Source organism: Aquimonas sp., assembly GCF_044377145.1.
In the GTDB taxonomy this organism is placed as follows: domain Bacteria; phylum Pseudomonadota; class Gammaproteobacteria; order Xanthomonadales; family Xanthomonadaceae; genus Aquimonas.
On the sequence record NZ_JBILJQ010000036.1, the window covers coordinates 1 to 49808 of the forward strand.

38 protein-coding genes and 1 pseudogene are annotated in these 49808 nt (G+C 66.9%); 30 read left to right on the forward strand and 9 right to left on the reverse strand.

Annotated elements, in window-relative coordinates:
- Positions 1-33 precede the first annotated feature (33 nt).
- The 3 genes from ACIQ7H_RS12110 to xrtH form a co-directional block, all read right to left on the reverse strand.
- The gene (locus ACIQ7H_RS12110) at positions 34-732 is read right to left on the reverse strand and encodes a response regulator transcription factor (RefSeq protein ID WP_395791775.1); all 699 of its coding nucleotides are present in this window, start codon (positions 730-732) and stop codon (positions 34-36) included.
- A gap of 117 nt (positions 733-849) precedes the next feature.
- Positions 850-1665 carry an NAD-dependent epimerase/dehydratase family protein gene (locus ACIQ7H_RS12115; protein WP_395791777.1) on the reverse strand — a complete coding sequence of 272 codons (816 nt, stop codon included), beginning with the start codon at positions 1663-1665 and terminating at the stop codon, positions 850-852.
- A gap of 7 nt (positions 1666-1672) precedes the next feature.
- Positions 1673-2185 carry an exosortase H gene (xrtH, locus tag ACIQ7H_RS12120; protein WP_395791779.1) on the reverse strand — a complete coding sequence of 171 codons (513 nt, stop codon included), beginning with the start codon at positions 2183-2185 and terminating at the stop codon, positions 1673-1675.
- Positions 2186-2230: 45 nt separating this feature from the next.
- On the opposite strand from xrtH, the gene ACIQ7H_RS12125 reads away from it, so the two are divergent.
- From ACIQ7H_RS12125 to hemE, 5 genes are all read left to right on the forward strand, one after another.
- Complete coding sequence (locus ACIQ7H_RS12125) at positions 2231-2818, forward strand: shikimate kinase (protein ID WP_395791781.1); 588 nt, start codon at positions 2231-2233, stop codon at positions 2816-2818.
- On the forward strand, positions 2796-3884 hold the full coding sequence (gene aroB / locus ACIQ7H_RS12130; RefSeq protein ID WP_395791783.1) for a 3-dehydroquinate synthase: 1089 nt from the start codon (positions 2796-2798) through the stop codon (positions 3882-3884). Before ACIQ7H_RS12125 ends, aroB begins: the two co-directional genes overlap by 23 nt.
- A 94-nt stretch (positions 3885-3978) precedes the next feature.
- Positions 3979-6684: a cation-translocating P-type ATPase gene (locus tag ACIQ7H_RS12135; RefSeq protein ID WP_395791785.1), complete on the forward strand. Its 2706-nt coding sequence runs from the start codon at positions 3979-3981 to the stop codon at positions 6682-6684.
- A 63-nt stretch (positions 6685-6747) separates the two neighbouring features.
- Positions 6748-7005 carry a WGR domain-containing protein gene (locus ACIQ7H_RS12140; protein ID WP_395791787.1) on the forward strand — a complete coding sequence of 86 codons (258 nt, stop codon included), beginning with the start codon at positions 6748-6750 and terminating at the stop codon, positions 7003-7005.
- On the forward strand, positions 7002-8072 hold the full coding sequence (hemE, locus tag ACIQ7H_RS12145; RefSeq protein WP_395791789.1) for a uroporphyrinogen decarboxylase: 1071 nt from the start codon (positions 7002-7004) through the stop codon (positions 8070-8072). The genes ACIQ7H_RS12140 and hemE overlap by 4 nt, the downstream gene beginning before the upstream one ends.
- Positions 8073-8118: 46 nt before the next feature.
- On the opposite strand, the gene ACIQ7H_RS12150 is transcribed toward hemE, so the two are convergent.
- Positions 8119-11721: an ATP-binding protein gene (locus tag ACIQ7H_RS12150; protein WP_395791791.1), complete on the reverse strand. Its 3603-nt coding sequence runs from the start codon at positions 11719-11721 to the stop codon at positions 8119-8121.
- A 173-nt stretch (positions 11722-11894) separates the two neighbouring features.
- On the opposite strand from ACIQ7H_RS12150, the gene ACIQ7H_RS12155 reads away from it, so the two are divergent.
- The 7 genes from ACIQ7H_RS12155 to ACIQ7H_RS12185 all read left to right on the forward strand — a co-directional run bounded on the left by ACIQ7H_RS12155 (position 11895) and on the right by ACIQ7H_RS12185 (position 20854).
- A complete protein-coding gene (locus ACIQ7H_RS12155; RefSeq protein ID WP_395791793.1) occupies positions 11895-13382 on the forward strand; it encodes a GTPase in 1488 nt (495 codons plus the stop codon).
- A complete protein-coding gene (locus ACIQ7H_RS12160; RefSeq protein ID WP_395791795.1) occupies positions 13379-14038 on the forward strand; it encodes a YceI family protein in 660 nt (219 codons plus the stop codon). The genes ACIQ7H_RS12155 and ACIQ7H_RS12160 overlap by 4 nt, the downstream gene beginning before the upstream one ends.
- Entirely contained in the window at positions 14016-14666 is a 651-nt protein-coding gene (locus ACIQ7H_RS12165; protein ID WP_395791797.1) for a cytochrome b, read from the forward strand. Before ACIQ7H_RS12160 ends, ACIQ7H_RS12165 begins: the two co-directional genes overlap by 23 nt.
- A gap of 5 nt (positions 14667-14671) precedes the next feature.
- Entirely contained in the window at positions 14672-15235 is a 564-nt protein-coding gene (locus ACIQ7H_RS12170) for a YceI family protein (protein ID WP_395791799.1), read from the forward strand.
- Positions 15232-16575 carry a DUF697 domain-containing protein gene (locus tag ACIQ7H_RS12175; protein WP_395791801.1) on the forward strand — a complete coding sequence of 448 codons (1344 nt, stop codon included), beginning with the start codon at positions 15232-15234 and terminating at the stop codon, positions 16573-16575. The genes ACIQ7H_RS12170 and ACIQ7H_RS12175 overlap by 4 nt, the downstream gene beginning before the upstream one ends.
- Positions 16576-16709: 134 nt before the next feature.
- Complete coding sequence (locus ACIQ7H_RS12180; protein ID WP_395791803.1) at positions 16710-18839, forward strand: M13 family metallopeptidase; 2130 nt, start codon at positions 16710-16712, stop codon at positions 18837-18839.
- A gap of 263 nt (positions 18840-19102) precedes the next feature.
- Positions 19103-20854 carry a hypothetical protein gene (locus ACIQ7H_RS12185; protein ID WP_395791805.1) on the forward strand — a complete coding sequence of 584 codons (1752 nt, stop codon included), beginning with the start codon at positions 19103-19105 and terminating at the stop codon, positions 20852-20854.
- A 225-nt stretch (positions 20855-21079) separates the two neighbouring features.
- Here the strand turns inward: ACIQ7H_RS12185 and ACIQ7H_RS12190 are convergent, their stop codons facing one another.
- From ACIQ7H_RS12190 to ACIQ7H_RS12200, 3 genes are all read right to left on the reverse strand, one after another.
- Positions 21080-22465 carry a hypothetical protein gene (locus ACIQ7H_RS12190; protein ID WP_395791807.1) on the reverse strand — a complete coding sequence of 462 codons (1386 nt, stop codon included), beginning with the start codon at positions 22463-22465 and terminating at the stop codon, positions 21080-21082.
- Positions 22466-22631: 166 nt separating this feature from the next.
- The gene (locus ACIQ7H_RS12195; protein WP_395791809.1) at positions 22632-25352 is read right to left on the reverse strand and encodes a protein kinase; all 2721 of its coding nucleotides are present in this window, start codon (positions 25350-25352) and stop codon (positions 22632-22634) included.
- Positions 25349-25906 carry an ECF-type sigma factor gene (locus ACIQ7H_RS12200; RefSeq protein ID WP_395791811.1) on the reverse strand — a complete coding sequence of 186 codons (558 nt, stop codon included), beginning with the start codon at positions 25904-25906 and terminating at the stop codon, positions 25349-25351. The genes ACIQ7H_RS12195 and ACIQ7H_RS12200 overlap by 4 nt, the downstream gene beginning before the upstream one ends.
- A gap of 180 nt (positions 25907-26086) precedes the next feature.
- Here ACIQ7H_RS12200 and ACIQ7H_RS12205 point away from each other — a divergent pair, with 180 nt between their 5' ends.
- The 3 genes from ACIQ7H_RS12205 to ACIQ7H_RS12215 all read left to right on the forward strand — a co-directional run bounded on the left by ACIQ7H_RS12205 (position 26087) and on the right by ACIQ7H_RS12215 (position 28290).
- Complete coding sequence (locus ACIQ7H_RS12205; protein WP_395791813.1) at positions 26087-27064, forward strand: hypothetical protein; 978 nt, start codon at positions 26087-26089, stop codon at positions 27062-27064.
- Between the two features lie 174 nt (positions 27065-27238).
- A complete protein-coding gene (locus ACIQ7H_RS12210; protein WP_395791815.1) occupies positions 27239-27739 on the forward strand; it encodes a TIGR00645 family protein in 501 nt (166 codons plus the stop codon).
- Positions 27740-27744: 5 nt separating this feature from the next.
- Positions 27745-28290 carry a DUF2058 domain-containing protein gene (locus ACIQ7H_RS12215; protein WP_395791847.1) on the forward strand — a complete coding sequence of 182 codons (546 nt, stop codon included), beginning with the start codon at positions 27745-27747 and terminating at the stop codon, positions 28288-28290.
- A gap of 20 nt (positions 28291-28310) precedes the next feature.
- On the opposite strand, the gene ACIQ7H_RS12220 is transcribed toward ACIQ7H_RS12215, so the two are convergent.
- Positions 28311-29330 (reverse strand): PfkB family carbohydrate kinase, encoded by a 1020-nt coding sequence (locus tag ACIQ7H_RS12220; RefSeq protein ID WP_395791817.1) that lies wholly within the window; start codon positions 29328-29330, stop codon positions 28311-28313.
- Between the two features lie 408 nt (positions 29331-29738).
- Here ACIQ7H_RS12220 and ACIQ7H_RS12225 point away from each other — a divergent pair, with 408 nt between their 5' ends.
- Both ACIQ7H_RS12225 and ACIQ7H_RS12230 read left to right on the forward strand, forming a co-directional pair.
- Positions 29739-32450, forward strand: coding sequence for a TonB-dependent receptor (locus ACIQ7H_RS12225; protein WP_395791849.1), 2712 nt, complete (start codon positions 29739-29741; stop codon positions 32448-32450).
- A 378-nt stretch (positions 32451-32828) separates the two neighbouring features.
- On the forward strand, positions 32829-33593 hold the full coding sequence (locus ACIQ7H_RS12230; RefSeq protein WP_395791819.1) for a rhamnogalacturonan acetylesterase: 765 nt from the start codon (positions 32829-32831) through the stop codon (positions 33591-33593).
- A 23-nt stretch (positions 33594-33616) separates the two neighbouring features.
- Here the strand turns inward: ACIQ7H_RS12230 and ACIQ7H_RS12235 are convergent, their stop codons facing one another.
- Positions 33617-34981, reverse strand: coding sequence for a polysaccharide lyase family 1 protein (locus tag ACIQ7H_RS12235; protein ID WP_395791821.1), 1365 nt, complete (start codon positions 34979-34981; stop codon positions 33617-33619).
- A 140-nt stretch (positions 34982-35121) separates the two neighbouring features.
- On the opposite strand from ACIQ7H_RS12235, the gene ACIQ7H_RS12240 reads away from it, so the two are divergent.
- From ACIQ7H_RS12240 to ACIQ7H_RS12300, 13 genes and pseudogenes are all read left to right on the forward strand, one after another.
- A complete protein-coding gene (locus ACIQ7H_RS12240; protein WP_395791823.1) occupies positions 35122-35967 on the forward strand; it encodes a 2-keto-4-pentenoate hydratase in 846 nt (281 codons plus the stop codon).
- The gene (locus ACIQ7H_RS12245; protein ID WP_395791825.1) at positions 35964-36965 is read left to right on the forward strand and encodes a TRAP transporter substrate-binding protein; all 1002 of its coding nucleotides are present in this window, start codon (positions 35964-35966) and stop codon (positions 36963-36965) included. The genes ACIQ7H_RS12240 and ACIQ7H_RS12245 overlap by 4 nt, the downstream gene beginning before the upstream one ends.
- On the forward strand, positions 36962-37459 hold the full coding sequence (locus ACIQ7H_RS12250; protein ID WP_395791827.1) for a TRAP transporter small permease: 498 nt from the start codon (positions 36962-36964) through the stop codon (positions 37457-37459). Before ACIQ7H_RS12245 ends, ACIQ7H_RS12250 begins: the two co-directional genes overlap by 4 nt.
- Positions 37459-38739 (forward strand): TRAP transporter large permease, encoded by a 1281-nt coding sequence (locus ACIQ7H_RS12255; RefSeq protein WP_395791829.1) that lies wholly within the window; start codon positions 37459-37461, stop codon positions 38737-38739. Before ACIQ7H_RS12250 ends, ACIQ7H_RS12255 begins: the two co-directional genes overlap by 1 nt.
- Before the next feature lie 59 nt (positions 38740-38798).
- Entirely contained in the window at positions 38799-39905 is a 1107-nt protein-coding gene (locus ACIQ7H_RS12260; RefSeq protein WP_395791831.1) for a LacI family DNA-binding transcriptional regulator, read from the forward strand.
- A 131-nt stretch (positions 39906-40036) separates the two neighbouring features.
- Entirely contained in the window at positions 40037-40576 is a 540-nt protein-coding gene (locus ACIQ7H_RS12265) for a hypothetical protein (protein ID WP_395791833.1), read from the forward strand.
- Between the two features lie 260 nt (positions 40577-40836).
- Complete coding sequence (kduD, locus tag ACIQ7H_RS12270) at positions 40837-41592, forward strand: 2-dehydro-3-deoxy-D-gluconate 5-dehydrogenase KduD (RefSeq protein WP_395791835.1); 756 nt, start codon at positions 40837-40839, stop codon at positions 41590-41592.
- Positions 41593-41708: 116 nt separating this feature from the next.
- Entirely contained in the window at positions 41709-42350 is a 642-nt protein-coding gene (locus tag ACIQ7H_RS12275) for an RpiB/LacA/LacB family sugar-phosphate isomerase (protein WP_395791837.1), read from the forward strand.
- 259 nt (positions 42351-42609) lie between these two features.
- The gene (locus tag ACIQ7H_RS12280) at positions 42610-43044 is read left to right on the forward strand and encodes a cupin domain-containing protein (protein ID WP_395791839.1); all 435 of its coding nucleotides are present in this window, start codon (positions 42610-42612) and stop codon (positions 43042-43044) included.
- Positions 43045-43372: 328 nt separating this feature from the next.
- Complete coding sequence (locus tag ACIQ7H_RS12285) at positions 43373-43774, forward strand: BlaI/MecI/CopY family transcriptional regulator (RefSeq protein WP_395791841.1); 402 nt, start codon at positions 43373-43375, stop codon at positions 43772-43774.
- Positions 43774-45876: a TonB family protein gene (locus ACIQ7H_RS12290; RefSeq protein ID WP_395791843.1), complete on the forward strand. Its 2103-nt coding sequence runs from the start codon at positions 43774-43776 to the stop codon at positions 45874-45876. The genes ACIQ7H_RS12285 and ACIQ7H_RS12290 overlap by 1 nt, the downstream gene beginning before the upstream one ends.
- Positions 45877-46384: 508 nt before the next feature.
- A pseudogene (locus ACIQ7H_RS12295) lies at positions 46385-47446 on the forward strand (polysaccharide lyase family 1 protein); the annotation flags it as partial.
- 1233 nt (positions 47447-48679) lie between these two features.
- Positions 48680-49705: a polysaccharide lyase family 1 protein gene (locus ACIQ7H_RS12300; RefSeq protein WP_395791845.1), complete on the forward strand. Its 1026-nt coding sequence runs from the start codon at positions 48680-48682 to the stop codon at positions 49703-49705.
- Positions 49706-49808 lie beyond the last annotated feature (103 nt).

The following is a 49808-nucleotide window of genomic DNA, read 5'->3' on the forward strand; positions in this document are numbered from 1 at the left end:
GCGCGCGCGGCAGTGCCGCGCAAACGCGCCCTCTCACCCCTGTTCCAGGCGGTAGCCGTGTTGGTAGACGGCGTTGAGGCGCCAGCCGTGCTCGCCGGCGAGTTCGAGCTTCTTGCGCAACCGGCTGATGTGGGTATCGACCGTCCGGGTGGCGACGTCGCTGCGGATGTTCCAGACGCCTTCGAGCAGCGCCTCGCGGCTGACTACGCGACCACGGCGCCTGAACAGGAACGCCGCCAGATCGAATTCGCGCTCGGTGAGGCTGACATCGCGCGCCTGCAGGCTGACCCGGCGACGGCTGTAGTCGACGACAAAGGGCGGCAGGTCTTCGACGCTGGCCGCATCCTGGCCCAAGCCAACGCGACGCAGCATCGCGTCGACGCGCGCCAGCAGCTCGCCCTGACGCGGTGGTTTCGAAAGGTAGTCGTCTGCGCCCGCGCGAAGGCCGGCCACCACATCGGACTCGTCGTTGCGCGCGGTGAGAAAGATCACCGGCAGCTTGGTGTGCCCGTCGCGACGCAACCAGGTCAGGATGTCGAGACCGCTTTCGTCGGGAAGGTTCCAGTCGAGCAGCAGCAGATCGACCGATTCAACACCCAGGCGACGGCGAAAATCGCCAGCGTCCTCGTAGTGGCGAACAGTAAACCCGGCCTGCTCCAGCCAGTATCCATAGAGTGCCGCCTGATCGGGATCGTCCTCGACCAGGCCGATCAAGCCTGCCGCCTCAGCCATGTAGCCTGCTCCTGGGAACCCGCAGCCACTGCGTCCATCTCTGGCGATCGCCAAAGCATGTAGCGCTGCGCTGATACGCTGGCGCGGATTCAAAAAATGTTACGGCACTATAGCTGCTCACTCCGCGTCCTGCAGCAGTGACGAATAGCCTGTACGGAAATCAGGAAAAACCGGGACAAATCCTGCCGCAATCAGACGCTTTGGGACGATCTTGCGCCCTCGCTCGGGGCCATCGCCGCAAACCGGCGCCGGTCGCCCGAGCTGGGCGGCGAGCCAGCCCAGCACCGCGTCCTCGCGCGTAGGCGAGCCGTCGCTGGCGATGCAGATCGCGGGCAGCTCTGAATGATCCAGCGCGAACAAAAGGGCCGCCGCGGCGTCCTCGGCGTGGATGCGGTTGGTCCAACGCGGCTCGGCTGTGCTTGCTGTGCGGGCGCGGCGCAACATCATCAGCCGCCCCGGACCGTAGATGCCGGTGAATCGCAGCACCTTCAGATCGACTACCGCGGCGGCCAAAGCCTGCTCAGCCTGCAGCAGCACATGTCCGTTGAATTCCTCGGGCGCCTCCACAGTATCGTCGTCTACCCAGTCGCCAGAGTCGCCCCCGTAGACGGCCGTGCTGGACGCGAAAACCCAGCGCGGACTTGCTTCCCCAAGCGCCGCCAGCAGATTGCGCGGCGCATCGAGATAGGCACGCCGGTAGCCGACCTCGTCCCGGCTGGCAGGCGTCATAGTGCAGACCACGGCATCCAGAGCCTGCGGCAACCCGCCGAGGCTGGACGGGTCATTGAGATCGGCCGCCACCGGTACGATGCCCTCCGCCAGCGCGTGCACCCGGCGGCGCAGGCCGAACACCGTATCGCCGCGTGCAATCAAGCGCTTCGCCAAACGCGCGCCAAGGTCGCCGCAGCCCGCCAGCAGGATCCGCCGACCCATCGCAGGCTCAGACTGCTGCAGGTTCGACCGCCGCGCGCCGCTGCGGCTTTGGCAGGTAGCGCAGCCAGATCAGCCATACGGCCAGCGCATCGAGCACGATCAGCGCCTGCCACAGGTACAGGTGGAACCAGTCGAACGCGACCTGGCTCCACTGGCCCATGTAGAACAGGCTGATGATGCGCACCAGGTTCAACGCCTGGATGCAGAAGAACCCGATGATCACGCCATAGAACTTGTGCTTCCACGGGGATGGGAAAGCCACCAGCGCCGCGATCAGGATGATCACCGCCTCGATGCCATCACAGCCGGGCGCGATCTCGACTGCGAAGCCGTTGACGCTGCTGGCGATGACCTTGCCGTAGGAGATCACGTTGCTGTCGAACAAGGTGACGATCCACACGCTGATGTAGGCGAGCAGCCCGGTGAACGGGCCGGTGATGTATTCCTCACCGAAGGCGCTGATCCGCAGCGCGAACAGCGCGATCAGCAGGCTCATGAAGATCAGGAAGAAGCGGAGCATCGATGGGACCCCGGAGAAATCAGCCGGCGATGCTAGCATCCGCGCATGAATCCCGCGTCGAATCTCATCCTCGTAGGCCCGATGGGTGCCGGCAAAAGTACCATCGGGCGCCGGCTCGCCAAGCGCTTTGGCCTGCGTTTCGTCGACCTGGATCGAGTGATCGAAACCGAGACCGGCGCGCGCATTCCGTTGATTTTCGAGATTGAGGGTGAGCCCGGCTTCCGCGATCGTGAGCATCAGTCGCTGCAGCAGACATGCACCGACCGCGGGATGGTCCTCGCCACCGGCGGCGGTGCCGTTCTGCGCGCCGACAATCGCAGCCTGCTGCGCGACAGTGGCTTCGTGGTGTGGCTGCGGACCGACGTCGCCCACCAGTTGGAGCGCCTGCGCAACGACACCACCCGCCCGCTGCTGGCCGCGCCCGACCGCGAGCAGCGCCTGACCGACATGGCGACCCTGCGCAACCCGCTCTACCGCGAAGTGGCCGACCTCGTCTTCGTGTCCGACCAATCGCACGTCGGCGCCGCCGCCGAGCGGCTTGCACGCGTGCTTGAACGCCGTTGGCAGCGCCCTGCTGCCGCTCCCGAACCGACCGTAGAGAACGTCCTCGATGAGCCCGCCGCGCAGCCTTGAAGTGCAGCTCGCTGCACGCAGCTACCCGATCCACACCGGCCCCGGCCTGCTGAACCGGCCCGATCTCTGGCGGCCGCTGCTGTCGGGCCGGCAGGCGCTGGTGATCACCGATGACAACGTCGCACCCCACTACCTGCAGCGCGTGCGCGAAGGTCTGCATGACCTCGATCACGCCGTGCTGGTGCTGCCACCGGGCGAACAGGAAAAGACCCTGGCGCGCTTTGGCGAAGCGATCGACGCGCTTGCCAGCCTGCGCGCCAACCGCGATGCGACCGTCATTGCCCTGGGCGGCGGCGTGATCGGCGATCTGGCGGGCTTCGCAGCGGCGTGCTGGATGCGTGGGATCGCCTTCGTGCAGATGCCGACCACCCTGCTGGCGATGGTCGACTCCTCGGTCGGCGGCAAGACCGCAGTGGACCTGCCGCAAGGCAAGAACCTGGTCGGCGCCTTTCACCAGCCGCGCGCCGTGATCGCCGATACCGACACGCTCGCCACCCTGCCGCCGCGCGAACTGCGTGCCGGGCTGGCTGAAGTCGTGAAGTACGGCGCCATCTTCGACGCCGGCTTTCTGGACTGGCTGGATGCCCACGCCGACGCGCTGCTGACGCGCGATGCCGACACCCTTGGCGAAGCCACCCTGCGCTGCTGTCGCTACAAGGCGGACGTAGTCGCGCTGGATGAAACCGAACAGGGCGAGCGCGCGCTGCTTAACTTCGGCCACACCTTCGGCCATGCGCTGGAGACCGCCGCCGGCTACGACCGCTATCGCCATGGCGAAGCGGTGGCGGTCGGCATGGTGGTGGCGGCGCGCCTGTCCGCTCAACTGGGCCGCGCGCCAAGCGCCGACTGCGAGCGCCTGTCTGCCCTGCTGCAGCGCTTCGGCCTGCCGGTGCAGGTGCCGGCCGGTTTCGCAGCCGAGGACCTGCTGGCGCTGATGCGCCTGGACAAGAAGACGCTGTCGGGTCGCCTGCGCCTGATTCTGTGGCAGCACGCCGGCAAGGCGGAGATTGTTGCCGGCGTTGCCGATGCCGATATCCTCGCCGCGCTGCGCGCCAGCCAGACCTGATCCAACCGTTCTGGCGCGGGACATTTGATCGGCGCTGCAGCTTCGCAACTCTCAACGTGCTGCAATCGGGGCCCTGATCCGAGCGGAGCGCCCCATGCACCAGGCCGACGCCGATCCGCACCCTTGGTACGCAGAGTCCGCACAGTCCGCGCTGCAGCATCTGAGCAGCCAAGCGGAAGGTCTGAGTGCGGCCCAGGCCGCCGCGCAGCTCGAAATCCATGGGCACAACCGCCTGCCCGCCGGGCCGCAGCGTGGCCTGCTGCGACGCTGGCTGGCGCAGTTCAACAACCTGCTGATCTATGTGCTGCTGGCGGCAGCAGTGCTGACGCTTGGACTCGGCCACTTGCTGGATGCCGGCGTGATCTTCGGCGTAGTCATGGTGAACGCCGTGGTGGGGTTCATCCAGGAAGGTCGCGCCGAGAACGCGCTGGCTGCGATCGCCCGCCTGATCGACCCGCAGTGCCAGGTGCTGCGCGACGGCAAGCGGCAGGGCCTGCCGGCCGATGAGCTGGTGCCCGGCGATATCGTTCTGCTTGAAGCCGGCGACAAGGTCCCGGCCGACCTGCGTCTGCTGCGCGCGGATGAGCTGAAGATCGATGAGTCGCTGCTGACCGGCGAATCGGTCGCCGCCAGCAAACGGGTGGAAGCGGTCGATGCCGCTGCCGTGCTCGGCGATCGCCGCTGCATGGCCTACAGCGGCAGCCTGGTCGCCAGCGGCAGCGGCTTGGGCCTGGTGGTCGCGACCGGCACCGGCACCGAACTCGGCCGTATCAGCGGCCTGCTGGGCGAGGTGAAGTCGCTGAGCACGCCGCTTATCGAGCGTATGAACCAATTGGCCCGGCAGTTGACGATTGCCATCCTGCTGCTATCGGTGGTCGTGCTGCTGCTGGCGGTCGGCCTGCACGACACGCCCTGGAGCGACGCATTTCTGGCCGTGGTCGGCCTGGCGGTAGCGGCCATCCCCGAAGGACTGCCGGCGGTGATGACGATCACTCTGGCGATCGGCGTGCAGCGCATGGCCGCGCGCCGCGCGATCGTGCGCCAGCTGCCGGCGGTGGAGACGCTGGGCTCGGTGACGGTGATCTGCTCCGACAAGACCGGCACCCTCACCCGCAACCAGATGAGTGCCGAGCGCCTGTGGCTGAGTGAAGGCCAGGCCCGAATCGAGGGCAGCGGCTATGCGCCGGACGGGCATGTCCACTGGGAAGGTGCCGACCCGCCGGTGGAGATCGGCCTGCGCGCCGCACGCGTGTGCCTGCTGTGCAATGACGCGCGGCTGGAGCCCGCGGATTCGGACACGGACTCCGGCCAGCCCACCGACTGGCGCGTACTCGGCGACCCGATGGAAGGCGCCCTGCTGGCGCTGGCGGCGCGCTTCGGTCTGGATGCCAGCGCCGAGACCACCAAGCACCCACGCACCGCCAGCCTGCCCTTCGATAGCGCCCGTCTGTACATGGCGACCGCCCATCCGCTCGGCACGCAGCAGTTGGTGCTGATCAAGGGCGCGCCAGAGCGGGTGCTGGCGCTGTGCGCCAAGGCGGCCGGCGAGGATCGCGAGATCGCGCTGGATGCGAGCAGTTGGCAGCACCGCATCGAGCAACTCGCCGCGCAGGGCCTGCGGGTGCTGGCGCTGGCCGACTGCAGCCTGGCCATGGACGCCCGGCTCGACCACGCGGCGCTCGACGGACACTGCCGGCTGCTGGGTTTGATCGGCCTGATCGACCCGCCACGCGAGGAGGCCCGGCATGCACTCGCCGAATGCCGCAGCGCCGGGCTGAAGGTGAAGATGATCACCGGCGACCATGCCGCCACCGCGCTCGCCATCGCACGCGAACTCAAGCTGGCTGACAGCCCCGATGTGTTGACCGGCGCGGATCTCGACGCGCTTGACCCCGCGGCCTTCGCCCAGGCAGCGCTGAGCACCGATGTGTTCGCGCGGGTCACTCCCGAGCACAAGCTGCGCCTGGTCGAGGCCCTGCAGGCGCAGGGCGAAGTGGTGGCGATGACCGGCGATGGCGTCAACGACGCGCCGGCGCTCAAACGCGCCGAAGTCGGTATCGCGATGGGCATGAAGGGCACCGACACCGCCAAGCAGGCGGCCGAGATGGTGCTGACCGATGACAATTTCTCCACGATTGTCGCCGCCGTTCGCGAAGGTCGAGTCATCTTCGACAACCTGCGCAAGGTAATCGCCTGGACACTGCCGACCAACGGCGGCGAGACCCTGGCGATCATGGCCGCCCTGCTGTTCGGGCTGGCGCTGCCGGTGACGGCCGCGCAGATTCTGTGGATCAACATGATCACGGCCACTGCGCTGGGCCTGACGCTCGCTTTCGAACCGGCCGAGCCCGGGGTGATGCAGCGCCCGCCGCGCGGCCGCGGTGCGCCGCTGCTGACGCCGTTTCTGCTGTGGCGGGTGGCGTTCGTATCGGTGCTGTTCGTGCTGGCCTGCTTCGGCGTGTTCTACGCCAGCCAGGGCGCCGGCCACAGCATCGAGCTGTCACGCACCCTGGTGGTCAACACCCTGGTGGTGCTGGAGATCTTCTACCTGTTCGCGGTGCGCTACATCGAAGGCAGCTCCTTGAGCTGGCGCGGCGTGCTGGGCACCCCTGCGGTGTTGATCGGCGTGAGCGTGGTCGTGCTGGCCCAGCTGCTTTTCACCTACCTGCCCGTGATGCACACCCTGTTCAACAGCGAGCCGGTGGGGCTGGCCGAAGGCGCGGGTGTGATCGCGCTGGGCGTGGTCTTCCTGCTGGTGCTGGAAGTGGAGAAAGCGGTGATCCGGCGACTGGCTCCTTAGGCGACGGCGGTTGGCGGCTCGCCTCGGCAACATCCACCGCGGCCAGACCGCTAAACTTGGCGCATGCGAATCTTCCTGCAGCAGCCGCCCGCCGCCGGCGAATCGGCGCGCTATCTCAAACTCACGCTCGAACAGGACCTGCTCGGCAGCTGGTGGCTGCTCCGCGAGAGCGGTCAGGTCGGCGGCCGCAGCCAGACCAAGCGCGAGGTCTATCCCACCCAGGCCGAAGCGGTTGCCGCCTTCGAGGCCGGTCGCGATGCGCAGATCAAGCGCGGCTTCCGCATCACCTTTTCAGAAGGCGCGGAGGCGCCACGTCGATGACCTATGCCCCGCTGCAAAACGATCGTTTCCTGCGCGCCCTGCGGCGCGAACCGGTGGACTGCACGCCGGTCTGGATCATGCGCCAGGCCGGGCGTTACCTGCCGGAATACCGCGCCAGCCGCGCCCGCGCCGGCAGTTTTCTGGCGATGGCGAAGAACCCGGACTTCGCCTGCGAGGTCACTCTGCAGCCGCTCGACCGCTTCCCGCTCGATGCCGCGATCCTGTTCTCCGACATCCTGACCGTGCCCGATGCGATGGGCCTCGGCCTGTACTTCGCCGAAGGTGAGGGACCGAAGTTCGAACGCCCGGTGCGCAGCGTTGCCGACGTCGATCGGCTGGGCGTGCCCGACATGACCCAGGACCTCGGCTACGTGATGGATGCGGTCAGCCTGATCCGGCGCGAGCTCAAGGGCCGGGTGCCGCTGATCGGATTCTCCGGCAGCCCGTGGACGCTTGCCTGCTATATGGTCGAAGGCGGCGGCTCCGACAACTTTTCGATCATCAAGGCGATGGCGCTGAACGAGCCGGCCGCTCTGCACCGGCTGCTGGAGGTCACCACCGATGCGGTGATAGCGTATCTCGCCGCGCAGCGCGCCGCCGGTGCGCAGGCCCTGCAGGTGTTCGACACCTGGGGCGGCGTGCTGTCGCCGCGTATGTACCGCGAGTTTTCGCTGCGCTACCTGCGCCGCATTGCCGAAAGCCTGGAGCGCGGCAGCGGCGCCGAACGCACCCCGCTGATCCTGTTCGGCCGCGGCAACGGCGCCTACCTGGGCGAGCTCGCCGACAGCGGCGCCGAGGCACTGGGCGTCGACTGGCTGACTGATCTTTCCGAGGCCCGCACTCGCACCGCTGGCCGGGTGGCGCTGCAGGGCAATCTCGATCCCACCGTGCTGTATGCGCAGCCCGATGTCATCCGCGCGGAAGTCGCAGCCACGCTGGAGTCCTACGGCACCGGCCCAGGCCATGTGTTCAACCTCGGCCACGGCGTGTCGCCGGACATGAACCCCGAGCACGTCGGCGTGCTCGTCGACGCCGTGCATTCGCTCTCCAAAGGCCGCTGCGGCTGAGCAGATGAACAACTCGCGCGTGGCCCGGACGGCCACGCGCGCCAGGCTAGTCAGAGCCCGCAGCACCGCGCGGCGCGCGCAGGGCGGCACGCAAGGCTTCCGGCGGCGCAGGCTTGCGCAGGAACACATCGAAGCCGGCCTCCAGCGCCAGAGCCTCGCAGGCCGCATCGTCGCGTGCGGTCAGGGCGACCAGACGCGGTATCCGGCCGCCGGCGCGGATCAGCTTGGCCAGTTCGAAGCCATCCAGACCCGGCAGGTCGATGTCCAGCACCGCGACCTCGAACAGGTGCTGATCGATCTGCGCCAGCGCCTCCAGCGCATGCGCTGAATGCACCACGTTGCAGCCCCACGCGCGCATGAGTCCCGCCAGCGCCTGAGCAACATCCGGGTGGTCCTCGACCAACAGCACCGTTTCAGGCAAACCCGCCATCGATGGTGGCTCCAGCGCATCGGGGTCGGCAAGGTTCTCCGTCTGCGCCGGTCCCAGCACGGGCAGCGTCAGCAGCAGCCGGAAACAGCTGCCCCGCCCCGGCGTGCTGCGCGCTGTCAATTCACCACCCATGGCTTCGGCCAGCTGCCGACTGATCATCAGCCCGAGGCCGCTGCCACCGTGCTGTTGCGCGGTGCGCGCGCCGTCAGCCTGCATGAAGGGCTGGAACAGACGCTGCAGCACCTGTTCGGTCATGCCCGCGCCCGTATCCTCAACCTCGAAGCAGAACTGCGGATGAGTCGTATCGCCTGCCGAAGTCAGCGCGCTGATTCGCAGCCTGACCTCACCGCTCGCGGTGAACTTGATCGCGTTGCCAAGCAGGTTCAGCAGGATCTGCTGCAGCCGCAGTGGATCCGCCTCGATCTGCATGGCCGCGTCGGCGCTGACACTGGCCAGCAGCCGCAGTCCTTTGCCCTCGGCCAGTGGACGCTCCAGCTCGACCACCTCATCGACCAGACGCGGCAGGCTGACCGATTGCGGCAGCAGCTCCAGTCGGCCAGCCTCGATCCGTGCCAGATCCAGCGCTTCGTTCACCAACCGCAGCATCATCTGCCCGGCCCGACGCACCGCCTCCGCCTGCCGCCGTTGTTCGGCGCCCAACGGCGAGGCCAGAAGAAGCGCATTCATGCCCAGCAGGCCGGTCATGGGCGTGCGCACCTCGTGGCCCAAGGTCGCGAGAAAACGCCCCTTGGTTTCGGAAGCATCCAGCGCAAGTGCCTGCGCCTGTTCGGCCATACGCAGGCGATAGCGTGCGGCCAGGCGACGCCGGTACGCGGCAAAGGCCAGCACCACGGCCAGCAGGGAGGCCATGGCATACCCGGCCCAAGCCCAGGGCGTCCACCACCACGGCTGCGCCACATGGACATCGCGACTCAGCGCGGGCACCCAGCGACCATCGCCACTGGCAGCGCTGACCTCCAGCCGATAGGTGCCCGGCGGCAGTTGTGCATAGGCGCGCTCCGGGGTGGTGCCAGTTTCGATCCAATCGGGGTCGATGCCCTCCAGCCGGAAGCGATAAGCGTGCGTCGACGGGTCGGCAAACGACAGCAGACGCAGGCTGAAACGCAGATCGCGATCGTCATGCCGCAGCGCAATCGGACCGTCGTCGAGATCGAGCCGGCGGCCGACGCGCAGTACGCTTGCCGAATGCCAGCGCAGTGGCGACAGCGTGGATGTTTCGCTCAAGCGCGCGGGATCGAACGCAACCACGCCGCCGAACGTGAGTGCGGCGATGTGGCCGCTGCGAGTCAACAGCGGTGCCTGTCGATTGCGGAACTCGCTGTTCGGCAGACCGTTGCGCTCGGTAAACCGTCGTAGCGAGGCCAGCTCGTTGGCGCGCGGCGGACGGTAGCGGAACAATCCACGCGAAGTGGTCAGCCACACCGCGCCTTCACCATCGATCACCACCCCGCCGGACTCCACCTCCGGCAGCCCGGCGCGCACACCCAGGCCTTCCATTCGCTCCAGCCTCACCCCGTCCCAGTGGTAGCGATCAAGGCCGCCCAGCCGATGCAGCCAGAGCGTGGTCGCATCGGCGAAGGCAAAGCCGAAAATCCGCTCACCAGGCGCACCCGGAACCGGCTCGAACACACTGGACTCCGCCGCTCGCCGGCGCAGCCCGCCCGGGCCTGCCCACCACAGCGCGCCGTCCGGCGCCTGCGCCAGGTGCTCTGTTTCGACGCTGTCGAGACCGCCGTCACCCGCGTGCAGATCCAGCAACAGATCGCCATCCGGGCTGCGCAGCTGCAGGGCGACGCCCACCACGCCGACCCAGATGCCGGCCTCGGTCTCCAGCAGGTGGTCAAGCTCGCCGCTGGGCGCGGGCGATTCGGTGCCGGGGCCGAATCGGCGCTCGCTGCCGTCGGCAGCGCGAATGATCAGGCCGTCGCTGTGGCCCAACCACAGGCTGCCGTCGCGGGTTTGCAGCACGGAACGCAGCTTGGTGCCCGGCAGATCGGAGATCGTGAAGACCGGCGTGACCTCACCGCTGCGCAGATCGATACGCTCCACCGTCGCCGATTGATTCACCAGCCAAAGCCCGCCGTCGTGCGCCGCGGCCAAGCCCAAGGGCAGCGCAGCGCTGCGCTCGGGCTCGTGTCGGAACACGCTGAAGTCGCGCCAGGACGGCGGCAAGCGTGCCAGCCCGCCGCTGTCGGTCGCGAACCAGAGCCCGTTCTCGTGATCGCGCAGAATGGCGTTGACCATCTGGCCGGGAAGCGCCCAGCGCTGGCCGGGCCGCGCGGGGTGCAGGTTCCAGGTGTCGTCCTGGCGGCGCAGCAGGCCACCGGACTGAGCGACCCACCAATGCCCGCCGCCTTCATCCAGCAGCGCGATGACCGTGGACGCCGACACACCGTCGATCCGCTCGAAGCGCGCGGCTGCCGAATGCTCATCATGCAGCCGCCACAGTGCGTCCGCAGTCCCGATCAGCAGACCGCCGTCGGCGGCCTCGGTCACGCCCCAAACCCAGTGCCCACGCACGCTGTCCGTGGGCGGCTGCAGACAGACAAAGCCGGGGCCGTCGACGCGGCACACGCCGCGGGTCGTGCCAACCCAGATCCGCCCTCCGCTATCGCGCAGCAGCGATATCACCGTGTCATCGGCCAGGCTGTCGGCGCGCGCGGGATCGTGGCGGAACACCTGCACGTCGCCACTGTCTGGATCGAGCCGGTACAGGCCGGTGCGGAAGCCGCCGAACCAGATGCCGCCGGCAGAATCGCTGGTGATGGCGAACACGTCGACCGCCTCGATCCGCGGATCGGTGCTGCGGTTGTAGTGGCTGAAGGCGCGAGCGCGCGCACCATGCAGCCGACTGATGCCGGCGCCCTCGGCGGCCAGCCACAGGCGACCGCGCGCATCGACGTGCAGGGCCTGCACATTGTTGGACGGCAACGAAGCGGAATCTGCGGAATCGTGCCGCCAGACTTCGAAGCCCACCCCGTCATAGCGCGCCAGGCCATCCAGCGTGCCGATCCAAAGATGGCCCTCGTGATCCTGCGCAAGCGCCAGAACCTTGCTGGCCGGCAAGCCATCGGCGATGTCAAAGCTGCTGAACAACGGCGTCTCCGGCAGCACCGGCGTCGATTCAGCGGCAGCCACTGCTCCGAGGGCCAGCATCGAGGTGATCAATGCGACGACAACGCGAAACCCAGTGCGCATGCGAGCTATCCGTTCCCCGGCAGAACACCGGCCCCCGCCGCATGCTGCCACAGTCGCAGGAGCGCGTCGTACTGGCCCACGCGCACAACGCGCCGTTCCACGCCCGCAACGCCTGCCGCCACACTGCAGCCACCCCGGCTCCGTAGAATGCCGGCAATCCGTTCCGAATCGAGATGCCTGTGCGCCGACCCGGCGATCCGCTGCGACTGCTGCTGGCCCTGCTCGGTCTGCTGGCCACGGCTGGCCTGCTGTATGTCGGGCTGGCTGCGACCGAGCGTGCGCTCAACGTGTGGGCGCAGCTGGAGCAGCTGCATCCGCTGCTGCGCTACGGGCTTCTGGCCGGCGGCGGCGCGCTGACGGCAGCGGGCGGCTGGGTCGCTTGGCGACTTCTGCGTGGCAATGCGGCGCGCGCGCCCAGGGCCGAACCGATCGACCGCGCGCGCATCGAGGCGCGGCTGCAGCGGCTGGACGAGGCCGGCATCAGCACCGCACCACTGCAGGGCGAGCTGCTCGAACTCGACCGCCGACGCGAACTCGGCGTGCTGCAGCTGGCCCTGTTCGGCGACATCTCGGCCGGGAAGAGCAGCCTGCTGCGCGCCCTGGTTCCGGAAGCGCAAGTCGCGATCGACGTGCGCGGTGGCTCCACCGTCGACGTGCGCCATTTCACTGCCAACCTCAATGGACTGCAGCTGCAGATCGCCGACGTGCCGGGCACGCACGGGGTGGAGGATGGTCAGCTGTCGGCGCAGGCGCAGGCCGAGGCGGCGCGTGCGCATGCGCTGATCTATGTCGCCGACGCCGATCTCACCCGCAGCCAGGACGCCGACCTGCGAGAGTTGGGGCGCTTCGGTCGGCCGTTGCTGTTGGCCCTGAACAAATCCGATCGCTATGGCAGCGGCGAGCGCGCGGAGTTGATTGAACACCTGCAGCGCCGCTACGCCCCGCTGGGTGCGCAGGTGCTGGCGGTGGCCGCCGGCCATACCGAGCAAATGCGCCGAGTGCGCGCCGATGGCAGCGAAGATGTGGTCGAGCGCATGGCGCCACCCGAGCTTGGCGCGTTGCCGACGGCGCTCGCGCAGATCGCGCGGATTGGCGCCCACGCCCTGGAGCCCGCGCGTGAGTCCGCCACACTTGCCAGCGTCGACCAGCGGCTGGCCGCACACGAACACGCCGCACGCGCGCAGCAGGCCGACGCGATCCTGCGCAAGTACACCCGACGCGCTCTGGTGGCCGCGCTCGCCACCATCGCGCCCGGCACCGATCTGATCATCCAGGGTGGGCTCGCCACCGCGATGCTGCACGAGCTGGCCAAGCTGCACGGCCAGAGCCTGCGCGAACTGGACATCGACCGCTTCCTCGCCGAGGCCGGCAAACGCGTGCGCAGTCACGCCGCGGTGTTGCTGGCGATCGCCGGCAATGCGCTGAAGGCCTTTCCCGGCCTCGGCACCCTCGGCGGCGGGCTGGTGCACGCGCTGGCCTACGGCCTGCTGTTCGATGCGCTGGGCCGCGCCGCGATCGCCGCGCTGACCACGGGCGACGCGCTCGATCGCGCAGCGACGCTTGATGCCTTCGAACAACAGCTGGCGAAACCCCGCCTGGAACAACTGCAGCGCCTTGCCGCCTTGGCGGTCGAAGCTATGCGAGGAGAAGAAAAACCATGATCTCTCACCGTACCATCGCCCTGCTGCTGATGATTCTGGGTAGCGGCCTCGCCCAAGCCGAGCGCTACGAAATCGATCCGGTGCACAGCCGCGTGCTGATCCGGGTTTCGCATGCCGGCTTCGCCCAGGCGATGGCCACGCTGTCCGCGCCACGTGGGCATGTCGAGTTCGATCCCGATGCGCCACAGGATGCGCGCGTGGATGTCGAACTGGCGCTGGATCGGCTTGACTTCGGCGATGAGGATTGGAACCGCCGCATGGCGCGTGCCGACTACTTCGACAGCGCGGCCCATCCGCTGGCGCGCTTTGTTTCCGAGCGCGTCGAGGCGATCAGCGCGACGGAACTTCGCGTGCACGGCCAGCTCGAACTGCGCGGCACGCGGGCGCCGGTGACGCTCGCGGTGCGCATCAACCGTATCGGCCGAGACCTGCCCTGGGTGCCCCGCCACAGTTTGGGCGCCTCGGCCACCGCAACGCTCGACCGCCGCGAGTTCGGCATGCGCAAGCATGCCGGCGCGGTCGGCCAGTCGGTCGAACTGATGATCGAAGTTGAAGCCCGCCGCAAGCGCACATCCACACGCGCATCCGCACCAGCCACCGCTACCGCAAACCCCGACATCAAGGACCCCGACCATGCCAATCCGCAGCAACGCTGAAACCTGGGGCTTGGCCAGCAAGACTCTGCACTGGGGCACAGCCGGCCTGATCCTGGCCACCGCACTGGTGGGTCTGCTGATGGAAGACGTCGATCAGCTGTGGTTCTACAGGCTGCACAAATCGCTGGGCCTGAGCGTGCTCGGCGTGGTGCTGCTGCGGATGGGCTGGCGCCTGATCGATCGTCGCCCGCCCTACCCGATCGGCATGCCCGCCTGGCAGCGGCTGGCCTCCAGCTGCGCGCATGCGCTGATCTACGCAGCGATGCTGGTCATGCCGATCTCCGGCTGGCTGTACAACTCGGCCGCGCGTCGCCCGCTCGACTGGTTCGGCGTGTTCAAGGTGCCTTCGTTGACTGCAGTCGAACGCGGCAGCCAGAACTTCAGCATCCTAGGCTTCGATGCGCCGGCCTTCATTGACACCCCGCAGAAACTGCGCAGCCTGGCCGGTGATGTGCATGAAGCCCTGTTCTATCTCGGCGCCGCGCTGATCCTGCTACATGTTGCCGCCGCCCTGAAGCACCACTTCATCGACCGCGATCTGACGCTCGCGCGCATGCTGCCCGGCATCGGCTCGCCCAAGTCCAAAGCGGCGTCCGCGTCGAACCCCAACTCAACGTCCGAGGGATGAACCCCATGCTCCGCAGCCTGCTCCACACCGCTCTGTTCGCCCTCGCTGCAGCCGCCGCGCCCGCCTCCGCGAGCAACTGGAGCACCGACGCGAGCACCTCAACCCTGGCCTTTGTCGGCGGCTACATGGGTGAGGATTTCGACGGCAGTTTCAAGCAGTTCACGCCGATGATCCGCTTCGACCCCAGCGACCTCGCCCAGGCCCGCTTCGAGGTCGAGATCGATCTGGCCAGCGCCAGCACCGGCGATGAGGAATGGGACGGCTACCTGGCCGGCGGCGATTTCTTCAACGTCGAAACGTTCCCGAAAGCGCGCTTTCTCGCCGAACGTTTTGAAACGACCGCCGATGGCTTTGTCGCCCACGGCACCTTGGACCTGCGCGGCGTGCAGCAACCGGTGGCACTGGCCTTCAGCTTCAGCGTCGACGGCGACCGCGCGCAGCTGAAGGGCAGCGCCAAACTCGACCGGCTGGCCTTTGCGGTCGGCGCCGGCGAATGGGAAGACCCGGAAACCATCGCGCACGAAGTCACCGTCAACACCCAGCTGACCCTGAGCCGCGTCGCCGAATGAGCCTGACCGGCCTGCTCCGGCGCTGGGGCCGACGCTTGCGCCGCAGCGACGCCGCAGCGCCCAGTGCGGACAACGGCGACCCGCTGCTGAAGGCCGCCGACAGCCTGCGCGCACTGCTCGCCGATGCCTCGATCCCGGCCGAAGTGCGCGTCGAGCTTGCCGCCGACTACGCCGAAGTCGAGGCCATGCTCGGTCGCCTGGAGCAGGGCCAGATCCACATCGCCGCGTTCGGTCGGGTCAGCGTCGGCAAGAGCTCGCTGCTGAACGCGCTGGCCGGCAGCGCTGCGTTCGAGACCGGCGTACTGCACGGCACCACCACCGCCCGCGGCCAGCAGGTCTGGAGTGAGGCCGCTGCACACGGCGTGCAGCTGATCGATACACCGGGGATCAATGAGCTCTCGGGCGAGGCGCGCGAGAAACTCGCCTTCGAAGTCGCCAAACGCAGTGATCTGATCCTGTTCGTGGTCGACGGCGATCTGACCTCGATCGAACTCGATGCGCTGCGCACGGTGGCGGCCCAGCAGCGCCCGCTGCTGCTTGTGCTGAACAAGGCCGATCGCTACCGCGAGGACGAGCTCGCCGCGCTGCGTGCGCGCCTGCTCGAACACAGCGCCGGCCTGATCGCCCCGGAGAACCTGCTGGAGGCACGCGCCCAACCCGCGCCCGAGCGCGTGCTGCGGGTCGATGCGGCCGGCAATGAGCAGCTCGAAACCGTGACCCGTGCGATCGACGTCAGCGCCCTGCGCGCGCGGGTGTTCGCCATTCTCGAGGCCGAAGGCAAGGCACTGGCCGCACTCAATGCCGCCCTGTTTGCCGGCGACCTCGCCGACAGCGTCGGCGAACGCCTGACCCGCCTGCGCAGCGAAATCGCCGCACGCGTCACTCGCAGCTATTGCCTGGCCAAAGGTGTGGCGGTGGCGCTGAATCCGGTGCCGGTGGCCGACCTGTTGGCCGCCGCGGCGCTGGATGTCGCCCTGGTGGTGCACCTGTCCAAGGTGTATGGCCTGCCGATGACCCGCGCCGAAGCCACCGGCCTGCTCGGCACCGTGGTCGCCCAGCTGGCGGCGCTGATGGGCGCGATCTGGGGCGTGCACCTGGTCGCCAGCGCGCTCAAGGGCCTGAGCGCCGGCCTGTCGACCGCACTCACGGCCGCTGCCCAGGGCGCACTGGCCTGGTACGCCACCCTGCTGGTTGCCCGCGCCGCCGAACGCTACCTCGCCCAGGGCAAGAGCTGGGGCCCGCTCGGCCCCAAACGCGTGGTGCAGGACATCGTCGCCAGCCTCGACCGCGACTCGGTGCTGCGCGAAGCGCGGGCGGAGATTCTGCGCCGACTGAAGTAGCTCCCGGCGGCGCGATTGCGCGGCTCGTGACTCACGCCACATCCGCCCGCGCCCGCGCGGCCGTAGGGTGCGCGGTCCGACGTCCGATGTCCGGACGCACCTGACGCCGGGCGTTCGAGCCCGAGGAGTTCCACTTGAAATCGCCCCTGCGCACCCTGCTTTCGCTGGCCGTTCTGACCGGCTTGGCCGCCTGTTCGGCGCCCTCGAACGACACCGCTGCTCCCGCCGCACCTGTCGCTGAAACTGCGGCGGCCGCCGCGCCGGCACCCAAGCCGATCGCCATCGACATGGCGACGATCATGACCCAGCCGATCAGCTTCAAGGCGACCGAGCTGAACCCCGATGTCGCTGCCTGCACTGACCTCAATCTGCACACCAATGCGGTGTGGCTGGCCGCCAATCCGGTGCCGTCCGACCGCAGCAGCTGGGGCAGTTTCGAGGTGCTCGGCGAGCGTTCGCTGGAGGTGCAACACGCCATCGTGAAAGCCGCAGCGGCATCGAACGCCAGCGCCGGCAGCATCGAGCAGAAGGTCGGTGATTTCTTCGGTTCCGGCATGGACGAGGCTGCCATTGAGGCTGCGGGAATCAACCCGCTCAAGCCGCGCCTGGCGCAGATCGATGCGATCACCGATACCGCCGGCATCGCCGATTTCCTGCGCGCGAGCTACGCGCGTGGACAGGGCCAGCTGTTCGGCTTCTACGCCAATGCCGACCTGAAGAACTCCGAGATGGTGATCGGCTTCACCGGCCAGGGCGGGCTGTCGCTGCCCGAGCGCAGCTACTACCTGGAAGACCGCGCCGACTTCGTCAGCGCGCGCGAAGGCCTGCTGAAGTACGCCGCCACCCTGCTGCAGCTGGCCGGCGCCGATGAAGCCTCGGCCAGATCGCAGGCGGATCAGATCCTCGCGTTTGAGACCCGCCTGGCCAAGGCCTCGATGGATCGCGTCAGCCTGCGCGACCCGGCCAGCCGCTACAACCCGGTGTCGATCGCCGAGGCCGACGCGATCACGCCGAACTTCCCCTGGGGCAGCTTCTTCGACGCCGTCGGGGTGGCCCAGCCGACCATGTTCTCGCTGGGCATGCCGGATTTCTTCCGTGAATTCAACGCGATGCTCACAGAAGTGCCGGTCGCCGAATGGCAGACCTGGCTGCGCTTCCGCACCATCAGCAACGCCGCGCCGTACATGGGCAAGGCGTTTGATGATGCCAACTTCGAGCTTTTCGGCCGCACCCTGCGCGGCCAGCAGGAGCAGCAGGAGCGCTGGAAGCGGGTGCTGAACGCAGTCAACGCCAGCATGGGTGAGGCCCTGGGCCAGCTCTATGTCGCTGTCGCCTTTCCGCCGGACTCCAAGGCCAAGATGGAACAACTGGTCGACAACCTGCGCGAGTCGCTGAAGGAACGCCTGAACCAGCTCGACTGGATGGGCGAAGACACCAAGGCCAGGGCGCTGGAGAAGTGGGCCAGCTTCACGCCCAAGATCGGCTACCCCGACAAGTGGCGCGAGTGGGATGGCCTGCAGGTCGGTCGCAACAGCTATGTCGACAACCTCGAAGCCGCGGCCGCATTCAACTATCGCTTCATGCTGGACAAGATCGGCAAGCCGGTCGACAAGACCGAGTGGGGCATGAGTCCGCAGACGGTCAATGCCTACTACCGCGCCTCGGCCAACGAGATCGTGTTCCCGGCAGCGATCCTGCAGCCGCCGTTCTTCGATCCGAATGCCGACGACGGCTTGAACTACGGCGGCATCGGCGCAGTGATCGGCCACGAGATGCTGCACGGCTACGACGATCAGGGCAGCAAGTTCGACGCCGTCGGCAACTTCGCCAACTGGTGGAGCGACCAGGACCGCGAGCGCTTCAATGCCCGCACCGACAAGCTGGTCTCACAGTTCAACGCCTACGAGGCGCTGCCGGGCCTGAACGTCAACGGTGCGCTGGCGCTGGGCGAGAACATCGCTGATCTGGGTGGCCTGACGGTCGCCTATGCCGCGATGCGCCGCGCCCAGGGCGAGGGCTTCACCGACCCGAACCTCGAGGGCCTGACCCAGAGCCAGCGCTTCTTCCTCAACTGGGCCACGGTGTGGCGCCGCGGTTTCACCGAGGAAGCGATGAAGCTGCAGATCACCAATGGCCCGCATGCGCCGGGGCTGTTCCGCGCGATCGGCGCGCCCTCGAACATGCCGGCCTTCCACGAAGCCTTCAACTGTCAGCCCGGCGACCGTATGCGTCGTGAGGGTGAGCAGCGGGTGGCGATCTGGTGAACATAGCGGGCTTGGAACTCGGGTTTCGATGACGGATGTCGGGCTGTTGCTGGGCCTGCGCTTCGCGGGTTGGTCTGGGCCGCCTGATCTCGCCCTTGTTTTACCTGCAAAACGATTGACACAAACGGCTCGGGCAACCGGGCCGTTTGTTTTTGGCTGCTACAAAGACGCAACAAAGTCGTGACGTTCATGCACATGAACGCGGGGCCACTGGCGGCTAGACTCCCAGCACTCGCGCTTGGCGCACCTTTGATGGATACCTGATGAGCCTTAACTTGTACCGAAACTTGTTCCGACACTTGAGCCTGGCGGCATTGGGTCTGGCCTGCGCATTGCCAAGCCATGCCGTCCACATCAACCCCGATGGCCGGGGGCAGGTGCTGATCTATCCCTACTACACGGTCAATGCGGGCAAGGCGACCCTGGTGACCCTGATCAACTCGCGCGACAGCGCCAAGGCCGTGCGGGTCCGCTTCCGCGAGAGCCGCAACGGCGTGGAGGTGATGGCCTTCAATATCTACCTCGCGCCGTTCGATGTCTGGACCGGAGCCGTGTTCAGCTCTTCGGATGCGACTGACTATGCGCAGGCCGGGCCAGCGCGTCTGGCCAGCACCGACAATTCGTGCACGACACCTCGGCTGCCGAGCTCGGGCCAGGACTTCTACCGCTTCGATTACGCGGGTCCGTTCTCTGCGGACGCCGGACCGGATCAGCTCAGCCGCACGCGGGAAGGTTTCATCGAGGTGCTTGAACTCGGCCGGATTGAAAACGTTGAAGGCTTCGCCGCCGCCGATGCGATCCGGCGCGGCGCGCCCGGAGGCCCAAGAGGTTGTGATCTGCTGAGTCGGGCGTGGACGTCGAATGTATCGTCGGGGCTGAGTGTGGGTGTCTGGTCGAACCAACCAGGCCTGGGCGTACTAAGCCCCGATGGCGGCCTGGAGGGCAGCGCGATCATCGTCGATGTGGCGCTTGGCAGCAGCTTCAGTGTTCCGACCGTTGCGCTCGATGGGTTCTTCGTGCCGGCCGCAGACTGCGCGCCCGATTGCCGCGGTCGGGGCGACGAGAACCTGCATGCCGGCCCCGGCGAAGCCTATCCATCGCTTGCTGACGCCCGCAACGGTGAGGATGGCCGCGCGGTCGCTGAGTTCCCGCCTGGCGGGCGCGCACAGCACATGAACTTCACCGGGCCGGACGCGGGTCTCAAGGCCGTTTCGGCGGTGCTGATGCGGCAGCATCTCGACAACACCTTCCAACAATCGGCGGCGGGTCAGTCACTGGTCGCACGCAGCGAATGGGTGGTGACGTTCCCGACCAAGCATTTACACCTGGCGCAGAGCACGCCTGAGCAGCGGCTGCCCTTCCGCAGCGCCTACGGCTGGGCTGCGCAGAGCCCGAATTGGCCGAACGCAGGGCTCTCCGGAGCTTGCGAGCCACTGAGTGTCGACTACGGTGACCGCGAAGGTCGGCGCGTAAATCGGAACGCTGAGGGGGTCGAGTTCGGAATTCCACCTCCGCCTCCGCCCGCCCCTGCGCTCTGCCACGCGAGCCAGGTCATCCGTATAAACGACTCGGTGAGCCCCGCATCCGAGGGGGAGCGCCTTTACGAGGCATTGCGCGGCGACTCCACAAGCGCCCTGTTTGGCAGCGCGCACGCGCTTCGCTTGCGCACCTGCACAGGGCGTAAGCGGTTGCGCTTGGCTCCGAACGGGCGCTTCAACAATTGCGTAAGCGGAGACTTCACCGAAGGCTGGATGCGCCTCGAACTCGGCGAACCGCAGCGCAACTATTTGTACTCGGCCTTGCAGCCCGATGCATCGCAGGCAGGCAGCACAAACCTGCTGCTCGGATTGCCCGCGATCGGATTTGCGGTCTCCGAGTTCGAGGGCTCGGACACGCCCGGCGTACTCGCGAACTTCTCTACCCTGCAGGAACATGCTGGCGAGCGTGCGTCACGCGCCGGCCAACTGGATGCGGCCAACCCGGCCGGCGGCTGGACACCCGTTTCCGGAGACTGACTGCCCGACAGCTGCGGTGGCCTTCGTTGTGAGGGCGAGCCGCGGATGGCTGGGGAGCAGCGGGTGATTCGGGACTCGGGATCGAGCAGTTGCGGGCGCGCGAGCGCCTGGCCCGCGTTTCGCAGATCAGCATGATCCAGCCGATCGCGTACTCATCCTGACCAAAGCAAACGGCCCGGAAATCCGGGCCGTTTGCTTTGGTGCATGCGGAAGAATCGCGCCGCGTCAGTTGCCCTCGAAGCCGTTGCTGAAGAGGCCGGTGTTGAATGCGCCGAAACGCGCCGCGGCGAAATCGAGGTCGGCGCTGTTGAACACGCGATAGCCGGCCAACACGGTCTGGCCGTCGGCGTGAGCCAGGCTGAAGGCGATGCTGGCCGGCGTTTGTCCGCTGCCGGCGGTGAAACTTGTAGACGCGGGCGCGCCAGCACTGAAGCTCAGATCCGGCTGCAGCTCGCGCACATCGCCGGCGCGACGCGCGAGCCGCCACAGGCAGAAATTGTTCGGGCTGCCGCAGTTGCCGCCGAGGTAGACCGTATTGCTGTCGCTCGAAACCGCCGCAGTCCGCGCCTGGAACTCGACAGGGCTGGTGCCGATATCGAGGCAGCCGTACTTGCGGACCAATCCATCGCTTTCGTCCACGCCCGCAAAGAAACTGCGTGTGGGTGCGCCAGAGGCATAGCCGAACACCTTGATCGTGCTACCGAAGCGCACCATCGCCGTCACCGTGTGACTGCCCGACACCGCACCCGGACACGCCGAATATCCCGCCGCCGCCGAGTTCACCAGCAGCCGCTCACCGGTGCTTGCTTCGAAGCTGGTGTCGCGCTGCAGGCTGCTGTTGTCGATCCGCCAGATCGCGCCCGGCGAGTTCAGCGGATCGTCCACCTGGATCAACCACAGGCTCTTGTTGTTGGGCGCTGAGATGCCGGCGATGATGCGGCGCTCGCTGCTGCCGCTGAAGGTCTGCCCCGGATCAGTCGCAGCCACCACGCCGCTGCTGGACACACGCTGGACGTAGCCCGATTCGACGCTGGGGAACTTGTAGCCACCGGCGACCAGCAGGCTGTCATCCGCCAGCACCAGCACCGCGTGCCCGCGATCACGGCCGTCGAAGTCCGGCTTGAACTTGAAGCCGAGGCCGCCGTCGCCGGAGAAGCTGGTGTCGTCTGCACCGCTCTCGGTGAAGCGCAGCACGCCGACATCGGTGGAGGCATTGCCTGAGCAACGGGTATCGCCGACCACCACGATCCGGAACTGCGAGTCGAACGCGGCATCGCGCACTTGATCCATGCAGGCGTCCTTGGCCACCTTGCCGGTGCCGGCGCCGAAACTCGGGTCCAGGGCGCCATTGGCGAGCAGGCGCGCCAGGGTCACCCGCACGCCGGCGGTGCCGGTGGCAGTGGACTGCCCGACCAGCAGTACCTTGCTGCCCATCGACGGCGGGTACAGCAGCACCTTGATCGCGAGGTCGGTATCGCCGTCGCCGAGGTCGAAGGGCACGGTCACGCGGCCACCGGCGAAGGCGGGATCGAGCTGCCAGGCCTGCTGGGCGACAGCAGGGGCGCTAACGCTTGCGAGCGCGGCGACGCAAAACTTCAACAGACGATTCATGTGCAGCTCCAGTCATCGAAAGGCGACGGGCCGCGGCGTGGCGGATGCCAGCACCGACGGCGCCGATCTCCGGGCCGCAGCCCGGGTTCGATGAGGTGAAACGACACTTCGCCGCTAACCCTGCCACGGCCGTCGGAGGCGGCCGAGTGGCGTGCCTGCGCAGGTTTCAGGGCGAGCCCGGTGCCTGCAGCCAGGGATGATCCTCACCCAGCGCAGTGCGCAGCGAGGCCATTGCCGCAGGCGGCGGCGGCAGCGCATCGAGCTGCGCCCGCCAGACCGCCAGCAGGGCGGCATCCATACCGGCCACGCTGCTCGTGGACGCGGTTTCGGCATTCAGATCGAGCGCCGCACGGGCGGACCCGCGGGCCAGTTCCGGGTGTTCGGCCCGCAGTCGCTGCGCGGTGACCAGCAGGCTGCGGGTGGCATTGAGTCGGGCCATGCTGCCCTGCACCGCTGCCGCCTGCAGGCCAGCCACAAACGGCTGCAAACGCTCAGCCGAGGGCTGTTGGAGCAGGCTGAGCCGGCTGGCAAAGGAATCAAGCGTCTGGTTCAGTCCGGGCGAGGCATGTGCGGAAAGCGCCTGACGCAGGCTTGCGACTTCGGCAGTCGCCAATTCGAAGTCTCCGGCAAGGATGCGGGTGTCCAGCGCACTCAAGCGCGCCCGCATGCAGTCCAAGCTTGCTTCGCCGAGGCCACCGCACATGCCGCGCACAGCGCGCTCGGCCAGCGCCAGGGCCGCCTTTGGGCGCGCCAGAAAAGCCAGCGTCTTGGCTTCGGTGGCATCGCGTGCGGCGCGCGCGAGGCGCGACTCGGCGGCATCGGCAGCAGCGTTGTTCGCGTGCATCGTTTCGAGTGCTTCAAGCAGGTCGCCGCGCATGAACAGCACGTTCGAGCGCACCGTCGCGACCGTACGCATCGAGACGTTCGAAACGACGCCGGCGGCGCTCCAGATCGCATCGGCGGAATCCGCGTGGCGCAGCGCGCCGTCGAGGTCGCCCACCTGCAGCAGTGCGGTGGCCGCGCCGCCGATGATCACGCCACGCTGCAGCGCGCTGCCCTCGATCGCCGCCTGGGCCAGGCGCGCAGCCTCTTCAGCCGCCTGGGCGCCGGCCACCTGATCGCCCCTGGCGCGCGCCAGCTGACCGCGCAGGATCGCCAACTGCGCGAGCAGAAGGCCATCCTCGCGCTGCTCCGGGGTCAGCGCGGCATGTGCTTGAACCAGCGCTGCGTCCGCCTCGTCGAGGCGCCCCAGAGGAATCAAAACCTGCACGCGCGCAATCGCCACCAGCGCTCGCTCGCGGCCGGGCCGATCCGCCAGCCGGGCTATCTGGTCGAGCTGTGCCAGTGCGCGCGGAAATTCACCGCGGTGGATCAGCAGTTCCGCCAGCACCAGCTGCAGTGACCGTTGCATCTCGGCATCGCCGAATTCGCCCAGCAGATTCTGGTTGGCGGCCAGATCGATCAGCCGCTCGGGGGTGATCGGCTCGGCGCTGCTGCTGGCACGGTCGATCACCGCCACGAAGTGCTCGCGCAGGATGTCCTGCCGCCGCACCTCGCCGAGCGCCGCATCGCGCTCGCGCTCGAACGCGGCTGCATTCGCGACCGCAAGCTCGGAGGCGTGTTCAGCGCGCTGCATCTGGCGCAGGCTGAACGCGGTGGTGGCCAGCAGCACCAGCACGGCGGCCGCACCCGCGACCACCATCAGCCGATGCCGCCGCACGAACTTGCTGAAGCGATAGCCGAGGGTATCCGGCCGCGCTTCGATCGGACGCCCCTGCAGGTAGCGCTCCAGGTCGGCGCGCAACGCCGCCACCGACACATAGCGCCGCTGTGGCTCGGGCTGCAGGCAGGTCAACACGATGGTATCGAGATCGCCCTGCAGAACCGCCACACGACGACGATCTGCACCCGCTGACTGCGCGAGCCGCTGCGACGGCGGCTCAGGCAGACGCAGGCTGCGGTCGTCGCGCCCGACGGTCTGAGCGCGCGGAAACGGGCGCTGCCCGCACAGCAGTTCGTAGGCGATCACGCCGAGGGCGTACACGTCGGTCGCGGTGCTGACCGGCTGGCCGAGCAACTGTTCAGGCGCTGCATAGTCTGGCGTGAACGCTGCGTGCTCGGTCTGGGTCGGCGCACCCGCGGCATTCGCGCCGCTTTCGGTGTCGTCGAGCAAGAGTTTGGCAATACCGAAATCGAGCAAACGCACCCGGCCCTGCGCATCCACCAAGATATTGGCCGGCTTCAGGTCGCGGTGCAGCACCAGGTTCTGGTGTGCGTACTGCACCGCTTCGCAGACCTGCATCAGCACGGCGATGCTGCGCGCGGGGTCGGCGTCGAGACGTTCGGCCCAGCGGTTCAGCGGTTCGCCTTCGACCAGCTCCATCGCGAACCAGGGCTGGCCATCGGTGCTGATGCCGCCATCCAGCAGGCGGGCGATCTGCGGATGCTGCAGGCGCACCAGAATCTGCCGCTCCTGGCGGAAGCGCCGCAACGCGCTGGCATCGTCGCGCAGCGCCACGCGCAGCAGCTTCAGCGCGACCTGCTGCACGAATCCGCCGCTCTCGCGCTCAGCCCGATACACATCGCCCATGCCGCCGCGACCCAGCCGCTCGCGCAGCGCATACGGGCCGAAGCTCAGGCCAACGCGCGAATCGGCTGCGTCATCCAAGGGCGTCAGCTGCGCCAGCAGTGGCCGATCGAGCGGGCCTTCGCAGGCGGCATCGGCGGCCAGCAGCCGGCGCAGTTCTGTCAGCAGCGCTGCATCACCGGCACAAGCCTGCTGCAGCCAGGCCTCGAAGCCCGCCCCCTCCTGATCGAACGCCTCCGGCAACAGTGCAAGTGCGCGGCGCAGCACGTCGCTCTCGGCGGTCTCTCGGGTATCGCTCATGCCTGCGGGCCTGCGTCGACGTCGGACTCATTGGCTGCCGCCGCACCAAGGTCGGCGTAGATCATTGCGCGCGCGGTGCGCCAGTCGCGGAACAGGGTGCGCTCGGCCACCTGCAGCACCCGGCTCATCTCGGGAAAACTCAGCCCGCCAAAGAAATGCAGTTCGACCACCTGCGCCAGCCGTGGCGAGGCCTCGGCCAGTCGGGTCAGGCATTGTTCCAGCGCCAGCACGTCGAGCGGATCAGTCTCGTCGGCGACCACACCGCCTGAGGTCAGGGTGACCAGGCGCAGTCCACCGCCGCGCTTGTCGCTGGCGCGGCAGCGCGCCATATCCACCAGCACCTGCCGCATTGCCCGGCTGGCGAGATTCAGCAGATGCGCTTCGTCCAGCACCTGCGCGTTGGCCAGCTTCAGATAGGCCTCGTGCACCAGGCCGGTGGTCTGCAGGGTGGCGCCGCCGGCAGCGAGCTGCCGATGCGCGATGCGCTTGAGCTCGGCATACAGCTGATCGAACAACGCAGCAGCAGGGAGGGCAACACCGTCGACCTGACTCATGCGCGATGCTCGAACAAGGATGCGCGAGCCTAAACCGCGGCCTGGGCAACGTCCATGGCTGCGCTCGCCGCGCTGCGTACTCTCAAGAGTTCATCGCACCGATCACCCGGTTGGGCGGGCTTCAGCCTGGCAGCAGCACCGACTGATAGCTTCGCGGCCTTGCCCCGCTGGAATGCACCGATGTCTACGCGCGCTCGCTACGCCCTTTGCGCCGCACTGGCCCTCTTCGCTACAGCGGCATTCGCCGACACCGACAGCTCCGCGAAAGCGCCCTCTGTTGCAGCACTCAACGCGACGCCCGCCGGCATCGACCCCGACTGCGATTACCTGCCAGCCGATTTGCCCGAGCTGGACATCGAACAGCTGCAGGAGGTCGTGTTCGAAGGCGACTGCCGCAGCCTTGAGTCCGCGGCGGCAGAGCGGCTGCAGACCCGCCTCGACGCCCCACCCGCGCTTGAGCCTGAGCTTGACGCGGAAGAGCAGGCCGAGGGGGAACGGGAGCTTGAGCGGACTCGGTTCTATCTGGCAGCGCTGCGCACCGCGCAAGCCATGCAGCGCGGTGATGTGCACACATCCCGCCTGCAGCTTGATCACTACGCTGAACTGATCACTCGACATGAGGAGGAAGATCCCGAATCGCTGCAGGCAGGGCTGAAGTACGTCGACGAGATCCGCGCCGTGCTTGAGCACCGCGCGGCTCGCGTACGCCCGCTGGATCCGGCTGCGCCCAGGCCCGATTGGACACTTGGCAGCAGGTTTTGCGGCACCGCTCGGGCGTTACTCGATTGGCACCTGCGCGGCTCGCCGAACGTTCCCGCCGCTTGGATCGCAATAGGCGAGCCCGAGGCCGCCGTGCACAGCCTGCTCAACAACTATTGGCTGGATGCCATCGAAGAAGGCGTGGCTCCGCCGATGCTGCGCGAGTACAGCGAACTCGCCTTCGGGCCCGGCAGCTACGCCGACGCGGTCGGTCAGGCGCTGGCCGGCGTCTGGATCGAACAAGGCCCCTTGGGCCGCCACGCCTGGCTGCCGCTGTTCGGCCGCCGGCTGCCGGTGCCGGTGGCTGCCGAGTCAGTACGGGGCGAATTACCGACCCAGTTCGACAGCTCCGCCGCGCTGCGCGAGTGGCTGCGCCCGCTGCTGTTGCCTGCGCAATAGAGCGCTCTGTGTACGGGCCGCACTTCGCGTCGCGGCCTTCGGCGCCTGCAGGCAAAGCCGATCTGAACTGCGGAAGCGGCCAGGGCATCCCTGCCGGTCACCCGCCTGCCGCGATGCCTTGCTATCGTGCACGGCTGTCGCCATCTTGCGGCGCTCGTGTCTGGAACCTCCCTCATGCTTGAACGCGCAATCGAACGCACCCTGTACGCCTCCCGCTGGATTCTGGCGCCCATCTATCTGGGCCTGTCGCTGGCTGTGCTGGCTCTGGGCATGAAGTTCTTCCAGGAGATCTTCCACGTGCTGCCGCTGGTGTTCGAGAAATCCGAAGCAGACCTGGTGCTGGTGGTGCTGTCGCTGATCGACCTGGCCCTGGTCAGCGGCCTGCTGGTGATGGTGATGCTGTCGAGCTATGAGAGTTTCGTCTCACGCCTCGACACCGCCGAGAACGATGGCGACAAGCTCGGCTGGCTGGGCACCATGGACTACACCAGCCTGAAGAACAAAGTGGCTTCGTCGATCGTTGCGATCAGCTCGATCCACCTGCTGAAAATCTTCATGGATACCCACAAGACCGACAACGACAAGCTGCTCTGGTACGTGGTGATCCACCTGACCTTCGTGGTGTCGGCGGTCGGCATGGGCCTGCTCGACAAGGTCACCCGCAAGGACTACTGATGGCCATCCGCAACCCGCTGCAGGAACAGCTGCTGAAAGCCGGCCTGGTCAACAAGAACAAAGTTGACCAAGTAGCGCGGCAACAGCAGAAGGCTCGCGACGGCAAGCCAACGGCAAAGCCGGAGGCCGAAGCCGTCGATGCGCAGAAGCTGGCGGCCGAACGCGCCGAGCGCGATCGCCAACTGGAGGCCGAACGCAAGGCGCAGAAACATGCGCAGGAGCTGCAGGCGCAGATCCGCCAGATCGTCGACAGCCAGCGCATCAAGCCCGGGGGCGAGATCGAGTACCGCTTCACCGACGGCAACGCGATCAAGTCGATGCTGGTCAATCCCGCGTTACGCAGCCAGCTGGCGAAGGGGCAGCTGGTGATCGTCCGCTTTGGCGCGGGCCACGCGATGGTGCCGCGTGCGGCAGCTGACAAGGTGCGCGAACGCGACGCCAGCGCGATCGTGCTCGATCACGCCAGCGGAACGACCTCTGCCAGTACCGATGCAGATCCCGATGCCGACTACTACAAGCGATTCGAAGTGCCCGACGACCTGATCTGGTAAAGCGTCGGGCGTGTCCGATCTCAGCGCCTGACGTCGGCGCCTTCGGCAGCCATCCAGCCCTCTACGTCGGCGAGACTGCAGCGATTCATGTCACCCGGCACGGTGTGCTTGTAGCAGCCAGCGGCGAGCGCGAACTGCAGACACTGCTGCGGCGGGTAGTCGCTGTGCAGGCCGTGCAGCAGGCCGGCGGCGAAGGCGTCGCCGCCGCCAATGCGATCGACAATGCCGGCCAGGGTGTAGGCCGGGGCTTCGATCAATTGGCCGTCGCGTAGGGCCATCAGCGCACCGAGCTGCTGCTGCTCCACGCCTTCGGACAGGCGGAGCGTGGCGGCGAAATGCTGCAGCTGCGGGAATGCGGTGAAGGCGGCTTCCGCGGCGGCCGCGAACGCGCGAGTCGGGCTGAGCCCCTCGAAACGCTCGCCCAGCACCAGGGCGATATCGCGATGATTGGCGAACAGCACATCGGCCTCGGCCATCAAGGGCCTCAACAGCACGGCGGCATCGCCACCCCAGGCCTGCCATAGCTTGCCGCGGAAGTTGCCATCGAAAGACACCCTGAGCCCGGCAGCACGCGCCGCACGCGCGGCTGCGATCGCCGTTCGCGCCGACTCCAAACCGAGCGCGGGGGTAACTCCCGACAGATGCAGACGACTGCCGCCTTGCAGCAGGGCGGGCCAATCGAAGCGGGCCGCCGGCGCCTGCGCGAACGCCGAGCCCGCGCGGTCGTAGACCACCTCACTCGGCCGTCGGATGGCGCCCTGCTCGAAGAAGTACAGCCCCATGCGGCCGGGCTCGCGCAGCACGCGGCTCGTGCCCACGCCAAGCCGCCGCAGCTCGCCCAGGGCCGCATCACCGAGCGCGCCTTCGGGCACCAGGCCGAGCATTTCCACCGCCTGCCCGAGCTGGGCCAGACCCGCGGCGACATTGGCCTCGGCGCCACCGACATGCACGTCCAGTCGCGGGCTCTGCAGCAGACGCTCATGGTCGGGTGCCGACAGGCGCAGCAGCAGTTCGCCAAAGCACAGGATCGGCGCGCTCATGGGTTCACTCCCGAGCACCGAATAGAGCGCTCTTCAAGCTGCTTCGAACATCCGCCCTGCACTTGTTGCCTGTTGCTGCGGTGCAGCATGCAAAACATCAACATCCCCCGCTCTCCCGTTCGCAGTGTATGGCTTGCTTATCAGCAACTTGAGTTGAGGCGTTCCGGCCAGAACCACCTTGGAACTGCCTGGCTTGTTGCTGCGGCGCGCTGCTTGCTAGGCTTCTGTCCACCGGTGTCACGGCCATCTTCTCACGCCAGATGTTACCGGTGTCAAAGACATTCCGGCGCCGATCCCACGGGACGGAGGCCATCCGAGGGGAGGGAGTATTTCGTGAATACGAGTGCACGTGTGAATCCAGTCTTCAGCGTCGCCAAGCTGACTGCCGCTGTGTTGTTCGGGCTGCAGATGATGGCCAGCGCGTCCGCGCAGGATGGGGCAGCCCAGGTTCCGAGCCGCGATGAAGCGACCGAGCTTGATGCCGTGGTGGTGTCCTATCGCGCAAGCTTGAACAAGGCCTTGGACGTCAAGCGCGCCGAGGTCGGTCAGGTCGACGTGATTGTGGCCGAGGACATCGGCAAGTTCCCGGATCTGAACCTGGCCGAATCGCTGCAGCGCATCCCCGGCGTCGCCATCACCCGCGATGCAGGTGAGGGCCGCAACATCTCGGTGCGTGGCTTGGGCCCGCAGTTCACCCGCATTCGCATCAATGGCCTGGAAGCGCTGGCCACCGGCGGCGGCACCGATTCCTCGGGTGGCGCCAATCGCGGCCGCGGTTTCGACTTCAACGTCTTCGCCTCCGATCTGTTCAACAGCATCACGGTGCGCAAGACCAGCACCGCCGATGTGGATGAAGGCTCGCTGGGTGCTACGGTCGACCTGCGCACCGCGCGCCCGTTCGACTATGACGGGTTCACCGCGGTCGGCTCGGCTCAGGCCAGCTATGGCGATCTTTCCGGCGACTTCAATCCGCGCACCGCGGCGCTGATCAGCAACACCTGGGGCGACGGTCGCTTCGGCGCCCTGCTGTCAGTCGCGCAGAGTGAGCGCGATCTGATCGAAGAAGGCCACAGCACGGTGCGCTGGAGCACCTCCACCGCGAACGGCAACTTCAACGCCAACTCGCCGTTTGCGGCTGCCCGCGGCGCCACCGTGTTCCACCCGCGCCTGCCGCGCTACGGCGTGGTCGAGCACCATCAGGAGCGCCTGGGCGCCACGCTTGCCCTGCAGTGGCAGGTCAGCGATGCCACGCTGGTCAACTTCGACATGCTGCATGCCAAGTTCGACGCCACCCGCGGCGAGAACTTCCTGCAGGGCCAGAGCTTCTCGCGCGCCGGCAACGGCAAGCCGCAGACCAGCGTTCGCGAGGGTCAGGTGGATCCGAATGGCAACCTCGTCTACGGCCTGTTCGACGGCGTCGACCTGCGCTCGGAATCGCGCTACGACGAGCTGGTGACGCGCTTCAATCAGTTCAACCTTGAGCTCAGTCACGAGTTCACCGACAACCTGCGCCTGGATGCGATGTACGGCGAGTCGGATTCGCGCTTCCGCAATCCGATCCAGACCACCATCACCCTCGACCGCGCCAACAGCAATGGCTACAGCTGGGACTACCGCGGCAACGATCGCCTGCCGATCATCGATTACGGTTTTGACGTCACCAACCCGGCCAACTGGAGCTGGCTCAACACCGCGCCGAACAGTCAGGGCTCGGAGATTCGCCTGCGCCCGCAGACTGCCGACAACGGCTACCGCACCGGCCGCGTCGACCTGACCTGGGACGCCAGCTACACCTGGTCGTTCAAGGGTGGCGTGAGCTGGAAGGACTACGACTTCATCACCACCGAACGCCGCCGCACCTCCGAGACTGCCGTGCCGGCGCTGCCCGCAGGCACCTCGCTGGCGGGTTTGACGCGGCTGATCGGCTTCGCCGGGCTGGGCGTGCCCGGCAACACCCCAAGCAGCTGGCTGATCCCGGACGTGAATGCGTTCGCCAACCTGTTCGACATCTATTGCAACTGCGGCACGTTCGCGCTGTCGGCCGACCCGGCCCGCGGCAACAACGGCAGCGTCACCGAAGAAACCCTCGGCGGCTATCTGCAGGCCGACTTCAACACCGAACTGCTGGGCCGCAATTTCTCCGGCGGCTTCGGCGTGCGCCACGTCCGCACCGATCAGAATTCGGTTGGCATTGGTCTGGTGGCCGGCGTACCCACCAACATCTCGGTGGACCGCAGCTACAGCGACACGCTGCCCTCGCTCAACCTGAGCTGGGAACTGAACGAAGACCTGCTGCTGCGCTTCGGCGCCGCCAAGGTGATGTCGCGTCCCGGCCTGGGCAGTCTGAGCCCGGGCGTGAACATCACCGTGTCGGGCTCGGCGCGCGGCATCAACGGACAGAACCCGCTGCTGGAACCGTTCCGCGCCACCACCTATGACCTCGGCCTGGAATGGTATTTCGCCGAAGAGTCCCTGCTGTCGCTGGCGCTGTTCTACAAGGACATCGACAGCTTCGTGCAGACCACGCGGCAGACCGGCACTTTCGATCAGAACCCCTTCGGCATTCCGCAAAGCCTGCGTCCGGCCAACACCTCGGCGCAGGACAGCTGGGAGTTCACCTTCCCGGTCAACACCGCCGGCGGCCCGCTGAAGGGCTACGAAATCTCGTTCCAGAAGCCGTTCACCTTCCTGCCGGGCGCACTCGCCAACACCGGTATCCAGCTGAACCATACCCACGTCGAGTCGACCATCGACTACGTCACCGCAACCGGCGCGCTGGCGGCACGCGAGAACCTCACCGGACTGTCGGAGAACGCCTACAACGCTACGCTCTACTACGAAGACGAGCGTTTCGGCGCCCGTGTGTCGGTGTCCAACCGCGACGACTTCCTGACCACAGTCCCGGGCCGCGACGGCAACGATGTCGAAGGCACCAAGGCCAGCACCTCGGTGGATGCGTCGGCCTCGTTCCAGCTCAACGACAAGGTCGAGTTCACGCTGGAGGGTCTGAACCTGACCAACGAGTTCAACGACCAGTGGGTGGATTCGGTCGGCGACCGCGTCAACGTCTATCACCAGACTGGCCGGGTCTACATCGTCGGCGTCCGCGTGAAGTTCTGATCGAAGCCGCTCGGGTTCAGGCGCCCTGAATCAGGACGCTGTGAGCCAGAACGCTCCGCTCCAGAACGCAGCAAACAGTGCGGACCGGTGCGCTTCTCTCCCACCGGTCCGCGCTGCAGCGGGGTCGCCCGCAGGGACGCCCTCACTTTTTGATAGCCAGCATCCCCCTCCCCACCTGCTCGCGCCCCCGCGCTTCCATGCGCGGGATCGCAGCGCCGGGTTGATGCGGCACTTGGCCCGGTCCTCCCCGGCCTGGGCCATGTTCTGGCCGCCGACTTCCCGCGGCGGCCATTTTTTTGCGCTTCCGCTCGATTGCCGGCGAGTCCCGGCCATGAGTGGGCGCTGCTGAGTTCCATGCCCCTCCGATGAGGCCCGCGCATGCACTACCGCTTACCCATCCTGTTGCTGAAGGCGAGTCTGCTAAGTCTGGCACTGCTTTCCGGCGCGCACGCCGAACCGCTGCGCCTGCATCTCGCCGGTGATTCGACCTTGTCCGACAAGCTGCCGGAAAAGCGCCCCGAAACCGGCTGGGGCGAGGCCTTGGCCGGCCTGTTCGCGCCCGGCCAAGTGCTGGTGATCAATCGCGCGATGAACGGCCGCAGCACACGAACCTTCATCGAGGAAGGCCGCTGGCAGGCTCTGCTCGACACGCTGGCGCCAGGCGACGTGGTGTTCATCCAGTTCGGCCACAACGACGCATCCGAACACAAGCTCGATCGCTACACCCCGGCCGATGACTACCAGGCCAATCTGGCGCGCTTCGTCACCGACGTGCGTGCGGCCGACGCCGAGCCGGTGCTGCTGACGCCGGTCGCGCGGCGACGCTTCGATGCCGCGGGCGAACTGCAGCCCAGCCATGGCGAGTACCCGCAGCGCGTGCGCGCGCTGGCCGAGCAGCTCGATGTGCCACTGATCGATGCCGAGGCGCTCAGCAGCGCGGTGCTCGTGAACGCCGGGCCTGCGGCCTCTGCTGCGCTGTTCCTGCACCTTGCGCCGGCCGCGCATCCCAACTACCCGCAGGGCCTGCAGGACGACACCCACTTCTCACCCGCCGGCGCTCGTGCGGTGGCGGAAGCGGTGGCGCAGGCGCTGCGTGAGAGCGGCCATCCGCTGGCAACAAAACTGCAGGCGCCGGCGCGGTGAAACGCGCCGGCGCTGCATTGCGATCAACGTGGTGGCGGACGCCGCGGCAGCGCTTTCAGCGGCTCCATGGTGGTGAGGTCCCAATCGGCCTCGACGAAGGGCGCACGCACTTCCGGCACCGCCGGGTAACCATCGACTTCGGTTTCGCTGTCGATGATCGCGCCACGGCCTTCGATCACATTGGCGACGATGCGACGATCGATGTCGTCACGGTCCCAGGGCCGCGCGCCGGCGTTCTCGATCACCGCGTCCTGCACGTCGATCGCCGGCAGCAGCTTGACGCCCTGCGGCAGAGCCGGTGCGCGCTTGAGCTCGATGATCTGCGCCCGGCCGGTGCTGTAGCGACCGATCAGCGGCAGCGGCTGGCCGATGCGGTCAACCGCAATGGTGTCGTCCATGAACAGTTCGACATCGCCGGAGCCGCCCAGCATGAAGAACGCCAGCGGCTCGGTCGACGGCCCGCCGCGCAGCACATTGCCACGCAGGGACAGCTGGCCAAGCTGATACTCGCGGCCGACCCATTCCTGGGCGATCAGGTTGTAGTGCACGGCGCGCTGACCGGGGTCGTAGATCAGATTGTTGATCAACTGGCCGCGCGCACCGCCCTTGAACAAGGGGCTGCGCTCGTAGTTGTGCGCGTACAGATTGCCGACGATCAGGATGTCGTTGACGTTGTCATGGATCAGGCTGCCCTTGCTGTGTTCGCCCTTCGCATGGGTCGAATGGGCCAGGCCTTCGGCCAGCAGATTGTTGCTGAAGGTGATGCGGTGGCTGACATTGCGCCGCCATTCGTCGGGCGTCTCGCCGACGAAACGCGTGCCCGACGAGGACAGGTTCTCGTCGGTAGCCCAGGTCATCGAGTTGTGGTCGATGATCACATCGCGTGCGCCACCCAACGTGGTGATGGCATCGATATCGAAGCCGGCATCCTTGCGCAGACCGCCCTCGCCCGGGCGGATGCGCAGATGGCGAATCACCACATCGTGGGTCGCGATCGTCAGGCCGCCGCGGATCAGGGTGATGCCCGGCGAGGGCGCGGTCTGGCCAGCAATGGTGAGATAGGGCTCGCTGATCGGAATCTCGCGCAGCTTGAGATCAATCACGCCAGCCACCTCGAACACGATCACGCGCGGGCCGCTGGTTTTCAGCGCCTCAAGCAAGGAGCCCGGGCCCTCGGCCGCGAGGGTGTTGACGCGCAGGATCTGCCCGCCACGCCCGCCGGGCGTCTGCGCAGCCCAGCCCTGAGCGCCGGGAAACGCCAGCGTCGGCTCGGCCGCAGATGCTGGCAACGGCAGCAGGCTGATGCCAGCCAGCAGCAGCGCTGCTGCACGGAATCGCCTGTGGCCTCGAGTACTCGTCGCCAAGGTGATGCGAAGGTTTCTGAACATCGTGATTTCCCTCCTCCGTGTGGTCTGAAGCTTGGCGCTGTTGCAGCGCTCGTTGTAAATGACACCGGTTTCCCTTATACAACATTCCACCCACGCGGGGCGCCTGCCAGCGCCTTGCGGGCCGCATTCCGGAGCCCCGAGTGAAGCCAAATCCTGCCGCATCTGAACCCCTCGAACTGAGCCGTGAGATCGCCGCGCACTTTGTTGCCGCGCGCCTCGCCGCACAGGCCCTGCCCGGCTACCCGGGCCCGTTGCCGCAGTCGCTGGACGCCGCCTATGCTCGCCAGGATGCGGCGATTGCACTATGGCCGGATCGCGTGGCCGGCTGGAAGGTCGGGCGCATTCCCGATGTCTGGCTGGAGCGCATGGGCGAGGACCGCATCATGGGACCGGTGTTCGCGCATCGACTGCACACGCTGACGGCAGATCAGATCGCCGAGCTGCCGGTGATCGCCGGCGGCTTCGCCGCGGTCGAGGCCGAGTACGTGTTCGTGCTTGGCGCCGATGCGCCGATCGACAAGACCGATTTCACTCCGCAGCAGGCCGCCGAACTGGCGGGCGAACTGCGGATCGGCATCGAGCTGGCCGGCAGCCCGCTCGCTACGATCAATGAACTGGGCCCGGCGGTGGTGGTGTCCGACTTCGGCAACAACGCCGCCGTGTTTCTCGGCCCGGTGATCGGTGATTGGCGCGAGCGCAGCTGGGACAGTCTGGTCTGCGCGACCTGGGTCGAGGGCATGCAGGTCGGCCGTGGCGGTGCATTGCACCTGCCCGGCGGTCCGCTGGCGGCGCTGGCGTTCGCGCTCAATCGCGGTGCCCGCCGCGGGCATCCGCTGAAAGCCGGAATGATCGTGTCGACCGGTGCTGCCACCGGCATCCACGACATCCTTGCCGGGCAGTCTTCCCGGCTCGTGTTTGACGGCCTGGGCGAGCTGCACTGCCACGCGGTGCCGGCCACTGCAACTGCGAAGGAGCAGCTTCGATGATTGATCGCATCAGCCGTCGCCGTGTACTCGGCGGCATTGGCGCAGCCGCGGCACTCGGCTGCGCGCCCTGGGCCGGCGCAACCGCGACGCACACGCTGACCACCACGGATGTCCACGTCAGCGACTACCCGACCGTGCAGGCGGTGCGCTGGATCGGCGAGCAGCTTGCGGCCGAAACTGCCGGGCGTCTGAGCCTGCGCGTGTATCACTCCGGCCAGCTCGGCCGCGAGAACGATCAGATCGATATGGCCCGCTTCGGCGCGATCGACATCACCCGCGTCTATTCCGGCGCGCTCAACAATGGCTGGCCACGCACGATCGCGCTCGGCTTGCCCTATCTGATCCGCAGCAAAACCCAGCTGCGCGCGCTGATCGATGGCGAAGTCGGCGCGCGGATTCTGGCCGGCTTCGAAGCGCGCGGCCTGATCGGGCTGGCCATCTACGACTGCGGCTCGCGCAGCATGTACAACACCCGCGGCCCGCTGCGCACGCCGGCTGATCTCGCCGGACTCAAGCTGCGCGTCCCGCCTTCGGACATTTTTCTGGAGCTGATGGGTGCACTCGGCGCCAACCCGACCCCGCTGCCGTTCGGCGAGGTGTTCTCGGCGCTGGAAACGCGGTTGATCGACGGCGCCGAGAACAACATCCGCAGCTTCCACAGCAGCCGCCAGTTCGAGATCGCTCAGTTCTGGTCAGAGACCGAACATTCCTACGCGCCCGATTTCCTGCTGATGTCAAAACGCAACTTCGACGCACTCAGCGGCGACGACCAGCAGCTGCTGCGCAGCCTGGCGCAGCGCTCGATGACGGTGATGCGCCAAGAGTGGGATGCGAGCGAAGCGCGCGCCCGCGAAGCCGTTCTGGCCGCCGGCGTGCAGATCAACAGCGTCGATATCGAAGCCTTCCGCGCCGCCGCGGCGCCGGTGCTGGCGCGCTATCGAGCCCATCCCGAGGTCGCGCCCCTGGTCGACCGCATCGAAGCCGAGGCACAGGCATGAACGACAGCGCTGCCCCACAGAATCCGCTTGATCGCGCACTCGCACCCATCGCTCGCGCCGCCACCGTGATGGCGGCATTCGGCCTGTTCGGGATGGTCATTACCCAGGGCTGGCAGGTGCTCGCCCGTTACGCCTTCAATGCCTCGCCAAGCTGGAGCGAGCCGGTGACCCTGATCTGCCTGACCACTACCCTGGCCTTTGGCGCCGCATCAGGCGTTCATGCACGCAGCCATTTCAGCTTTCCTCTGCTGGTGCTGCTGCTGCCCAAGCCGGGTCAGCGACTGTTCTCGCGGCTGTCGGCGCTGATCGTGATCCTGATCGGCCTGCTGCTTGCGGTGTTTGGCATGCAGCTGGCGCTCGATGGGCTCGACGTGCACATGGCGGGCGCACCGCTGCCGCAGAGCAGCGCCTACTTTCCACTCAGCCTCGGCGGCGCGCTGATGGCTCTGTTCTCACTGCCGCATCTGCTGCGCGCCCCGCTGGAGACCCACTGATGGCCATCGCCCTGCTGTTTCTGGCCTTCGGTCTGCTGCTGTTCGCCGGCGTGCCGGTTGCGTACGCGCTGGCCGCCGCCTCGGTGCTGGTGCTGTTGCATCTCGACCTGCCGCTGATTCTCGCCACCCAGCAGCTTGCAGCCGGTAGCGGTGCGGTATCGCTGATCGCGATTCCGCTGTTCATCTTCACCGGCGAGCTGATGCTGCGCGGCGGCATCTCCGAGCGTCTGATCGGCCTCGCGTCAGCCCTGGTCGGCCACATCCGCGGCGGCCTCGGCCAAGTCAATGTGCTGTCGAACCTGTTCTTCGGCGGCGTGTCCGGCTCGGCGATTGCCGATGTGTCCGCGGTCGGCGGCGCGATGATTCCGCAGATGGTCAAGCGCGGCTTCGATCGCGATTTCGCGGTCAATGTCAGCGTCAGCGCCGCCCTCGTGGCGCTGCTGGTGCCGCCTTCGCACAACTTGATCCTGTATTCGGCCGCGGCCGGTGGCGGGCTCTCGATTGCCGACCTGTTCGCCGCAGGCATCGTGCCGGCGCTGATGCTGACGCTGGCGATGATGATCACCGGCTGGTTCATCGCGCGCCGTCGTGGCTATGCGGTCGAAGCGTTCCCCGGCTTCAGGATGGTTCTGGTGCGGCTGGTCTCGGCCCTGCCCGGCCTGCTGCTGGTGCTGCTGATCTTCTTCGGCATCCGCGCCGGGATCTTCACCGCGGTGGAGAGCGCGGCCATTGCCGTGGTGTACGCGCTGGTGATCACCGTGTTCGCCTACCGCGCCCTGCGCGGCAGCGCCCTGCTGGATGCCTGCATGCATGCGGCGCGCACCACCGGAAGCATCCTGTTCGTGATCGCCTCAGCCGGCCTGTTCGGCTGGCTGCTGGCCTATCTGGAGGTGCCTGCAGCTGCAGTCGAAGCCCTGCGCGCCATGGCGAGCGAGCCGCTGAGCGTGCTGCTGCTTATCGTGATCGTATTGCTCCTGCTCGGCACCTTCATGGATCTGGCACCGCTGATCCTGATCTGCACGCCGATCTTCCTGCCGGTCGCCAAGGCCTTCGAGATTCATCCGATCCACTTCGGCGTCGTGCTGATCCTGGCCGGTGGCATCGGCCTTATCACGCCTCCGGTCGGCTCGGTCCTGTTTGTCGGCGCAGCGATCGGACGTATCCCGGTCAGTCAAGCCCTGCGCACGATCTGGCCCTTCTACGGCGCCGCCGCGTTGGTGCTGCTGCTGGTGGCGCTGTTCCCGGCCCTGTCGCTGTGGCTGCCGGCCGCGCTGAAATGAAGCCCCGCCGGGGTTCGCCGCGGGGCTAGAATCGGGCCACCTTTCCAGCGAACCACACGATGAGCCCTAGCCCAAAAACTCCGCGCAGCGACACCACTGAATCCGCGGCGCCGCAGGCCAAGGCCAAAGCAGCGCAGGGGAAGACCACCATCAACGACATCGCCCGGCTGTCGGGCGTGTCGAAGAAAACTGTATCGCGAGTGATCAACGGTTCCGAACTGGTCCACCCGGAAACCCGCGACAAGGTGCAGGCGCTGATGGAGGAAATGGGCTACACGCCCGATCCGCAGGCGCGCGGCCTGGCGTTTCGGCATGCGTTCCTGATCGGCCTGGTGTTCGACAACCCGACCGCGCAGTACATCGTCAACATGCAGTACGGCGCACTCGATGCGCTCCGCGACTCCGGCTTCGAGCTGGTGGTGCACCCGTGCGACAGCAAGCAATCCGACTACATCGAGGGCATCAAGCGCTTTGTACAGCGGCAGAAACTCTACGGCGTGATCCTGATCCCGCGCGTGTCCGAAGATCAGGCACTGGCCGACGCACTGCAGGAGCTTGAAGTGCGCTACGTGCGCATCGCCTCGGTGCCCTTGGACGAGCCGACGCGGATGGTGCTGACCCACGACCGCCGTGCCGGCGGTGAGGTTGCCGAGTATCTGGAGTCCTTGGGCCATCGACAGTTCGGTCTGATCACCGGGCCCAAGCGCTATCGATCATCGATCGAGCGCGGCGGTGGCTTCATCGAGGGCTTGAGTCGCCGCGGCATCAAGCTCAGCGAGGACTGCATCTATGAAGGCGGCTACACGTTTGAATCCGGCGTCACCGGCGCTGAGGCCCTGCTGCGGCAATCGCCGCGACCGAGTGCGATCTTCGCCTGCAATGACGAAATGGCCGCCGGCGTCTACAAGGCCGCGCTGCGGATGGGGCTGTCGATTCCCGGCGATCTTTCGGTGGTGGGCTACGACGACAGCCCGCTCGCCAGCCAGTTGTGGCCGCCGCTGACCACCATCCATCTGCCGGTGCGCGATCTCGGCCGCCAGGCCACCGGGCTGCTGCTCGCCAAGGACTGGCCGCGTTCGAAAGAGTCGCCGGCCGCGTTTACCGTCAGCCCGCATCTGGTGGTGCGCGACTCGACCCAGCCACCGCATTCGAGCGCCGCCGCTTAGGCGGCCGACCGTCGCGCCGCTGCGCTGCCACCCGCACAGGCGGCGGCACGGCCCTGTGATAAATGGTCAACGCGGGCACGCGCTGCCCAAACGGTGAAACAGTCCAAGCATTTGCCCGCGCGCAGCATCCTATGGTGCACGCCCACCCGCTTGGCTTCATCGCAGTGCTGCCACTACCCACACCCCGCCAACCCGCCGCGGGACAGCCGCCTGCCCAGCAGCGGCTGGCACAACTGGACAAGCGCCGCGCGCTGCTGACCGGCTTGCTGCATTTCGCGATCCTGCTGTCGTGCTGCGCCGCTGCGATCGCGGCCTTCATTGCGTTGGAGCACGGCAGCGACATGACGCTGGCGCCGCGTCTCGCGGTCGCCGTGCTGCTCGGAACCCCGATGGCGATGTTGGCGATGTATCTGTGCGTGATCCCGCTGTTCGAGGCGATCGAGCGGCGCTGGGCACCGACCTGGGTCATCGAGGAATCACCGGATCTGGTTCGCGTACACGGCCACCTCGGCTTTCTCGACGAGCAACGCGTACGCGGCCTGCTGCGCGACATGCGTCCCGGGTTCAGCGTGATCCATGGCAGTGACCACGGCTGCGTGCTGGTCGCCCTGCCGACGGCCGATCAAGCACGCTTAGGCGAGCCCGCGCCGGCGCGGTTTTCGACCTCGTGACGCAGGCCGACCTTCATGTCTCCGGCGGGTGTGCGTGGGCTGGTGCGTGGTTGAATCAATCGAGCCATTCCCCTCGGATGCTGCGCCACAGCTTGCCGTCCCCGGTTTTCCCGGCCAGAATGACACCGGTAGTCATTCGGGCCACACAGAGACGCGTGCCGGGCAGCACAGCGCCCGCCATGTCGGCGCACGCTCGGCCTGCTCCACCCGCCTCGGTTGAAGCTCGATGGGCAGACGCCTCGCAACAGGGAGATGCATTCGTGGGAAATCCGTTCAGTCTTGAAGGCAAGACCGCGCTGGTCACCGGCGCCAACAAAGGCCTCGGCCAAGGCATCGCGTTGGCGCTGGCCGCAGCCGGCGCCGATATCGCCGCGGTCAGCAGCTCCGGTGCTGACGACACCGCCGCAAAGGTGCAGGCACTCGGCAGGCGCTTCGTGCATGTGCAGGCTGACCTGACCTCGCTGGAGCCGATCCCGCGTATCATTGAAGAGACCCTCGCCACGCTGGGGCGTCTGGATATCCTGGTGAACAATGCCGGCATGATCCGGCGCGCGGACGCGGTCGACTTCAGCGAGGCCGACTGGGATGCAGTGATCGACCTGAATCTCAAGTCGGCGTTCTTCCTGTGCCAGGCGGCCGGGCGCCATTTCATCGCCCAGGGCGGCGGCAAGATCATCAATATCGCCTCGATGTTGAGCTTCCAGGGCGGTATCCGGGTGCCCTCGTATACCGCCAGCAAATCCGGGCTGGCCGGCATCACCAAGCTGCTCGCCAACGAGTGGGCGGCCAAGGGTGTCAACGTGAATGCGATCGCGCCCGGCTACATGGCCACCGACAACACCGCCCTGCTGCGCGCCGACGAGGGCCGCAACCGCGACATCCTCGCGCGCATTCCGGCTGGACGCTGGGGCACGCCGGACGATCTGGCCGGTGCCGCCGTGTTCCTCGCCTCAGCGGCTTCTGACTACGTGCACGGCACGGTATTGGCCGTGGATGGCGGCTGGCTGGCGCGCTGATCAACCCATCAACCGACGCGTCGGGCGCAGTGCCCGGCGCAGGCTGGCGCAATCGCGCCGTCTGTAGCGTCCTCCCTCTGACGCAGTGCGCGTCGCCCCCCGACAAGGAACACCCCATGAAAATCGCCCTGATCACCGAAAACAGCCAGGCGGCCAAGAACGAGATCATCGTCACTGCGCTGAAGACGGTCGCCGAGCCGCTGGGTCACAAGGTCTTCAACTACGGCATGTACTCGGCCGAGGACAAGGCCTCGCTGACCTACGTCATGAACGGCCTGCTGGCAGGCATCCTGCTGAACTCCAAGGCTGTCGACTTCGTGGTCACCGGCTGCGGCACCGGCATGGGCTCGATGCTGGCCTGCAACGCGATGCCGGGCGTGTTCTGCGGCTTGGTCATCGACCCCACCGATGCCTTTCTGTTCGGCCAGATCAACGATGGCAACGCGATCTCGATGCCGTATGCGAAAGGCTTCGGCTGGGCCGCCGAGCTGAACCTGCAGGACTGCTACCGCAAGCTGTTCGACGGCGAGCGCGGCCTGGGCTACCCGAAGGAGCGCGCGGCGATCATGGCCAAGAACCGCGGCATTCTGGCCCAGGTCAAAGCCACCACATGCAAGGACATGCTGACCGTGCTGAAGGAAGTCGATCAGGATCTGCTGAAGGCGGCCGTGGCCGGCGAGAAGTTCCAGGAACTGTTCTTCCCGAACTGCCAGGACGCCGCCATGGCCAGCTACATCGAAGGCGTTCTCAAGGCTTGAAGTTCGGCGGCCGGCCGGGCTTTGGAGTTCTACGCAAAGCCGACAGTGCGCGGGTATTGCACAGCAACACCAGCGCTGTCGGCGGATTCATCACTGGAGGCTCGATCGCGTGGACTGCACAGCGACCGAACAGACTGCGTGGCGCGCGTCGGGGCTGATTCGCGCGGTGTCGATTGCCGAGCCGCGGACGGCGAGGGCCTCCAGCACTATCGAGCTCGATCGGCAGGCCACCGAGCTTGGCTGCCGTCCCCGCTCACCCATGTCCGCGCGCCTGTCGGCGGCACTCCTGGGGGTGACGCTCGCGACCTCGGTCGCGACCGAAGCCCGTGCCAACGACAGGCGCGCCGACTCCTATGTCGAGCGCGAAGCCGACCTCGCGGTGCGTCAGCCCGGCCCACACGAAGGCTTGGGCGAGACCACTGCCTTCCCCTTCTTCGAACAGGCCGACGGCTTCGACCTGGTGTTCCGCAAGCGCGCCCTGCATCCGGGCGCCACCATCGGCGAGCACGTCAACGACAAGGACGAGATCTACTACGTCCTAAGCGGCCGCGGCGAATTGAGCCTCAACGGCGAGCTGCGCACGGTCGTTGCCGGCGATGCCATCCTCACCCGCAACGGCGACAGCCACGGCATGCGCCAGCAGGGCGAAGAGGATCTGGTGATCTTCGTGGTGTTCAAGCGCCCGGCGCGCTGAAGCCTGCTTGACAGCGCCCTCACGGCAGAACTACCACGCCGGCTACTGGCGATGACTCACGGGCGCCGTGGCAACGGGTCGCTACGCGAAGTGGCGGCGGTGGAATGCCAAGCGCGACAGCTTCGCACCAAGACCTGGGATCTCGAGTAGCCGGGCCCGTTGGATGCAGCCTCGACCAGCCGCGCCCGGGCCTGAGTTCGGCACCTCAGGCCAAGCGGAAATCAGCACCGGCCTTCGTCCCATACGCCCGCTATGTCGGAACACCGGCACGCTTGACAGAGTGAATTACAGGCGTAATCTTTGATCGTCGATTACAAAGGTAAACGAAATGCAGATCAGCGACGCTGAATCCGTGGTCATGGAGGTGCTGTGGGCGGGCAGCCCGCGCACGGCTGAAGAAGTGATCGAAGTGCTCAGCAGTACCCAGCACTGGCAGGAGCCGACCATCAAGACCCTGCTCAACCGCCTGCTGAAGAAGGGCGCGATTGAAGCAGACCGTGATGGTCGCCGCTATCTGTACACGCCGTTGCTGCGACGCGAAGACTGGGTGCGCGTCCAGAGCAGCAGTCTGCTGGAACGTCTGTTCGGCGGTCGGCTGGCGCCCCTGGTGGCGCAGTTCCAGCAGGACGGTGGCCTCAGCCGAGAAGACATCGCCGCTCTGCGTGCCCTGCTCGACCAGGCAGACCGCGCCGATCAGACCCCGAAGGCAGCCACGCCGAGGAAGCGCTGATGAATGCCCTGACCGATACACTGCTGATCCAAGCGATTGAAGTCAGCTTGGCCGTCAGCGCGGCCTGCGTTTTGATGCTGTTGGCGGGCAAGCACTGTCGACAGCTGTTCGGCGCGCGGATCAGCTACCTCATGTGGCTGCTGTTGCCCGCCAGCGTGCTGGGGGTCCTGCTGCCGGCCCCGGAGCGTGCGCCCGCCGCGGTACAGCTGATCGGTGCCGAACCGGGCGTCATCATCGGTGCACCGCAACCTCTGCTGGAGGCTCCCGCCGAACCTCTGCTCGCGCTCGCGCCGGTGCTGCTGGTGCTGTGGGCGGTCGGCGCAGCGATCACTCTGTGGATGCTCTGGCGCCAGCAACGCCGCTTTCGCGCCAGCCTCGGCCGCCTGCGCACGCGGCCCGATGGTGTGTTGATTGCGGAAACACGCAATGGGCTGCCGGCAGTGGTGGGCCTGCGCCCGAAGGTGGTGCTTCCGGCCGACTTCGAGCAGCGCTTCAGCCCTGAACAACAGGCCCTGGTGATCGCCCACGAGCGCGTCCATGCAGAACGCGGCGATGTGCTCTGGAACGCCCTGTTCGCCCTGCTCGGCGCATTGCAGTGGTTCAACCCGTTGCTCCGTCTGGCCTACCGGCGGTTCCGGCTCGATCAGGAACTCGCCTGTGACGCACGCGTGCTCGGCCTGCATCCGCATGCACGGCGCATCTACGCCGACGCCCTGCTCGGCAGCCCGAACAATTCACCCGCAGCACCGCTGGCCTGCCCGGCCTTCGGCACCCATCCCTTGAAGGAGCGCATCGCCATGCTCAGCCGTCCCCTCCCCTCCGCGCGTCGCCTGCTGGTCGGCGCGGCGCTCGCATTCAGCATCTCCGCTGCCGCAGCTGGATTGGCCTGGGCCAAACAGACGCCGAGTGCCACCACGCCGGAACTGCTGTCTACGCGCATTGAAGTTTCGGCAGGCGGCGGCCCGGTACAGCGTCCGCATCTGATATCGCCGGCAGGCGACGCGCATGGCTTTCGACTGACTGATGAGACCGGTGCGGAATGGGAGGCCGAACTCCGCACCGTCGCAGACGGCGAGAACCACTATCGTGTTGACCTGCGCCTGAGCCGAGACGGCGAACTCATGAGCTCGCCGCGCCTGCTGCTGGAGGCCGGCCAGCAGGGCGGCGTGGAAGTTGCGGACGCCGATGGCAGCATCGCGTTGGCGCTGCAGTTGACCGTGAACCCCGCAGCCGCGGATGAGGCGTCCAAGTCGGCTGCAGCGGCGGAAAACGCGCCAGTCGCAGCCGCGACGGACGCACCACGCCGCCTGCAACCGGGAATTGTGACTACACCCAACACGGCGCCCGAGGCCGACGCCAGCGTCCGCGCAATGAAGCCACCGCGCTATCCGGTGGCAGCCCTTCGCGCGCGTCAGGCGGGCAATGTGCCGCTTGAAGTTCTGATTGGTACGGATGGCCGTGCGGAAGAGGTCAGCATCAACGAGAGCTCCGGCTCGGAGCTGCTGGACGCGGCCGCGGCTGAGGCAGTCAAGGGCTGGACCTTCAACAGCGCGCGCAGTGGCGGTGAGAATGCGCCCAGTCGTGCTCTGGTGCCGATCAGCTTCTCTATCAGCACCGGTGAAGTTGCACCGCCGATGCCGGCGCCACCGCCTGCGGCACCTCAGCCACCGATGCCGCACGCCCCGACGAACCCACCTGCACCGCCCGCACAATCCGCCGCTGCCGCTGCGCCACCGGCGTCGGCGCCCCACGCACCGCCAAAAGTATCCGACCGTGAGGTCAGCTATCGCAGCATGACTGCGCCGGCCTACCCCAAGGAGTCAGTGGTGGCACGCGAGCACGGCGTGGTGATTCTGAGGGTGAGGGTGGCAGCCGATGGCCGCCCTCAGCAGATCGAAATCGCCCACAGTTCGGGCTCGCAGCGGCTCGATCAGGCGGCCTCGGCGTCGGTCGAGCGCTGGACCTTCGACCCCGCCCTGCGCGACGGGCGGCCGGTCGACGCCTGGATCCAGCTGCCGGTGAAGTTCTCGATGGATGAGCACACCGAGACGATCGAGGGCTTCGACGGCGCACTTGACGCCATCGAGGTCAAGGCGAGCTGAGCCGCATACGGCGGCCAGCTGATGCCGAACCACGCCGCACGCGCGCTTGGCGGAGCGCGCGCGGCGACCTCGCCCACCAGGAGCGCTCGCGATTCGGGCGCTCCCTGCGTGCATCTGCCGTCGGACTCTCGAGTCCACGCCTGTTGACCCTGCGCCAATCCGCGGCCTCAAGCATTGGTCTTCGGCTCATAGCCCCGATGCGCTCGATGCGGCAGGTCGCGTCAGCCGACTCCGCCGTTTTGGCACCTCTGCCAACTGTTCGCACCGCATTTTGTTCTGGAATTCGCGGATGTGAACATGCTGCAGTTGCGCAGTTTGCGCATTCGCAAACTGCGAACTGCGGCCTCCATCAAGCTTATCAGGCCATATTGCGTTGCAATTTGACACCGGTGGTCAAAAGCCCTGAACTGTACGGGCTCCGCAGCGTCATTCGTGCCGAAGTAAAGCGCACGCCCAAGCACTGACAGCAGAGCAGGCACAGGGGCCTATCCACATTCGGGAAACACTCATGAACACCAGCACGAAAGTTCTGGCGCGGAGCCTTGCGCTTCTCGTCTGCCTCGGCGCCACCGGCGCCGCACATGCTCAAGCGGTCGGCTACGCCACTGGCACCACCGGCGGCGGCGGCAGTTCACCCATCAACGTCAACAGCCCGGAGGCCATGCGCGCAGCGCTTGACAGCTACAGCGGCAGCGGTGGCCTGGTGCTGAACTACACCGGCAGTTTCAACTTCGCCAGCATCACCGATGTCTGCGCGCAGTGGCGCAAAGATCCGGTCGTGGTCGAGATCAAGGACAAGAGCGACATCACCATCCAGGGCGCCAATGGCTCTTCGGCGAACTTTGGCATCTTCATCGTCGGCAACTCGCAGAACATCATCGTCCGCAACATGACGATCGGCCTGCTGCCGGGCGGCGAAGGCGCCGATTCGATCACCGTCGAAGGCCGCGGCACCGGCCGCATCCCCTCGCGAGTCTGGATCGACCACAACACCATCTTCGCCTCGCTGACCAGCTGCCCCGGCGCAGGCGACGCCAGCTTCGACGGCGGCATCGACATCAAGCGTGGCGCCAACCGGGTAACGATCTCCTACAACCACGTGCACAACTATCAGAAGGTGGCGCTGAACGGCCATACCGATAGCTTCACCGAGCACGATGTGGCCCGCACCACCTACTACCGCAACCGCTTCGAGAATGTGCAGGCGCGGCTGCCGCTGCAGCGCTTCGGCCTGTCGCACATCGCCAACAACTACTTCGGCAACGTAGCAACCTCGGGCATCAACATCCGCATGGGTGGCATCTCGCTGATCGAGGCCAACTACTTCGAGAACGTGGCCAATCCGGTGACCTCGCGCGACAGCTCACAGATCGGCTACTGGGACCTGCGCAACAACTTTGTCGGCCAGGGCATCACCTGGAGCTCCGCCAACAGCAGCACGGTCAACGCCACCAACTGGCAGACCACGCGCGCGTTCCCGGGCTCGCTCGGCTACACGATGGCGATCGCGCCCGCTGCGCAAGTCAAATGCCTGGTATTCGCCACCGCCGGTGCCGGCAAGAACCTCGCGACCACCGCGCCGAGCTGCGGCACCGGCGGAAGCTCATCGTCGAGTTCCTCAAGCTCCTCAAGCAGCTCCAGTTCGTCGAGCAGCTCCAGCTCGTCCAGCCCGTCGGCCGCGATCAACCTGAGCGCCAGCGGCACCAGCAGCGCCATCAATCTGAGCTGGTCGCCGGTGAACCTGACCCTCGCCGCACAGGAGGTCTATCGCGACACCGATCCTGATCCCGCCGGCCGCGTGCGGATCGGGATGGTGGGCTCGACCATCCGCAGCTACAGCGATACCAGCGCCAACGCAGGCACCACGTACTACTACTCGATCAAGAACACCACCAATGGTGTGGTCACCAACTCGAATGTGGCTTCAGCGGCGCGTTCGGGCAGCAGCTCGTCGAGCAGCTCATCCAGCAGTTCCTCGGGCGGTGGCGGCACGCCGCCGGCGCTCTCGGGGACCGGCGACTACCCAAGCGGTTTCAGCAAGTGCGCGGACTTGAACGGCACTTGCCAGGTCAGTGGCGGTAGCGGCTGGGTCGCGTTCGGCCGCAAAGGCAACTGGGTGCTGCGCTTCGTCGGTGTTGGCAACAGCGTCGCCTGCACCGTCGCGGCATTCGGCAGCGATCCGGGCGGCAACCCGAACAAGTGCTCGCGGCAGAACTGAGCCACTGTCCTTGTCCCTGGCGGGCGGGCCAGCTGCACCTCCGCCAGGGACTGCGATCGACCTCAGACGCTCTCCAGAAGCCCCAGTCCGCCGCGGCTCCGCCGAAGGCGGCACCAGAATCAATGAGACACACAGCTCCCAGAAGGGCGGCGAGGGCTCGTCGAAGCCCGTTCGCAGTTGGCAGACGGCAAGGGTGTTTGCCACACGAGGACCAATCACCCCTGCGCCAAATCAGTTCAAGTGATCTGCAAGACGCTGAACTCGCAAGGCCCGCACAAGGGTGCGTCCCGATGTGGTCCGTGAAGCCTCGCCCACAGCGAAGTCATACAGCCAACACAGCCCTCGCAGCGGTTCAGCGGATGGATTCGCGAGCGTGATTCTTGCGGCACAACTCAAGCACTTCCGACAGACGAGTATCTGGTTTCTTCAGGCTCTTTCGATCTGCTGCACTGCCATCCAGTACCGGTAGCCATGGAGCGTCAACTGCGCTGCGCCCATGGCGCACTGTTCTGCAGGGTTGCAAACCCGTTCGAAAGCAGCCACCCAGCCCGGATCACGGGCATCACTTTCGCAAAGGACACCCACATGAAAATCGACAATCGACTGGTCGCACGAGCGCTTGCGCTCGCCCTCAGCCCTCTCGCACTGGGCATCGCGCTCAGCAGCACCGCCAACGCCCAGGCCATGGGCTATGCCTCCGGCACTACGGGTGGCGGCAACCGCACACCCGTCAGCGTCAGCACGCCAGAGCAGATGCGCGCAGCCATCAACGCCTACAGCGGCAGCGGTGGGCTCGTCATCAACTACACCGGCCAGTTCAACTTCGCCAGCATCACCGACCCGTGCACCCAGTGGCGCAAGCCGGCGAACATCGTTGAGATCAAGGGCAAGAGCGACATCACCATCCAGGGCGCCAACGGCTCAAGCGCCAACTTCGGCATTTCGGTCGTTGGCAACGCGCGAAACATCATCATCCGCAACATGACGATCGGCCTTCTGCCGGGCGGCGAGGCCTCCGACGCCATCGGGGTTTCCGGTGACTCCTCGAACCCTGACCAGTTCCCGGTAGGCATCTGGATCGACCACAACACCGTCTTCGCGACGCTGACCAGCTGCCCAGGCGCAGGGGACGCCACCTTCGACGGTGGCATCGACATCAAGCGCAGCGCGCGCAACGTGACGATCTCCTACAACCACGTCTACAACTACCAGAAGGTCGGGCTGAACGGGCATTCCGACGGGTTCACAGCCCACAACAACGCCCGCACGACCTATTACCGCAACCGCTTCGAAAACGTCCAGGCGCGCGTGCCGCTGCAACGCTTCGGCCTCAGCCACATCGTCAACAACTACTTCGGGCGCATCAGCGACTCTGGCATCAACGTCCGCATGGGCGGCGTCTCACTGATCGAGGCGAACTACTTCGAAAGCGTCAACAATCCGGTCACTTCGCGGTCAAGCAGCCAGATTGGCTTCTGGGATCTGCGCAACAACTTCGTCGGCCCAGGCATCACCTGGTCGGGCGGCGGCGGCGACACCGTCAATGCCACTGGCTGGCAGACAACCCGCGCCTTCCCCGAATCTCTCGGCGGAACGCGTCAACCCCTTTGAGACAGCCTGTTCACCAGATAGCTGTCATTCGTTCTCCTGAGTGGCGGATTCGCTCATGCTTGCGATCTCGTTGCTTCCGAGTTCACTGGGCAGGGTCACGATG

Excerpts from the sequence above, each read along its gene's own strand:
- ACIQ7H_RS12110 (WP_395791775.1), bottom strand. The coding sequence starts at position 732 with ATGGCTGAGGCGGCAGGCTTGATCGGCCTGGTCGAGGACGATCCCGAT.
- ACIQ7H_RS12115 (WP_395791777.1), bottom strand. The coding sequence starts at position 1,665 with ATGGGTCGGCGGATCCTGCTGGCGGGCTGCGGCGACCTTGGCGCGCGT.
- xrtH (WP_395791779.1), bottom strand. The coding sequence starts at position 2,185 with ATGCTCCGCTTCTTCCTGATCTTCATGAGCCTGCTGATCGCGCTGTTC.
- ACIQ7H_RS12125 (WP_395791781.1), top strand. The coding sequence starts at position 2,231 with ATGAATCCCGCGTCGAATCTCATCCTCGTAGGCCCGATGGGTGCCGGC.
- aroB (WP_395791783.1), top strand. The coding sequence starts at position 2,796 with ATGAGCCCGCCGCGCAGCCTTGAAGTGCAGCTCGCTGCACGCAGCTAC.
- ACIQ7H_RS12135 (WP_395791785.1), top strand. The coding sequence starts at position 3,979 with ATGCACCAGGCCGACGCCGATCCGCACCCTTGGTACGCAGAGTCCGCA.
- ACIQ7H_RS12140 (WP_395791787.1), top strand. The coding sequence starts at position 6,748 with ATGCGAATCTTCCTGCAGCAGCCGCCCGCCGCCGGCGAATCGGCGCGC.
- hemE (WP_395791789.1), top strand. The coding sequence starts at position 7,002 with ATGACCTATGCCCCGCTGCAAAACGATCGTTTCCTGCGCGCCCTGCGG.
- ACIQ7H_RS12150 (WP_395791791.1), bottom strand. The coding sequence starts at position 11,721 with ATGCGCACTGGGTTTCGCGTTGTCGTCGCATTGATCACCTCGATGCTG.
- ACIQ7H_RS12155 (WP_395791793.1), top strand. The coding sequence starts at position 11,895 with ATGCCTGTGCGCCGACCCGGCGATCCGCTGCGACTGCTGCTGGCCCTG.
- ACIQ7H_RS12160 (WP_395791795.1), top strand. The coding sequence starts at position 13,379 with ATGATCTCTCACCGTACCATCGCCCTGCTGCTGATGATTCTGGGTAGC.
- ACIQ7H_RS12165 (WP_395791797.1), top strand. The coding sequence starts at position 14,016 with ATGCCAATCCGCAGCAACGCTGAAACCTGGGGCTTGGCCAGCAAGACT.
- ACIQ7H_RS12170 (WP_395791799.1), top strand. The coding sequence starts at position 14,672 with ATGCTCCGCAGCCTGCTCCACACCGCTCTGTTCGCCCTCGCTGCAGCC.
- ACIQ7H_RS12175 (WP_395791801.1), top strand. The coding sequence starts at position 15,232 with ATGAGCCTGACCGGCCTGCTCCGGCGCTGGGGCCGACGCTTGCGCCGC.
- ACIQ7H_RS12185 (WP_395791805.1), top strand. The coding sequence starts at position 19,103 with ATGAGCCTTAACTTGTACCGAAACTTGTTCCGACACTTGAGCCTGGCG.
- ACIQ7H_RS12190 (WP_395791807.1), bottom strand. The coding sequence starts at position 22,465 with ATGAATCGTCTGTTGAAGTTTTGCGTCGCCGCGCTCGCAAGCGTTAGC.
- ACIQ7H_RS12195 (WP_395791809.1), bottom strand. The coding sequence starts at position 25,352 with ATGAGCGATACCCGAGAGACCGCCGAGAGCGACGTGCTGCGCCGCGCA.
- ACIQ7H_RS12200 (WP_395791811.1), bottom strand. The coding sequence starts at position 25,906 with ATGAGTCAGGTCGACGGTGTTGCCCTCCCTGCTGCTGCGTTGTTCGAT.
- ACIQ7H_RS12205 (WP_395791813.1), top strand. The coding sequence starts at position 26,087 with ATGTCTACGCGCGCTCGCTACGCCCTTTGCGCCGCACTGGCCCTCTTC.
- ACIQ7H_RS12210 (WP_395791815.1), top strand. The coding sequence starts at position 27,239 with ATGCTTGAACGCGCAATCGAACGCACCCTGTACGCCTCCCGCTGGATT.
- ACIQ7H_RS12220 (WP_395791817.1), bottom strand. The coding sequence starts at position 29,330 with ATGAGCGCGCCGATCCTGTGCTTTGGCGAACTGCTGCTGCGCCTGTCG.
- ACIQ7H_RS12225 (WP_395791849.1), top strand. The coding sequence starts at position 29,739 with ATGATGGCCAGCGCGTCCGCGCAGGATGGGGCAGCCCAGGTTCCGAGC.
- ACIQ7H_RS12230 (WP_395791819.1), top strand. The coding sequence starts at position 32,829 with ATGCACTACCGCTTACCCATCCTGTTGCTGAAGGCGAGTCTGCTAAGT.
- ACIQ7H_RS12235 (WP_395791821.1), bottom strand. The coding sequence starts at position 34,981 with ATGTTCAGAAACCTTCGCATCACCTTGGCGACGAGTACTCGAGGCCAC.
- ACIQ7H_RS12245 (WP_395791825.1), top strand. The coding sequence starts at position 35,964 with ATGATTGATCGCATCAGCCGTCGCCGTGTACTCGGCGGCATTGGCGCA.
- ACIQ7H_RS12250 (WP_395791827.1), top strand. The coding sequence starts at position 36,962 with ATGAACGACAGCGCTGCCCCACAGAATCCGCTTGATCGCGCACTCGCA.
- ACIQ7H_RS12255 (WP_395791829.1), top strand. The coding sequence starts at position 37,459 with ATGGCCATCGCCCTGCTGTTTCTGGCCTTCGGTCTGCTGCTGTTCGCC.
- ACIQ7H_RS12260 (WP_395791831.1), top strand. The coding sequence starts at position 38,799 with ATGAGCCCTAGCCCAAAAACTCCGCGCAGCGACACCACTGAATCCGCG.
- ACIQ7H_RS12265 (WP_395791833.1), top strand. The coding sequence starts at position 40,037 with ATGGTGCACGCCCACCCGCTTGGCTTCATCGCAGTGCTGCCACTACCC.
- ACIQ7H_RS12275 (WP_395791837.1), top strand. The coding sequence starts at position 41,709 with ATGAAAATCGCCCTGATCACCGAAAACAGCCAGGCGGCCAAGAACGAG.
- ACIQ7H_RS12280 (WP_395791839.1), top strand. The coding sequence starts at position 42,610 with ATGTCCGCGCGCCTGTCGGCGGCACTCCTGGGGGTGACGCTCGCGACC.
- ACIQ7H_RS12285 (WP_395791841.1), top strand. The coding sequence starts at position 43,373 with ATGCAGATCAGCGACGCTGAATCCGTGGTCATGGAGGTGCTGTGGGCG.
- ACIQ7H_RS12290 (WP_395791843.1), top strand. The coding sequence starts at position 43,774 with ATGAATGCCCTGACCGATACACTGCTGATCCAAGCGATTGAAGTCAGC.
- ACIQ7H_RS12300 (WP_395791845.1), top strand. The coding sequence starts at position 48,680 with ATGAAAATCGACAATCGACTGGTCGCACGAGCGCTTGCGCTCGCCCTC.